This is a genomic window from Streptomyces sp. NPDC026062, from assembly GCF_055568375.1.
In genome coordinates this window covers 286,305-327,681 of record NZ_JBVHOQ010000003.1, presented here as the reverse complement: position 1 = coordinate 327,681, position 41,377 = coordinate 286,305, and the positions used below count along the sequence as shown (strand labels likewise).

38 protein-coding genes and 3 pseudogenes are annotated in these 41,377 nt (G+C 71.4%); 13 read left to right on the top strand and 28 right to left on the bottom strand.

The features are described 5' to 3' along the window. The 5 genes and pseudogenes from ACZ4LX_RS04655 to ACZ4LX_RS04635 all read left to right on the top strand — a co-directional run. Positions 1–988: pseudogene (locus ACZ4LX_RS04655) on the top strand (histidine kinase); the annotation flags it as partial. Continuing rightward, a complete protein-coding gene (locus ACZ4LX_RS04650; RefSeq protein WP_095936611.1) occupies positions 985–1,488 on the top strand; it encodes a roadblock/LC7 domain-containing protein in 504 nt (167 codons plus the stop codon). The pseudogene ACZ4LX_RS04655 and the gene ACZ4LX_RS04650, both read left to right, overlap by 4 nt. Further along, entirely contained in the window at positions 1,485–1,904 is a 420-nt protein-coding gene (locus tag ACZ4LX_RS04645) for a DUF742 domain-containing protein (RefSeq protein ID WP_028802135.1), read from the top strand. Before ACZ4LX_RS04650 ends, ACZ4LX_RS04645 begins: the two co-directional genes overlap by 4 nt. Next, on the top strand, positions 1,885–2,523 hold the full coding sequence (locus ACZ4LX_RS04640) for a GTP-binding protein (RefSeq protein ID WP_095936613.1): 639 nt from the start codon (positions 1,885–1,887) through the stop codon (positions 2,521–2,523). Before ACZ4LX_RS04645 ends, ACZ4LX_RS04640 begins: the two co-directional genes overlap by 20 nt. A 31-nt stretch (positions 2,524–2,554) precedes the next feature. Further along, entirely contained in the window at positions 2,555–3,808 is a 1,254-nt protein-coding gene (locus tag ACZ4LX_RS04635; RefSeq protein ID WP_467711740.1) for a styrene monooxygenase/indole monooxygenase family protein, read from the top strand. 135 nt (positions 3,809–3,943) lie between these two features. On the opposite strand, the gene ACZ4LX_RS04630 is transcribed toward ACZ4LX_RS04635, so the two are convergent. Further along, entirely contained in the window at positions 3,944–4,339 is a 396-nt protein-coding gene (locus tag ACZ4LX_RS04630; protein WP_467711738.1) for a hypothetical protein, read from the bottom strand. 968 nt (positions 4,340–5,307) lie between these two features. On the opposite strand from ACZ4LX_RS04630, the gene ACZ4LX_RS04625 reads away from it, so the two are divergent. Further along, positions 5,308–5,847: a hypothetical protein gene (locus ACZ4LX_RS04625; RefSeq protein ID WP_467711737.1), complete on the top strand. Its 540-nt coding sequence runs from the start codon at positions 5,308–5,310 to the stop codon at positions 5,845–5,847. Continuing rightward, complete coding sequence (locus ACZ4LX_RS04620) at positions 5,844–6,230, top strand: hypothetical protein (protein WP_467721085.1); 387 nt, start codon at positions 5,844–5,846, stop codon at positions 6,228–6,230. The genes ACZ4LX_RS04625 and ACZ4LX_RS04620 overlap by 4 nt, the downstream gene beginning before the upstream one ends. A 218-nt stretch (positions 6,231–6,448) precedes the next feature. Here the strand turns inward: ACZ4LX_RS04620 and ACZ4LX_RS04615 are convergent, their stop codons facing one another. The 4 genes from ACZ4LX_RS04615 to ACZ4LX_RS04600 all read right to left on the bottom strand — a co-directional run bounded on the left by ACZ4LX_RS04615 (position 6,449) and on the right by ACZ4LX_RS04600 (position 9,951). Then, the gene (locus ACZ4LX_RS04615) at positions 6,449–7,600 is read right to left on the bottom strand and encodes a C40 family peptidase (RefSeq protein ID WP_467721084.1); all 1,152 of its coding nucleotides are present in this window, start codon (positions 7,598–7,600) and stop codon (positions 6,449–6,451) included. A 102-nt stretch (positions 7,601–7,702) separates the two neighbouring features. Then, positions 7,703–8,047, bottom strand: a complete 345-nt coding sequence (locus tag ACZ4LX_RS04610; protein ID WP_467711732.1) for a hypothetical protein — start codon at positions 8,045–8,047, stop codon at positions 7,703–7,705. Positions 8,048–8,111: 64 nt separating this feature from the next. Continuing rightward, positions 8,112–8,837: a TetR/AcrR family transcriptional regulator gene (locus tag ACZ4LX_RS04605; protein ID WP_095936619.1), complete on the bottom strand. Its 726-nt coding sequence runs from the start codon at positions 8,835–8,837 to the stop codon at positions 8,112–8,114. A 178-nt stretch (positions 8,838–9,015) separates the two neighbouring features. Continuing rightward, positions 9,016–9,951 carry an AurF N-oxygenase family protein gene (locus tag ACZ4LX_RS04600; protein ID WP_345650399.1) on the bottom strand — a complete coding sequence of 312 codons (936 nt, stop codon included), beginning with the start codon at positions 9,949–9,951 and terminating at the stop codon, positions 9,016–9,018. 138 nt (positions 9,952–10,089) lie between these two features. Between ACZ4LX_RS04600 and ACZ4LX_RS04595 the strand changes: the two genes are divergently transcribed. Beyond that, entirely contained in the window at positions 10,090–11,196 is a 1,107-nt protein-coding gene (locus ACZ4LX_RS04595; RefSeq protein ID WP_467721080.1) for a ferritin-like domain-containing protein, read from the top strand. Between the two features lie 46 nt (positions 11,197–11,242). Here ACZ4LX_RS04595 and ACZ4LX_RS04590 read toward each other — a convergent pair whose 3' ends face one another. From ACZ4LX_RS04590 to ACZ4LX_RS04560, 7 genes are all read right to left on the bottom strand, one after another. Further along, positions 11,243–11,704 carry a DUF3291 domain-containing protein gene (locus tag ACZ4LX_RS04590; protein WP_467711730.1) on the bottom strand — a complete coding sequence of 154 codons (462 nt, stop codon included), beginning with the start codon at positions 11,702–11,704 and terminating at the stop codon, positions 11,243–11,245. A 44-nt stretch (positions 11,705–11,748) separates the two neighbouring features. After that, entirely contained in the window at positions 11,749–13,206 is a 1,458-nt protein-coding gene (locus tag ACZ4LX_RS04585; protein WP_467711728.1) for a penicillin-binding transpeptidase domain-containing protein, read from the bottom strand. 19 nt (positions 13,207–13,225) lie between these two features. Next, a complete protein-coding gene (locus ACZ4LX_RS04580; RefSeq protein WP_467721077.1) occupies positions 13,226–14,602 on the bottom strand; it encodes an FtsW/RodA/SpoVE family cell cycle protein in 1,377 nt (458 codons plus the stop codon). A 114-nt stretch (positions 14,603–14,716) separates the two neighbouring features. Continuing rightward, entirely contained in the window at positions 14,717–15,175 is a 459-nt protein-coding gene (locus tag ACZ4LX_RS04575; protein ID WP_467721075.1) for an SH3 domain-containing protein, read from the bottom strand. Positions 15,176–15,325: 150 nt separating this feature from the next. Then, positions 15,326–16,585 carry an ATP-binding protein gene (locus ACZ4LX_RS04570; protein WP_467711724.1) on the bottom strand — a complete coding sequence of 420 codons (1,260 nt, stop codon included), beginning with the start codon at positions 16,583–16,585 and terminating at the stop codon, positions 15,326–15,328. Beyond that, positions 16,582–17,400 (bottom strand): hypothetical protein, encoded by an 819-nt coding sequence (locus tag ACZ4LX_RS04565; RefSeq protein ID WP_467721073.1) that lies wholly within the window; start codon positions 17,398–17,400, stop codon positions 16,582–16,584. Before ACZ4LX_RS04565 ends, ACZ4LX_RS04570 begins: the two co-directional genes overlap by 4 nt. Before the next feature lie 419 nt (positions 17,401–17,819). Further along, positions 17,820–18,329, bottom strand: coding sequence for a protein-tyrosine phosphatase family protein (locus ACZ4LX_RS04560; protein ID WP_467711721.1), 510 nt, complete (start codon positions 18,327–18,329; stop codon positions 17,820–17,822). 98 nt (positions 18,330–18,427) lie between these two features. On the opposite strand from ACZ4LX_RS04560, the gene ACZ4LX_RS04555 reads away from it, so the two are divergent. Continuing rightward, entirely contained in the window at positions 18,428–19,231 is an 804-nt protein-coding gene (locus ACZ4LX_RS04555; RefSeq protein WP_467711719.1) for a nuclease-related domain-containing protein, read from the top strand. A gap of 93 nt (positions 19,232–19,324) precedes the next feature. On the opposite strand, the gene ligD is transcribed toward ACZ4LX_RS04555, so the two are convergent. Beyond that, on the bottom strand, positions 19,325–20,206 hold the full coding sequence (gene ligD / locus ACZ4LX_RS04550; protein WP_467711718.1) for a non-homologous end-joining DNA ligase: 882 nt from the start codon (positions 20,204–20,206) through the stop codon (positions 19,325–19,327). Between the two features lie 58 nt (positions 20,207–20,264). Between ligD and ku the strand changes: the two genes are divergently transcribed. Further along, a complete protein-coding gene (gene ku, locus ACZ4LX_RS04545) occupies positions 20,265–21,461 on the top strand; it encodes a non-homologous end joining protein Ku (protein ID WP_467711716.1) in 1,197 nt (398 codons plus the stop codon). Positions 21,462–21,524: 63 nt separating this feature from the next. On the opposite strand, the pseudogene ACZ4LX_RS04540 reads toward ku, so the two are convergent. Further along, positions 21,525–21,752, bottom strand: a pseudogene (locus ACZ4LX_RS04540) (beta-ketoacyl-ACP synthase); the annotation flags it as partial. A 326-nt stretch (positions 21,753–22,078) separates the two neighbouring features. On the opposite strand from ACZ4LX_RS04540, the pseudogene ACZ4LX_RS04535 reads away from it, so the two are divergent. Continuing rightward, positions 22,079–22,288 (top strand): annotated as a pseudogene (locus tag ACZ4LX_RS04535) (site-specific integrase); the annotation flags it as partial. A 270-nt stretch (positions 22,289–22,558) separates the two neighbouring features. Continuing rightward, on the top strand, positions 22,559–23,323 hold the full coding sequence (locus tag ACZ4LX_RS04530; RefSeq protein WP_467711714.1) for a hypothetical protein: 765 nt from the start codon (positions 22,559–22,561) through the stop codon (positions 23,321–23,323). 264 nt (positions 23,324–23,587) lie between these two features. On the opposite strand, the gene ACZ4LX_RS04525 is transcribed toward ACZ4LX_RS04530, so the two are convergent. The 12 genes from ACZ4LX_RS04525 to ACZ4LX_RS04470 all read right to left on the bottom strand — a co-directional run bounded on the left by ACZ4LX_RS04525 (position 23,588) and on the right by ACZ4LX_RS04470 (position 37,623). Then, the gene (locus ACZ4LX_RS04525) at positions 23,588–24,700 is read right to left on the bottom strand and encodes a pectinesterase family protein (protein ID WP_467635609.1); all 1,113 of its coding nucleotides are present in this window, start codon (positions 24,698–24,700) and stop codon (positions 23,588–23,590) included. Positions 24,701–24,814: 114 nt separating this feature from the next. Next, positions 24,815–26,158 carry a pectate lyase family protein gene (locus tag ACZ4LX_RS04520; protein WP_467635606.1) on the bottom strand — a complete coding sequence of 448 codons (1,344 nt, stop codon included), beginning with the start codon at positions 26,156–26,158 and terminating at the stop codon, positions 24,815–24,817. 83 nt (positions 26,159–26,241) lie between these two features. Next, a complete protein-coding gene (locus ACZ4LX_RS04515) occupies positions 26,242–27,069 on the bottom strand; it encodes a rhamnogalacturonan acetylesterase (protein WP_467635603.1) in 828 nt (275 codons plus the stop codon). A 220-nt stretch (positions 27,070–27,289) separates the two neighbouring features. After that, positions 27,290–28,624, bottom strand: coding sequence for an ABC transporter substrate-binding protein (locus ACZ4LX_RS04510; protein WP_467635600.1), 1,335 nt, complete (start codon positions 28,622–28,624; stop codon positions 27,290–27,292). A 105-nt stretch (positions 28,625–28,729) separates the two neighbouring features. After that, on the bottom strand, positions 28,730–30,283 hold the full coding sequence (locus ACZ4LX_RS04505) for a glycoside hydrolase family 43 protein (RefSeq protein WP_467635598.1): 1,554 nt from the start codon (positions 30,281–30,283) through the stop codon (positions 28,730–28,732). Next, entirely contained in the window at positions 30,280–31,107 is an 828-nt protein-coding gene (locus ACZ4LX_RS04500; RefSeq protein ID WP_467635595.1) for a DUF6807 domain-containing protein, read from the bottom strand. The genes ACZ4LX_RS04505 and ACZ4LX_RS04500 overlap by 4 nt, the downstream gene beginning before the upstream one ends. Continuing rightward, positions 31,104–32,312 (bottom strand): Gfo/Idh/MocA family protein, encoded by a 1,209-nt coding sequence (locus tag ACZ4LX_RS04495; protein WP_467635593.1) that lies wholly within the window; start codon positions 32,310–32,312, stop codon positions 31,104–31,106. Before ACZ4LX_RS04495 ends, ACZ4LX_RS04500 begins: the two co-directional genes overlap by 4 nt. 5 nt (positions 32,313–32,317) lie before the next feature. Further along, positions 32,318–33,238: a carbohydrate ABC transporter permease gene (locus ACZ4LX_RS04490; RefSeq protein ID WP_467635590.1), complete on the bottom strand. Its 921-nt coding sequence runs from the start codon at positions 33,236–33,238 to the stop codon at positions 32,318–32,320. Then, positions 33,235–34,164 (bottom strand): carbohydrate ABC transporter permease, encoded by a 930-nt coding sequence (locus ACZ4LX_RS04485; RefSeq protein ID WP_467635587.1) that lies wholly within the window; start codon positions 34,162–34,164, stop codon positions 33,235–33,237. Before ACZ4LX_RS04485 ends, ACZ4LX_RS04490 begins: the two co-directional genes overlap by 4 nt. 143 nt (positions 34,165–34,307) lie before the next feature. Further along, on the bottom strand, positions 34,308–36,035 hold the full coding sequence (gene araD, locus ACZ4LX_RS04480; RefSeq protein ID WP_467635584.1) for an L-arabinonate dehydratase: 1,728 nt from the start codon (positions 36,033–36,035) through the stop codon (positions 34,308–34,310). Beyond that, complete coding sequence (locus ACZ4LX_RS04475) at positions 36,032–36,934, bottom strand: dihydrodipicolinate synthase family protein (RefSeq protein WP_467635781.1); 903 nt, start codon at positions 36,932–36,934, stop codon at positions 36,032–36,034. Before ACZ4LX_RS04475 ends, araD begins: the two co-directional genes overlap by 4 nt. A 32-nt stretch (positions 36,935–36,966) precedes the next feature. Beyond that, positions 36,967–37,623, bottom strand: a complete 657-nt coding sequence (locus ACZ4LX_RS04470) for a GntR family transcriptional regulator (protein ID WP_467635581.1) — start codon at positions 37,621–37,623, stop codon at positions 36,967–36,969. 257 nt (positions 37,624–37,880) lie between these two features. Between ACZ4LX_RS04470 and ACZ4LX_RS04465 the strand changes: the two genes are divergently transcribed. Continuing rightward, a complete protein-coding gene (locus ACZ4LX_RS04465) occupies positions 37,881–39,107 on the top strand; it encodes an MFS transporter (protein WP_467635578.1) in 1,227 nt (408 codons plus the stop codon). On the opposite strand, the gene ACZ4LX_RS04460 is transcribed toward ACZ4LX_RS04465, so the two are convergent. Both ACZ4LX_RS04460 and ACZ4LX_RS04455 read right to left on the bottom strand, forming a co-directional pair. Continuing rightward, positions 39,090–40,268 carry a hypothetical protein gene (locus ACZ4LX_RS04460; protein ID WP_467635574.1) on the bottom strand — a complete coding sequence of 393 codons (1,179 nt, stop codon included), beginning with the start codon at positions 40,266–40,268 and terminating at the stop codon, positions 39,090–39,092. The genes ACZ4LX_RS04465 and ACZ4LX_RS04460 overlap by 18 nt on opposite strands. Then, positions 40,265–41,224: a 5-dehydro-4-deoxyglucarate dehydratase gene (locus tag ACZ4LX_RS04455; RefSeq protein WP_467635571.1), complete on the bottom strand. Its 960-nt coding sequence runs from the start codon at positions 41,222–41,224 to the stop codon at positions 40,265–40,267. Before ACZ4LX_RS04455 ends, ACZ4LX_RS04460 begins: the two co-directional genes overlap by 4 nt. Between the last annotated feature and the right edge of the window lie 153 nt (positions 41,225–41,377).

Below are 41,377 nucleotides of genomic sequence, written 5' to 3'. Positions count from 1 at the left end.
GCTCGCCGCCGCGCCCTCCGCGGCCGTCCCCACGACCGCGCGGCACGTCGGGGGCGCGCCCTCGGTGACCCTCCCCGGAGCGGACGCCGAGGCCAACTCCAACGTCCTGCGCGGGCGTGCGGCGCTCACCGCCTCGGACCCCGCCGGGGACGAGGACCCGCTGATCGTCGCGGCCCAGGCGGCCGTCCGCGAGGCCGACACCGACCCCCGGCCCGAGGACACCGACCGGCCGCAGGACACCGAGCGGCCGCAGGACGCCGTCGCTCCGGAGCCGGAGCGGACGCCGGAGCCGGAGCAGGCGCCCGAGGCGCCGGCCGCCGCCGAGGCGCACCGCGTGCCCGGACCCCGGCGCGAGGCCGAGCCCCGGATCGCGCCCGAGGCGGACTTCGCGGACACGTCGGCACCCGAGACCACGATGGAGCTCCTGCTCCCGTTCCCCCCGGCCGAACCGGCGGCGCCGGAACCGACCACGTCCGGACCGACCACGCCCGAGACCGGAGCGCCCGGGACCGCGGCCCCCGCGCCGCAGCCCGGCCCGGCGGCACCCGAGCCGGAGCCCGAGCCGGTGTCCGCACCCCGGGCGGAGACCTCCCGCACCACGGGAACGGCTCCCCGGTTCTCCGGCCCCGCCGCCGGCGCCGCCCAGGACGCGGACGGAGCCGCCCAGGCGGCCACCGACCCGTACGCCATAGGCCCGGACACCCACGAGCGTGTCCCGGACGAGACCCCGCCGATCACCGACAAGGGCCTGCCCAAGCGGACACCGAAGATCTCCGCGCCCGCCCCGGCCCCCCGCCCGCGCACGGGCGGTGTGGACGCCGAGGCACTGCGGCGCAGGCTCGGCGGCTTCCACCGGGGCGCCGTCGAGGGCCGTCGCGACGTGGAGGCGGAGATCGCCGAACGCACCACGGAGACCAACGCGCCGCAGACGCTCAACGCGCGAGACGCAGAAGCATCGGGGGGAACCGTCGAGGAGGCAAGCAGTTGACCGCGTCCAGTACCTTCGGCCTGAGCAGTGAGGCCCGCAATCTGCACTGGCTGCTGACGAACCTCGTCGAGGAGGTGCCGGGACTCCTGTCGGTCGCGGTCGTCTCCTCCGACGGGCTGCTGCTGCTCTCCTCCGACCCCGGCAGGAACGCCGAGGCCCGGACGGCGGAGACGGAGCGCCCCAGCGGCCCCAAGGGATCCTCCGCGGACCTCGCCACCATCGTCTCCGGCATCGGCAGCCTCACCATCGGCGCCGCCAAGCTGATGGACGCCGGCGGGGTGAAGCAGACGATGGTCGCGATGGACGAGGGCAGCGTCTTCGTCATGTCGATCAGCGACGGTTCGCTGCTCGGGGTGCACGGTTCGCCGGACTGCGACATGAGCGTGGTGGCGTACCACATGGCGCTCTTCGTCGGCCGTGCCGGACATGTGCTGACCCCCGAACTGCGCAGTGAACTCCGAAAATCCCTTGAGTCCGACTCGATGGGGAGTACCCGATGAGTACGTCGAGCAGTACGTCCGCCGCGGCCCGGCTCCCGGTGCGCGGCGGCGATCGCAAGCCCGCCCGCGTACGGCCCTATTCGCTCACGGGCGGCCGGACCCGCTTCGGGCACGTCCTGCTCGTCGAGACGTTCGTGGCGGCGCTGGAAGCTCCCGAGGAGCGCAAGGAACTCACCGACGGCCGGCCCGCGTACCGGGTGATGCCCGAGATGCGCGCCATCGTCGAACTCTGCCGCCGGATGCGGACGGTGGCCGAGATCGCCGCCCTCCTCAGGATGCCGCTCGGCGTGGTCCGGGTCCTCCTGAGCGACCTGGCGGACCAGGGAAAGATCCGCGTGTACGGAACAGGTCACGGCCCGGGACAGCCGGACCGCGCTCTGCTGGAAAGGGTGCTGAGTGGACTCCGTCGTCTCTGACGCCGCCCCTGGCGTCGCCCCTCTCCTCGACGAAGAGGAGAATCTGCAGGCCTGGCAGACGGACCGCACCCGCGCCCCGATAGCCACCAAGATCGTCGTCGCGGGCGGCTTCGGCGTGGGCAAGACCACGCTGGTCACCGCGGTCTCCGAGATCCAGCCCCTCCAGACGGAGGCGCTGATGACACAGGCCAGTGAGGAAACCGACGACCTCACCGGTACGCCGGACAAACTGACCACCACCGTGGCCATGGACTTCGGCCGCATCACGCTCGACGACGACCTGGTGCTCTACCTGTTCGGTACGCCGGGTCAGCAGCGGTTCTGGTTCATGTGGGACGACCTGGTGCGCGGCGCGATCGGCGCGGTGGTCCTCGCCGACACCCGCCGCCTGTCGGACTGCTTCCCCGCACTGGACTACTTCGAGAGCTGCGGACTGCCGTACGTCGTCGCCGTCAACCACTTCGACGGCAGCGAGCGGTTCGAGCCCGAGGACGTGCGCGAGGCCCTCACGGTGCCTCCGCACATACCTGTCATGATCATGGACGCGCGTCGCCGGATCTCGGTCGTGGAGACCCTGCTGGCCCTGGTCGGCCACGCGCTCGAAGTAAGCCCCGAATAGGGACGCCTAGGTCCTAGGAGAAACAAGCCGCATGCGGAAGATACTCGTCGTCGGAGCCGGTCAGTCCGGACTCCAGCTCGCCCTCGGCCTCCAGTCGCACGGGTACGAGGTCACCCTGATGTCGAACCGGACGGCGGACGAGATCCGTACCGGCCGTGTCATGTCGACGCAGTGCATGTTCGACACGGCCCTGCAGCACGAGCGCGATCTCCAGCTGAACTTCTGGGAGTCCCAGGCCCCGAAGATCGAAGGGCTCGGCGTCTCGGTCGCCGCCCCCGGCTCCTTCGACCCGGGCCCCTCGCAGCGCGCGATCGACTGGGTGGGCAAGCTCGACGGGTACGCCCAGTCGGTCGACCAGCGGGTCAAGATGGCCGGCTGGATGGAGACCTTCGCCCAGCGCGGCGGCCAGCTGGTCATCCACGGCGCCGCGGTCTCCGACCTCGACTACTTCTCCCGCACCTACGACCTGGTGCTGGTCTCGGCCGGCAAGGGCGAGCTGGTGTCGATGTTCGGCCGCGACGCCTCCCGCTCCCCGTTCAGCGAGCCGCAGCGCGCCCTCGCCGTCGCCTACGTCCACGGTCTGGGCCCGCGCCCCGAGCACCCGGACTTCGACGCGGTCCGCTGCAACCTGGTCCCGGGCGTCGGCGAGCTCTTCGTGATGCCGACCCTGACCACCTCCGGCCGCGCCGACATCCTCTTCTGGGAGGGCATCCCCGGTGGCCCGCTCGACGTCTTCAACGGCGTCAAGGACCCCGCCGAGCACCTCTCCCTGACCCTGGAACTCATGGAGCGGTTCACGCCCTGGGAGTACGCGCGCGCCACCAAGGTCGAACTGACGGACGCGAACGGCACGCTGTCCGGGCGCTACGCCCCGACCGTGCGCAACCCGATCGGCCGGCTGCCCGGCGGCGGCCTGGTGCTGGGCGTCGCCGACGTGGTCGTGGCGAACGACCCGATCACCGGCCAGGGTTCCAACTCGGCCTCCAAGTGCGCGGCCGCGTACCTCGCTTCGATCCTCGAGCAGGGCGACAAGCCCTTCCACGAGGAGTGGATGCAGGCCACCTTCGACCGCTACTGGGACACCGCCCAGCACGTCACGAAGTGGACCAACGCGATGCTGGGCGTGCCGCCGGAGCACGTCCTGAACCTCATCGGCGCGGCCGGCCAGCTCCAGCCCGTGGCGGACCGTTTCGCCAACGGCTTCGACAACCCGGCCGACTTCGAGAACTTCTTCTTCGAGCCGGAGAAGGCGGAGGCGTACCTGGCGTCGGTCGCCGGGGCGTGACATCCGTCTGACCGGCGCCCGGCCGTTCGCTGCCGGTCACCCTCGGACGGCCCAGAGACGGCCGGCGTCACCCGTCACGTACGAGACTCAGGGCCCCTGGACACCACGTCCGGGGGCCTCCGAGTCCTGATCAGGTCAGGCGAGGTTGACGGTCAGGGAGCCGTTCGCGGGCTTCTTGATCGGGATGTTGCCGACCTTGTACGTGTTCGTGTCGCCGTCCTCGTCGACGCAGACAACCTTGGCGGTGCCGGTCGTGCCGCCCTTCGGAATGCCTCCGAGACTGACGCTGTACTTCTCGACCTTGGCCTCGCCAGGCGGCTCGTCCGAGTCGGCGGTCCCCTTCTTGGGGGTTATCGTCACTGTCTTCGGTGCTGAATCAGGGAATTTGGCGCAGCTCACGGTTCCAGTGACAGTGACCTTCACGGCGGCGTGCGCTGTGCTGATTGTCGCCAAGGATGCGGCGAGCGTCAGCGAGGCCACGACCGCGACGGGGCCGAGTGTCTTTCTTCTGGTGCTGCTGAAATTCCGCATTTCAGACTCCCGTACCGATTTCAGACAGCTTTGTCGAGAGTGCCGGACTGCGTAGGATGCAGGCCGCAGCGTTGCACCGCGTATGTTCGACTGCGCCGTCATATGGCTCCGTGCGCCCGCCGTCGAGGCCCGCACCCGACCGCTGATTCATGCAATGGGGTCGGCCGTGCGTCGCGCTGGATGACGCCGAATGTCATTGGTGAACCGGTTGACTCCGGTATTTCCACGCCGACTTCCTTGCGTGCCCAGTGCTTCTTCAGGCGTGGCGTTCGTCATTCGAGCCTAGCCAGAGGCAGGCATCGTGTCCACTTTTGTCCCCATCTGCTTGATTGACAGCTAAATCACTGCGGCAGCGCAGCCGACTGCCGGTCGGAATGGTTGATTTCGAAAGTCGATGCTTGTGGCACGCCGGCGCCGTGCGAACGCTCTGGACGGCTCTGTATGAGGTTGCCCGAGACGAAAATCGAGACGAACAAGAGACCTGTGACCCTCCAGCCTCACACGGCACTGGCCGCCGGGCTTCGTTCGCTACCTTGTCATGAGGCGCCAGGACTATGGGGGGTTCCATGGCCAGCTTGCAGCCCAAACCAAAGCCAAAGCCGCAGATTTCGCCGCCCGTGGTGGAGCGGCGCACGTCGCAGCCTCCGGAGCCGGCGCGGACGCCGACGCGGGGGGAGCCGTTGCCGCGGACGCCGTCGGGGGCGGAGCCGTCGCCGCGGACGCCGGTGCGAGGGTCGCGGGCGGTGGAGGTGTCGTCGTCGCAGACGCCGGCGCGGGGGTCGGGGTCGGTGGAGGTGCCGTCGCTGGAGACGCCGGCGCGAGGATCGCGGTTCGACGGGTCATCGCCACGGACATCACCGGCCGTCGGGCCGCGGCGGTCCTCGCAACCCGTGAGAGAGTCTCCTCTCGACCCGGGCGCCTCGTCCGGAACGGTCCAGCGCGTTAGCGTCGACACGCCGGACACCTTGATGGTGCTGTTCCTCGGCGAGATCACCAACAGCCAGGTGGCGATCAACAATGGCACAGTGACTCAGACCATGATGGAGGGGTTGTCCGAGTCATATCGGGCGAGTGCGGCCCAGAAACCCCGTCAGCCTGACGGGGATTCCCCGTCAGGCAACAGTGCCTTGCCCGGTGAGCCGGCAGGGAAGTCCATGCCGACGGCAACGGCCGGCGAAATCAGCGCCTCATCGGCACCGAATCGCTCTGTGGAAGAGCAGCTGCTCCGCGCGCTCGACGACCTGCTGGCCGGACTTGATCGACTGGGATTGGACACCGGTGCTCAGCACGCCGTCCGGAGGGCAGTGGCGGAGCTTCAGCTCGAGCTGAATCGCACCCCGGTCGACGTGGCGCGCGTTCACGCGGTCATTGCACAGATCCGTGCCCAACTGGCAGGGAAACTGCGGGAACCTGGATCCTCACCGGCTGATTCGCGTGTCGGGAACGGTTCACACGCACCTGAGAGCCGGCGAGACCACGGCGGACTCGCGTCAGGAGCGGGGTCATGACGACTACCGGTGGCCCTCAGTTCCACGGGCCCATACATGGAAGTCAGATCGCGATCGGCAACCATGATGTGTCACAGCTGCACTATGTGACCGCTGACGGCGGCCTCGGTGACCGTCTCACCGTGGCGGTGAATTCGGCCCTGGAGGCGCTGGAGAATCTCAGGCTCGGTGTCGAGGAAGAGGCTGCGGTACGTCAGGATGCGGAGGCCGCTCTGGAGGAGGCGACGGAGCCGGAGCCGGACGTAGGCCGCCTGCGTCGTTTGCTGGGGCGTATCCAAGGTGTGCTGGCTCCGATAGCCGCGGGGGCCGTCACGGGTGCTGCCGACGGGACGGCCGAACTGGCACACACGGTCATTGCCGATCTTCAACAAGCTCTCCCTTGAGACGCGGAGGAGCAAGACCGCCAGGCGACAGGACGATCGCAACTGCGTACGACACGGCTCGACACGGGCGTGACGGCCCACGGCCCGCTATGAGCCTCCTGTCGGGGACGTCTTGCAGGTGAACGGCCTGCAGGGCCGTGGGCGCACCGCTCCGGGCCGGAGAGGACCGAGGCGTACCTGGCGTCGGTCGCCGGGGTCGCCTGATCGTCGGCCGCGGGCTACGACGTCCTGTTGTTGCCCGTGTCCGAGCCCTTCGCCGCCGGTGCCGGGAGCTTCGGCGGGGTGTAGTGCCGCAGGGGCTTCCCGGCGGGGTCGGGGCGGACCGCGCCGAGCAGCGGGTTCGCCGCGATCGGTGACACCTTCACGTTGGTTCCCGGCCGCGGCGCCTGCACCACCATGCCGTCGCCCAGGTACAGGGCGACATGGGTGGCCTCGGGGAAGTAGATCACCAGGTCACCGGGGCGCAGCTCGCTCAGCGGGATCCGCGGCAGCCGCGCCCACTGCTCCTGGCTGGTCCGGGGGATGGGATCCCCGGCGTGGACCCACGCCTGCGAGGTCAGCCCCGAGCAGTCGTAGGACTTCGGGCCCTCGGCACCCCACACGTACGGCTTCCCGATCTGTCGCACGGCGTACCGCACCGCCTTCTCGCCCTCCCGCGACGGCGGCTTCGCGCTGCTGAGCGAGCCCGAGGCCAGGAACTTCTTCTGTGCCTCGGCCACGCCCGACTTCTCGAACCGGTCGAGCTCGGCGAGCTGATCGGCGGTCAGCGAGGCCAGCAGGTCCTGCACCGCGTCGAGCCGCTCGGTCACATCGTCCCGGTCCTTCTTCTGCCGTTCGGCGAGGCCGAGTTGGGTGTCGAGCGCCTTGCGGGCCGCAAGCGCCAGCGTCTCCGTGCGCTTCTCGCTCCCCGTCACCCGCTTCACCGTCTCGGCGCGCTCCAGAGACAGCTGTTCGAGTACGTGGCCCTGGTCGAGGGCGTGCTGCGGATCGCGGGCGAGCAGCAGCCGCACGTACGAGGAGATCTCGTCGCTGCCCTGGTACTGCTGGCGGGCCAGCCGCCCCGCTTCCCCGCGGCTGTCGTGCAGGGACAGGCGGGCCTGCGCGAGGTCGGCGTCGAGCCGGGTGACCGCGGCGCGCTGCTTCTTCAGCTTGTCCGCGGTCGCGTTGTACGTCTCGGTGGCGCGTTCCGCGTCCCGATAGAGCCGCTGAAGGTCCGTCAGCAGCTGGGCGACGGAGCGCTGTCCGGAGCTACCCGCCTGGCCGCCCGTGCCCGGGCCGGGTTCCGGGACGGCCGCCGCCGGCGTGGGCGCGAGCAGCATCCCGGCCGCGACCGCCGCCGTACAGACCAGACGCAGAAGCCTTCCTGACACGTCATCACCTCCGGTGCCGGGGTGGTACCTCCACCTCGCACCGGCAGGATGGGACGAGCGCATCCCGATCGCGCGCAGACTGGCCGCTTCGGCCCAAGAAGGTCACTCGTCGGCATGGGGGTCCGGCGTGGCGCCGCCGGCCGTCTCCCCGCTCCTGCCCTCGGCCCCGGTCGTGGTCCCGCCCTTGTTCTTGGACCACGGCCAGACCAGCCCGCGTCCCCGCTTCCCCTCGGGGTCGTACTCGTACTTCCACCCCTGGTGGAGCCCGAGCCGCTTGCTGCGGCCCGCTTCCACGCGGCGGTAGACGAGCACGGTGGGCGGGCCGCCGTCCTTGTCCGGCACCGGGACGCGGTAGGTCTTCGGCGGATGTCCGGTCGGCCCGAGCAGGATCGGCAGCACCCGTCCGTCGAGGGGGCCGCCCACGAAGGGGGTGTCTTGGCTCTTCACGCCCCCAGTGTCACAAACGCCGCGGTCGCACCGGCCCATCGTCCCGGCCGCGGCGGCACGCGGGTCACAGCAGGTGCGCGGCGTCCCCGAGTACGGGGATCACCCGGCGGGCCAGCGAGCCCACCGCCCCGTCCGCCGTCTCCATGGCCAGGGCCGCCTTCACCACCGCCGCGGTCTGCGCGTCCCTGCCCGCACCCGCCGCGAGCGTCGCGACGAACTGCTCCACGAGCCAGTCCCGCAGCTCGTCGAGCGGCGGCTCCTTGTCCTCGTCGAGCCAGATCAGCGAGGCGGCCTCCACGGCGGTGATCCACATCCGCACGGTCATGCGCAGCCGCGGCCCGGGGTCGCGGACGGCCAGATGATCGAGGATGTGCTGGGCGGCGGCCCGGCGCACCCCGTCCACGATGGCCGTGGTCCGGGACGTCTCCACGACACTGCCGCCCTGGAGCAGGGCACTGAACCCGGCGTCGTGCTCGTCGACGAAGGCGAGATAGCGGTCGAGAGCCCGCCCGAGCCGCTGGGTGAGCGGCCCCTGCGGCGGCTCCGCGAAGCACTGCTCCAGCTCCTCCGCGGCGGACCGCAGGGCGGCCTCGTACAGCTGCTGCTTGCCGCCCGGGAAGTACCGGTACACCAAGGGCCGCGACACCCCGGCCGCCTCGGCCACGTCGTCCAGCGAGACCTCCTCGGGCGCTCGCTGGGCGAACAGCGACAGCGCCGCGTCGAGGAGCTGGCTGCGCCGTTCCTCGACGCTGAGCCGACGGTATGCGGGGGTGGGCGCCTGCGAGGTCATGTCCGGCAGCGTAACCGGACAGCGACGGACAGCCCTCACGAGCCCGCGACCGCCCCGCGCGGGAGGGCCGGCATCAAGGCCCATGGCCACCCCGCCTCCCGGACCGCCCGGCCCGAGGCACCCGTGCGCGATGCCCGGCCCCGCCCGGGCGGACGCCCGTACGTCGGGAGGGCGGGGGTCAGGCCAGCAGGCCGGACGACTTCCACAGCCGGCGCCCGGCGCCCCGCAGCACCCCGATGTCGTCGAGGAAGTCCGTGAGCCTCTTGGCGCCGGTCTGCATCACCTCGCGGCGGTGGCCACTGGCCTTGACCTGGGCCAACGCCTCGCGCTTGTCGAGTCCGACGTTCGTGTAGACCTCGGGATTGACGAAGGCGACCGAGAAGACGCGCGCGAACTCACCGGAGGTGAGCCGGGTGAACTCCTGGGACCAGCGCGGGGCGGTCACCATCTGGCGCCGCAGCTCCTCCCGCGCGTAGCGCACGTGCCGTGCCTCCTCCACCACGTGGATGCGGGTGACGCCGCGGACGAGGGTCTGCACCCGCTCGTCGGGGAAGGTCAGCCGCTGCATCCAGTCGAGGATCTCCTCGCCGAGCAGCGTGGCCGTGAAGGACCCGGGCGTGGTCGAGATGGTCTTGAAGAGCCGCCCGAGGTTCTGGTGGGCGCGGCTGACCGGGTAGTACGGCGTCCCGCCGCGGGTGATCAGCCGGGCGAACATCTTCGAGTGCCGGCACTCGTCCTCGATCTCGGTCAGCGCGTAGCGCACGTGCGCGCTCGTCGCCGCCTTGTCGTAGATGTGCCGCACCAGCAGCTGCATGAGGATGATCTCGAACCAGATCCCCAGCGACGCCAGGGCCGCGGCCTCGTGCTGCGAGAGCGCGATCCGCTGCTCCTCGCTCATCCGCCGCCACAGCGGGGTGTCGTACAGGGACACCAGCTCCGGGGGCCAGAACCACTTGCCCTCCTCGAAGGGCGCCTCCCAGTCCAGCTCCTTGTCCGGATCGAAGGAGTGCTTGGCGGAAGAGTCGAGCAGCCGCTCGGCCACCTGTTCCCGGTCCTTGAGCCGACCGAGCGCGTCGCGGAGACCATCAAGTGCGTCTTCCGTCACCGTCGTCATGACTGTTCCCACCTCGTCGTACGGGATCTACAGGAGTTACCGGCGGTCACGTCTTATGAGACTGCTTGTCAGCAAGCTCGTCAATCCCCTGCGCGCGACTTGTTGACGACGCGTCTACCCCGTGTGAGCCTGCGATGTATGTCCACTCATGAGCTGTACGCGAAGGGCGCGGGGGATCCCCACTGGGAGGTTCCGGCCTCCGGGGCGGCACGTTTCAGCTGGGAGTACGACGACGGTCGCGACCGGCTGCTCGCCCTCTACCAGAAGGGCAAGGACAAGCAGTGGGACGGCCAGAAGCGCATCGACTGGGCGCTGGAGGTCGACCCGCACGACCCCCTGGGCACCCCCGACGAGTCGATGACGCTGTACGGAACCCCGTACTGGGCGAAGCTGACCGACCGGGACAAGGGCGAACTGCGCATGCACTACGCCTCCTGGCAGTTCAGCCAGTTCCTGCACGGCGAACAGGGCGCGATGGTCTGCGCGGCGCGCATCGTCGAGTCGGTCCCCGACCTCGACGCCAAGTTCTACTCGGCCACGCAGACGATGGACGAGGCCCGGCACGCGGAGATCTACGCGCGCTTCCTGCACGAGAAGATCGGCATGCTCTACCCGATCAACGACAACCTCCAGGCGCTCCTCGGCGACACCCTTCGCGACTCCCGCTGGGACATGCCGTACCTCGGGATGCAGGTCCTGATCGAGGGACTGGCCCTCGCCGCCTTCGGCATGATCCGCGACACCACCGACAAGCCCCTGCCGCAGCAGATCCTCGCCTACGTCATGCAGGACGAGGCCCGCCACGTCGCCTTCGGCCGCATGGCCCTGCGCGACCATTACCGGCAGCTCTCCGACGCCGAACTGCGCGAGCGCGAGGAGTTCGTCATCGAGGGCTGCTACCTGATGCGGGACCGGCTGCGCGGCACCGAGGTCCTGGAGAACTTCGGCATCCCGAAGGCCGAGGCCGAGGAGTACAGCGAGCAGTCCGAGTTCCTGCACCTGTTCCGCCGGCTGCTCTTCAGCCGCATCGTCCCCTGCGTCAAGGACATCGGCCTGTGGGGCAAGCGACTCCAGCAGGCCTACGTCGACATGGGCGTCTTCGAGATGGGCGACTCCAACCTGGACCTGCTGATGGCCCAGGACGAGGAGATCGCCGAACAGCTGGACGCGCGGCGGTTCGCCGAGGAGGAGAAGGAACGCGTCGCCGAGGTGGCGGACGCCGTCGAGCAGGGCGCGCAGTCCTGACCGGCCGGACCGGGCCGGTCGGGCCGGCCTGATCCGAACGAACCCCCTAGTCCTGCGGAGGGAACGACGTCCGCAGGGTGAACGCGTGCGCCGTCGGCCCGTGCTCACGCAGGTGGAGGAGACGGGCCTCGGCCTCCCGCACGGTGGGCCTATGCCCCGCCGGGACCCACCACAGCGCCGTCACCGCCTCGTCGAGGCGTTCGAACCACTCGCGGCGGCGGGCCAGCAGCTCACGGTGCTGCCCCTGGTACATGAACGCGGTCAGCGCGTTCGCGTCGCGCCAGGTGGACATGTTGACGATCAGCCAGTCGTCCCCGAACACGGGGACGTCCGTCGCGTTGCCCGACTCGCTCTGCAGCCGCCAGACGAAGCCGTCCGCCGCGTCCGCGACGGCGTTCACGGGGTCGAGCGCCTCCACGAAGTCCTTCAGCGGAGGCGAGTCCAAAGGTGCTTTGAGACGGGCGATGTTCACCTGGGCGAGCTCGTGCACGGCAGGGGACTGAGTCATGACCGAACGTTAGGTCGGCGTGGGCGCCGGGCGACACCCCCGTCTCAGAACCCGAGCACCGCCCTCATCACCGCCTTGGCGATCGGCCCCGCGTTCCCGCCGCCGCTGATCTCCCCGCGGTCGGCGGCCGCGTCCTCGACGACGACCGCGACAGCCACCGCCGGCTCCAGCGAGCCCTCGGCCTGCGCCCAGGAGATGAACCATGCGTAGGGCACCCCGGAGTTGCCGATCCCGTGCTGGGCGGTGCCGGTCTTGCCGCCGACGGTGGCGCCGGGGATGGCGGCGTTCCTGCCGGTGCCCTCGCGCACGACGTCGGTCATCAGCTCGCGCATCTGCTGCGCGGTCGCCGGGCTCATCGCCTGGTGGAGGGTCCGCTGCCCGGTGGTGGCGACCGTGCGGCCCCCCTGCGTGGTCGTCCGCTCCACCAGGTACGGCGCCTTGACCGAGCCGCCGCCCGCGACGGCCGACGAGATCATCGCCATCTGGAGGGGAGTCGCCCGGGTGTCGAACTGCCCGATGGAGGAGAGCGCCAGCTGCGCCCTGTCGAGCGTCAGGTCGAAGTTGCTGGGCGAGACGGAGAACGGGATCTTCAGCTTCCGGTCGTTGAAGCCGAAGTTCGCCGCCGCCGCCGTCATGTCGCCGAGGCCGATGTCCACGCCCAGCTTCGCGAAGACCGAGTTGCAGGACCATTCGAAGGCGTACCGCACGGAGGCGTCCTCGCAGCCGTCGACCTCATTGGTGAGCGAGGTCGTCGTGCCGGGGAGCCGGTAGGGGTCGGGTGACTCGGTCGGCGCGTCGAGATCCCTCACCACGCCCGCGTCCAGCGCCGCGGCGGCGGTCACCACCTTGAACGTCGACCCGGGCGGATACGTCTGGCGGATCGCGCGGTTGAGCATCGGCTTGCTCGGCGAGTCGTTCAGCCGGTTCCAGGCCCGCGTCGCCGCAGGGCCCGTCCCGGACAGCTCCGCGGGGTCGTACGACGGCGTGGACACCAGCGCGAGGATCTTCCCCGTGGCCGGTTCGAGTGCGGCGACCGCGCCCCGGCGCCCGGCGAGCCCGTCGTACGCCGCCCGCTGGGCCGCCGAGTTCAGGGTGGTGACGATCTTTCCGCCGGGGTTCTGGGCGCGGGTGACGTCGTTCCACAGGGGGAGCGGGGCGAGCATCGGGTCGGTGCCGGAGAGGATCTCGTCGCCCGCGTTCTCCAGGAACGTCGTCCCGTACAGCTGGGAGGCGAAGCCGGTGACGGGTGCGTACAACGGGCCGTCCGTGTACGTCCGTTCGTAGCGCAGCTGCTCGCCCGTGTCCGCGGAACCGGTGATCGTCCTGCCGTCGACGAGGATGTCCCCGCGCGGCTGCTCGTAGCGCGCGATCGCCTGACGGCGGTTCGCCACGTTGTCGTCGTAGGACGAGGCCAGGAAGACCTGGACGCGGGCGGCGTTCACGAGGAGCGCGACGAGCAGCACGGCGCACAGCCCGGCGGCCCGGCGGATGTACTTGGTCATGGCGCGACCTCCCGGCCGTTCACGGCGCCGCCGTCCCGTCGTACTGGCTGCGGGCCACGTCGCTGATCCGGATCAGCAGCGCCACGATGATCCAGTTGGTGACGACCGACGAGCCGCCCTGCGCGAGGAAGGGCATCGCCATCCCGGTCAGCGGGATCAGGCCGGTCACCCCGCCCGCGATCACGAACACCTGGAGCGCGACGATCGACGCCAGGCCGATCGCCAGGAGCCGCCCGAACGGGTCGCGCAGCGAGAGGCCCGCCCGGTAGCCGCGCTCCACGAGCAGGGCGTAGAGCAGGAAGATCGCCGACAGTCCGGCCAGCCCCAGCTCCTCGCCCGCGGTCGCCAGGATGAAGTCCGACTTGGCGGCGAAGCCGATCAGGATGGAGTGGCCGAGTCCCAGGCCGGTGCCGGTCACCCCTCCGGCGGCGAACGAGAAGAGGGACTGGGCGAGTTGGTTGGGCCCCTGGCCCGCCTCGATCGAGGCGAACGGGTGCATCCAGTCCTGCACCCGGCCGTGCACATGCGGTTCGAGGCGGCCGACGACCATCGCGCCCGCGCAGGCCAGCAGCAGCCCGACGGCGATCCAGCCGGTGCGGCCGGTGGCGACGTACAGCAGGATCACGAACAGTCCGAAGAACAGCAGGGACGTCCCCAGGTCCCGCTCCAGCACCAGCACGCCGACGCTCAGCAGCCAGATCGCGACGATCGGTCCCAGCACCCGGCCGGTCGGCAGCTGGAGGCGCTCGAACCGCCAGATCCGGCGGCCCGCGTAGGCGAGCGCGTTGCGGTTGGCGGCGAGGTATCCGGCGAAGAACACCGCCAGCAGCACCTTCGCGAACTCGCCCGGCTGGATGGAGAATCCGGCGATCCTGATCCAGATGCGGGCGCCGTTCACCGCCGGGAAGAAGATCGGCAGCGTCAGCAGGCCCAGCGCGGCGACCACGGAGACGTACGTGTACCGCTGGAGCACCCGGTGGTCGCGCAGGAAGAGCACGGCCGCGATGAAGAACGCGACGCCCAGCGTCGACCAGATCAGCTGGATGGGTGCGGCCTGGTCGGCCGGGGTGTCGAGGTCGAGCCGGTAGATGAGGACCAGTCCGAGACCGTTGAGGAGGACGGCGATGGGCAGCAGCAGCGGATCGGCGTACGGCGCACGCAACCGCACGGCGACGTGCGCGAGGAGGGCGAGCACGCCGAGCCCGGCGCCGTATCCGGCGGCGCCGGGCGGGACGGTGCCGTTCCGTGCGAGCCCCACGGCGCAGTAGCCGCACACGCAGAGCAGGACGGCGACGACGATGAGGGTGAACTCGATGCCACGGCGCCGGGGCAGGCGTACGGCCGGGGCGGGCGGGTCCGCCACCACGGTCGTTCCGGGCAGTCCGGGCTGGATCATGTCCGGAACGTAGCAAGTGGTGAACCTGATGTCCCGTTATGTAGTGATAAACGCGCTGTTCCGGTGTACCTCACGGGGGTGCCGTCCCGGTGAGGTACACCGGTGAGCCGGAACTCAGCACCACGGGGGCGTGGTGCCGAAGGTCTCGATGGAACGGGCCGGGGCCCAGGACCAGGTGCCGTCGGCGAGCAGGTACCAGAGCGTGTCGCCGTCGACCGGCTCGCCATTGGTCTTGCAGAAGATCCCGACCGGTTCGCCGTGCCGGGCGATACGGACCAGCCGCCCGCCGCGGAACGGGTCGCTGCGCAGCGCCAGCCCGCGGGGAGCGTCGACCCTGCCCCGGATCAACAACCCTTCGTCGATGCCGCTGAACCCGAAGCCGAACCCGTCGTCGAAGCCGATGCTGCGCCCGATGCCCGTGTCGAAGGCGGCGCCGGCCTCCAGGCTGCGGTCGACGTCGAGCCCCGAGACCGTCGCCTCGTCGGCGAGGGCGGGGCCGGCACCGGCGAGGGCGAAGAGGCTCGCGGCGGCGACCGCTATGCCGAGCCTGCTGCACGTGGACCGCAGGAACATGGGGGACTCCTCCGAGTAGGCGCGGATCTGACTTATCGCCACATTAGGAGCGGAGTCGGGCGGGCGCAGGTCACGCTGCGCCATCGGGGACCGGGAGCCGCCCGGGCTGCTCCGTACGGTCGTCCGCCGGGCCCGGCACGGGTGAGGCGCTCAGGCGGGACCGGACTGAGGGAGCATCAGCGTCGCCACCGCGCCGCCGTCGGGCGCGTTGGTGAACAGCAGCCGGGCGCCCAGCACCTCGGACTGGCCCAGCGCGATCGTCAGCCCGAGCCCGTGCCCCTTCGCCCCGCCCTCCGTGCGAAAGCGCTGCGGCCCGTGCTCCACCAGGTAGTCCGGATAGCCCTCGCCGTGGTCCCGTACCGTGACGACCGGCCCGTCCACCGTCAGCACCACCGGCCCCGTGCCGTGGTTGTGCGCGTTCGCCAGGAGATTGCCGAGCACCCGCTCCAGCCGCCGCCGGTCGGTCTCCACCCGCGCGTCCCGTACGACCCTGACCTCGGTGTCCGTCCCGGACGCGCGGACCACCCGCTCGGCCAGCGGGGCGAGCTGCTCCGAGTCCAGGTCGAGGCGTTCGCTGCGCGCGTCCAGACGGGAGATCTCCAGCAGGTCCTCGGTGAGCGTGCGCAGTGCCGCCACCCGGTCGCGCACCAGCTCCGTCGGCCGCCCCGGCGGCAGCAGTTCGGCCGCCGCGTGCAGCCCGGTCAGCGGGGTGCGCAGTTCGTGCGCCACGTCCGCGGTGAAGCGCTGCTCGCTCAGCAGCTTGCTCTGGAGCGACGACGCCATGGTGTCGAGGGCCCCCGCCACGGCGGCCACCTCGTCCTGCGGGCGCGTGGGGTCCTGCGCGCACGGGTCGTTCACACGGGCGTCCAGATCGCCCGCGCTGATCCGCCGCGCCACCAGGGCCGTCGCGTGCAGCCGTCGTGTCACCCGCGTCACCGCGAACGCGCCCACCAGCAGCGTCGCGCCGATCGCCAGCGCCGACGACCACACGATCGACCGGTCCAGGGTCTGGATGGTGTGGGCGCCCTGCGCGTAGTCGTACTGGACGGCGAGCGCGCGTCCTCCGTCCGCGGGTCCGGCCGCCCACATGGTGGGGTGCGCCGTCCGGTCGGCGACCATCGTGCCGCGCTTCCCGCCCGCCGCCAGCGCGCGCAGCGTGACCGGCAGCCCGGGCGGGTCGATGCCCGCGCCGGCCGGCAGCCGGTCGCCCGCCTCGTACGCGGCCGTCACGTCCGTGAGCCGGTCGAGCGCGCGCCCGCGTGCCTCGCCGACCGTCTGGTTGGTCACCGAGACGTGCACGAGGATCCCGAGGAGCGCGGCCAGGCCGCAGCACATCACCGTGATGAAGGCGGCCGCCTTCCAGGTGAGGGTGGCGGTCCAGCGCGGCAGACGCAGGAGAGGCCGCCTCATGAGGCCCTCGCGGAGGGTGCGGGCGTGCGTGCCGACGCGGACGGCGAGAACGACGGCGCCGACGCGGACGGCGGGGCCGGCGGCGCGGCGGAGGGTGTGGGAGTGCCGGAGGGCGTGGGGGTGGCGGTCCCGGAGGGAGGCCCGACGCGGAGGATCTCGTCGCGCGTCGCCAGCATCGCGTTCTGGTGCGGATCCCAGCTCCAGACCGTACGGAACTCGTAGCCCGGCAGCGTCGACGGCGAGCGGATGATCACCTCGCGGCCCGCCAGCTCCACGCTGACCACCCTGTCCGAGGTCCCCATCACCTGCACCAGCCTGTGGTCCAGGAACGTGTAGACGCGCACGGCGAGCTGGTCCGCGGGGAAGCGGATGCCGAGCACCATGTCGTCCTTGCCGTCGCCGGTCAGATCGCGGTAGTACGCCTGGAGGACCGGGCACCTCTCGCCGGTCGCGCCCTTCTTGCCGCAGTCCTTCAGCCGGTCGGCCGTCTGCGCGTACGTCGCGTGCGGGCCGCTGTACTCGGCCGGGTGCGCGGCGACCTCCGCGCGCACCACGGCGAGCGGGTCCACCTTGTGGATGTCGTCGCCGGGCGCCGTGATCCCCTTGACCGTCTCGGTGTCGGCCTCCCCGTAGTCGATGGCGGGCGTGGAGGCCGGCGGCAGCTCGGGCCACAGCCGGGTCGGGCCGACGGCGGTGGGCGTCGCGCCCGCGCCGCGCAGGTCGCCGGAGTCGCCGCAGCCCGCCAGTGCCGCCACCAGCAGGGCGCTCGCGGCGGCGGCACCGAGTGCTGTGCGCGTACGGCGGCTGTGGATCACTGCACTCCCGCGTCCGGGCCACCCCGGCCCGCAGGCGCTCCGGCACGGGGTCGGCGTGGAGAACGATGTCGTCGAAGCGGTGACCGTCCGCGACCGGTTCGCGACGGGTGTGCGGACACGGCGCGGGACGATCGGTCGCCGTATACACCTTATTCGTATGGAAGTCCTTTTTGTTCACTCGCCGGGCCGCGCCGCCGTCCCGCGGACCGCACGCGTCCACCTGTGGACCGCACCCGCCCACCCGCGGACCGCAGCCGTCCTCCCGCGGACCCCACTCGTCCTCCCGCGGGCCACGTCCGTCCTCCCGCGGGCCGTACGCTCCTGTCGGGCGGTGCGCCTGCCCCGGCGGCGTCGGGTGCGCGCCCGGATCGGACCGCGCGCGACCCCTGTGGTCGCGGCCGCGCGAGCCTCCCGCCGGGTCACGGCTCCGCGAGCTCCTCCAGGAGCCGGGCGGTGGCGAGGCCGGCGCGCAGGTACTCCTCGAAGAGATCGTTGTGCAGCGCCCAGGGCGAGCGCCGGCTCCGTATCAGCCGGATCGCCTCGTCGGTGGAGTGCCCGGCCAGGACGAGCGCGTGCGCCACGACCAGGCCCGAACGGTTGTAGCCGTGGTAGCAACGGACCAGTACCCGGCGCCCCGCCTCCAGGGCGTCGTCCGCCGCCTGGGCGAGCCGGATCACGCCCGCCAGTTGCGTACCGTCGAGGGGGCCGTCCGGAATCGGCCATACGTGGTGCTCTATCCCCGGGTCCGGCCCGTGCCCCGGCAGTCGCAGCAACGTGAGCACGAGGTCGAACTCGTCGTGCACGACGGCGAATTCCGGCTGCCCGGCGCGGCCCGCGAACGCGTGCCCGCCCATCCACAGGCCGGGCACGATCTCGCTCCAGGGGCTGTCCGGAGCCGGTACATCGGGTTGTGTCCTGCGGGTCCGCAACGGCGCCTCCCACCCAACTCCCCAGCTGTCCACAAAGGTATCCGGGTTCTTGCCCCTGGAGCACCCCGCCTGTTCCCATGGTCGAGGGGTGATGGTGCATGAAGGGACTGCGCGTCGTACCGACCTGGCGGCACGGTCAGGAGCGGCTGTACGTGTGCCTGACGGACGGCAGGAACGTCGCCTGGTACGACCGCGAGACGGCCCGGGTCAACCTGCTCAGCGAGGATCGGCGCGAGGACGTGCTCGACGCGCTCGGCCCGTTCCTGGCCGGCCCCGTGACGGTGGGCCCGCCGCCCGTCCCGACCCCGGCCGAGCTGGCCCGGCTGACCCTCCACCCCGACGACGACCTCGCGCCCAACCGGCCCGGCGAGGCACTGGTGGTCGCCCTCGACCGCGACCCCGGCCCGCCGCGCCGTCTGCGGCCCGACCCGCGGCGCCGCGCGCTCGCCGCCGAGCAGGCGGTCGGCGAGGCCCTGGACCGGATGGAGGGCGCGGGGTGGCACACCCTCCACTCCGTGCCCCTGCCCGGCGGTGAACGCATCCACCACCTGGTCGTCGGCCCGGCCGGCATCTTCGCCGTGCGCACCCTCTACGCGCGCAAACAGCGCGTCCTCGTCACCGACCCGATGGTCACCGTCGGCCGCCACGAACCGCGTCCGCTGCTGCGCCTGCTCCGCGCGGACGCCGATCGCGCCGCGTACGCGCTGACCGCCGAGGTCCACCCCGTGCTGGCCGTGGCGGGCCCCGCCACCCTGGACGTCGTGGCACCACCGCGGGAGATCCGCATCCTCCAGGACGCCGATCTGCCGAACCTGGCCCGCCTCGGCGGCGTCCTGAAGCCGGCCGACGTCGAGGCCCTCCACGCCATGGCCCGCGACCGGCACACCTGGCTGCGGGTCTGAAGCGGCGAAGCGCCGCCCCGGGCCGTGCGAAGCGCCGCCCCGGGCCGTCACGCAGGGCGGCCCCGGGCCGTCACGCAGGGCGGCCCCGGGCCGTCACGGCAGGGCGGCCGCCCGCCCCGCGTCGAACAGGGGCGCCAGCAGATCCCCGTACCGCTCCAGCCTCGGCACGACGTCCGGCGCGAGGAAGGCGAGCTGCGACGCATGTGTGCAGGACGCGACCTCGTCCCACGTCACCGGCGTGGACACGGTGGGCTCGGGCCGCGCCCGCAGCGTGTACGGCGTCGCCGTGGTCTTGCGCGCCGCGTTCTGGCTGAAGTCGACGAACACCTTCCCCGGCCGCAGGTTCTTCGTCATGCGGTGCGTGACCTGCCCCGGCATCGCCCGCTCGGCCTCGACGGCGAGTCCCTTCGCGTACGCGCTGACGTCCTCGGACGGCGTCGGCGCGACGGGGGCGAGCAGATGCAGCCCCTTCGCCCCGGACGTCTTCGCGTACGCCTCGATCCCGTCCTCGCCCAGCCGCTCGCGCAGCCACAGGGCCACCTCGCAGCACTCGACCACCGTCGCCGGCGCCCCCGGGTCCAGGTCGAGGACGAGCCGGTCGGCGATCCCGGGCGTGCCGATGGTCCACTGCGGCGTGTGGAACTCGGTCACCAGGTTCGCCGCCCACATCAGTGAGGCGAGGTCCTGGACCAGGACCATGCGGGCGGGCCCCTCCATGCGCGGCACCTCGGCGGTCGTGACCCAGCCGGGCGTACCCGGCGGCACGTTCTTGGTGAAGAAGACCTGGCCCTCGGGCCCGTCCGGGTAGCGCAGGAAGGACACCGGCCGGTCGCGCAGGTGCGGGAGCAGGGCGTTTGCCACCGTCGCGCAGTAGTGCAGCACCTCGCCCTTGGTGAAGCCGGTGGCGGGATAGAGGACCTTCTCCAGGTTGCTGAGCGCGAGCCTTCGCCCCTCCACCTCCGTGATCGGCGTCATACGATGAGAATCCCATGAAACCGGCTGATATCGGATATCGATCGGAAGGATGCCGCACGTGCGATCCATCTGGAACGGCGCCATCTCCTTCGGCCTGGTCAGCATCCCCATCAAGCTCGTGAACGCCACGGAGAGCCACTCGATCTCCTTCCGCCAGATCCACACCGACGACGGCGGCAGGATCCGCTACCGCAAGGTCTGCGAACTGGAGGACCGCGAGGTCACGACCCCGGAGATCGGCAAGGCCTACGAGGACGCCGACGGCACGCTCATCCCGATCACGGACGAGGACCTGGCCTCACTGCCGATCCCCACCGCCAGGACCATCGAGATCGTCGCCTTCGTGCCGGCCGACCGGATCGACCCGCTCCAGATGGACACCGCGTACTACCTCTCCGCCAACGGCGTGCCCGCCGCCAAGCCGTACACCCTGCTGCGCGAGGCCCTGAAGCGCAGCAACAAGGTCGCCATCGCCAAGTTCGCCCTGCGCGGGCGCGAGCGGCTGGGCATGCTGCGGGTCGTCGACGACGTCATCGCCATGCACGGCCTGCTCTGGCCGGACGAGATCCGCGCCACGGACGAGGTCGCCCCGGACACCGGTGTCACCGTCCGCGAGCAGGAACTGGACCTCGCCGACGCGCTGATGGACACCCTCGGCGAGGTCGACCTCGAAGACCTGCACGACGACTACCGCGAGGCCGTCGAGGAACTCATCACCGCCAAGGCGTCCGGCGCGGAAGCGCCCAGCGTGCCCGAGCGCGAGGCGGGCGGCGGCAAGGTGCTGGACCTGATGGCCGCGCTGGAGAAGAGCGTGCGCGCGGCCAAGGAGTCGCGGGGCGAGGCAGCCGGCGGGGAAACGGGCGGGGAGGAAGCGGGTGCGGCGGAAGCGGGCGGCGAGGCGGAGGTCACCCCGCTCCCGGCCCGCCGCAAGTCCGCCCGTACGGCACCCAAGGAGGTCGGCGGCAAGAAGTCCACGTCGACGAAGCGGACGGCGGCCAGGAAGACCACGGCCCAGAAGTCGGCGGCGCACAAGACGACGGCGCACAAGTCGACGGCGCACAAGTCGACGGCGCAGAAGTCGACGGCCCAGAAGACGGCCGGCCACAAGACGGCCTCGGGCACGGCGTCCAAGAGCACGTCCAAGAGCACGTCCAAGACCGCCAAGAGCACCGGCAAGGAGGCGGCGGCCAAGAAGACCGCCGCCAAGAAGACGGCCGCGAAGAAGACGACGGCACGCAAGCGGGCGTCCGCCTGAGGGCGGGCTCGGTGGGCCTCGGCGGGTGTCCCGCCCTCGTACACGGGTCCGGCGGGTCCGGGGTCAGGCCGTACGGCGCAGGGCCAGCACCGCGTTGTGACCGCCGAAGCCGAAGGAGTTGCTGAGCGCCAGGTCCCCGAGGGCCGGAAGGGCACGGGGAGCCTTCGTCACCACGTCCAGCGCGATGGCGTCGTCCTGCTCCTCGCAGCCGATGGTCGGCGGGATCAGGCCGTGATGGAGCGTGAGGACGGTGGCCACCGCCTCCACCCCGCCCGCACTACGCGGTGCATGAGCAGACCACCTGGGCCGGGGCTTTGTCGGCCACACTCGCATGGGGTGCGGTCGCTCTGGCAGTCGGACCCATTCTGGGACTGGCGGGGAACCTGGCACGCAAGCGTGGACTTCGCGGTCTCCCCTTTCGACTGATGATCCCACTACTGGCTGTCGTGGAGACGTCGGCGCGGCTGCGAGCCGAGGTCTCAGTACAAGGGCCAGTCGGTGAGACAGCATGGACCATTACCCGCCTTGCAGCGGTAGCTGCCTGTCTCGCCCTGGCCGCACACACAATGCTGATCAACCGGCGGCACCGGAGTGAAGGGTAAAGCCCTGCGGCTCACCGGGAGTCCGCCTACGTCTTCACCACTCGCACCGGTCGCCCGGGCGAGCCACGGAACGTCGACCACTCCTTCACGCGCATCGCCCAGTCCGCCGGCCTCCGCGTGATCCGGCTGCAGGACGCCTGCCACGGCACCGTCAAAGGCCTCGGACCAAGATCGGTCCGGGGCGTTTGCCTATGTGTCCTCGGCAGGGTTCGAACGATGGTCACGAGGATGCAGCCAATGCGAAGATCGAAAAGGCGCTGAGGGAGGAGGGCGACGCGGCCTGGTCGCCGCTGCATCGCGCTGAGACCCACCCCTTGCTGGGGGTGCGTGTTCCGCCTGCCGCACCGCACCGACCTCTCCGTCTCGCGGGAGGCGGAGATTGTCTGATTCCCCATTGTGATTCGCGGGTGTACAACCCCGTGTGGATGCCGGCTGTCTGTAAGGCGCTGGAGGGGTGATCCTCTGGTGCTTTTCCGTAAGGAGATTGGGGATCAGGTGGGGAAGCAGGTCTGGAGAGTCGTCGTGGCCGGTGGTGCGGCGGCGGTGTTCACGGCCGTGGCCGCGGTGCCGGCCGGAGCGGCCGAGGGTGGGGTCTCGTTCACCCGTGTCCAGGTGAACGGCGGCAAGTCGATTGTGATCGGGGTGTCGAAGGAGGTCGCGGTGCCCGCCTCCTTCCGGATGGCGACCACTCACAAGTGGAAGTGGCCAGCGGTGTTCCTGTACCGCAGTGGTGCGGGTGATCGGCTGTGGCACGCCGTCGAGACGAGCGACTGCATCAAGGTGAGCTCGGGCGTCTGCGACTTCAACGAGACGATGTACTTCGACCCGAGCGTGTGGGACATGCGTAACAGCGAGGCCGGGGCCTGGAAGGTCGGGGCCGAGGTGTACTTCGAGGGCGGCGGTGGTGACACCGACGACGAGGGTCTGACGGTCCACGTCAAGCGCAACTCCCGCCTGACCGTCAACGCCTCGCCCGAACCGGTGTCCAAGGACAAGACCATCACCGTGACCGGAAAGGTCACGCGGGCCAACTGGGAGACCAGGAAGTACGCCTCCTACGGAGGCCGCCTGGTGAGCCTGCAGTTCAAGCCTGCCGGCACCGCCTCCTACACCACGGTGAAGAAGGTGTACGCGAACGGCTCGGGTGATCTCAGGACGACCGTGAAGGCCTCCAAGACGGGTACGTGGCGCTGGGTGTACTACGGCAACACCACCACCGGGCCGTCGACGTCGTCCGGGGACAACGTCGTGGTGAAGTGATGCCCGCGGTGCTGGCGGGCTGGTGGGGGCCGAGCCGGCGGTAACGGCTGCGACGGTCAAGGTGTCGGGGGCCCCCCCCAAGCCGGGGGCCCCACACCCATGGGTATTTCCCACCCCCCGCCGCCCGGGCCCGGGCCCCGGGCGCCGCCCCCCCGCGCCCGCCACCCCGGGGGGGGCCCCCCCCCCCCCGGCGCGGGGGGCCCCCCCCCCCACAGGGCGCCCGCGGCTCACACGAGCGGACGCCCCGCACATGGCCGCCGCGGCTCACACGTACGGACGCCACTCCCCGAGCCAGGCGGCCGGAGTCTGCGAGCGTGCCTCGGCCTCGGTCAGCAGGGGGCGGTTGGCGGGCACGGTGACGCGCGCGCCGGGGCCGGTGTTGCGGTACTCGGCGAACCGCTGCTCCTGCCAGGGGAAGCCCGCGGACATGGTCCCGTACGGCTCGTCCGTGTCGATGCCGGCGCCGAGACGGCTGTCGCGCACCGTCAGCATCGGGTGGGCGGTGAGGTCGGACGAGGGCACCCAGGGGCGGGCCAGCTTGAAGTAGCCGTCCGGGGCGGTGCTGGTGATGCGGGAGCGCCGCACCAGGTAGCCGTGCGGATTGGCTCCGGCGGTACTGGGTGCGAAGACGAAGCCGTACGGCGCGGCCGCCAGGTCGGTGCGGGTCAGGGTGCGGAAGTGGCAGCGGTCGAATACGGCGGTGGCGCGGCCGAAGACGAAGTCGACGTCCCCTTCGGCGTAGCAGTCGCGGTAGTACTGGCGGGCGAAGACGGTGAGGTCCCAGGAGTCGGCGTACAGGGTGTCCTGGTGTCCCAGGAAGCGGCATCCGTAGAACGCCGAACGGTCGCCCTGGACCTTGATGGCGACGGCCTGGGTGCCGGTGTACTCGGGGTGGTCGGCGCGCAGCCAGTCGTTGGCGAAGGTCAGGCCGTGGGCGGTGAGGCCGGCGGGCCGGGCGGTGACGGTGGCGGATCCGCTGGTGCCGTACGTCCCCGAACCGTCGGGCCGGGGGGTGCCGTTGGCGTTGGCGTACACGATGACGGTGTCGTGCGGGTCGTCGCTCGCGCCGATGAGGGTGAGGCCGGTCCGGTCGGCCGGGATGTCGACCGTCTCGCGGTAGGTGCCCGGGGCGATCACCAGGGTGCGGCCGGGGCCGGCAGCGGCGTCCACGGCCGCCTGGACGCCGGTGTGGTCGCCCCTGCCCCGGGCGTCGACGTACAGCGTCGCGGCGTCGAGGCGGCGGGACGGTGAACCGTAGCGTCCGAAGGGGCGGTGCGCGGCGGGCCGGCCGTGGGCGTGCGTGGCGGGGGCGGCGCTCAGGAGCAGGGCGGCGCTGCCGCCCGCGAGCAGGGTCAGGGCACTGCGTCTGCTGGGCATGGGCGGTACTTCCTCACTTGCTTGTGCGGGGTGCGCGACGGGGCCGGGCGGGTCCCCGGCCGGTGCCGGGAGAGGCACCGGCCGGGGACCCGCCGGACACGGGACGGCCGGCGGTCAGGCGCCGGGAATCCGGCCGGCGCCTGCCTTGAGGCCGACGAGCACGGGCACGAGCAGCGGGTGGTCGACCTTGGTGCGCAGGGTCGGCGTCCAGCCGGCACCGGTGGTGAGCTGCTCCTCGGGGACACCCGCGTTGTGGACGGCGACGAGGTCCGTGCGGCGGCCGTTGACGTAGTTGTCCGAGGCGGTGAGCGAGGACTCGGACCACTTCTTGAGGATCTTCGCCCGGTCGAATCCGGCACCGAGGCTGAACGCGTTGTGCTCGGCGACGATCCGGGACTCGGCGCCGACGCCGTACGTGTAGCCGTAGACGCTGCCCTTCGTGGCGACGAAGTGGTTGTTGTAGGAGTCGACCTGTCCGAACCGGACGCGGGGGGCGCGCTCGTTCACGTCCTTGAAGAGGTTGTGATGCAGGGTGACCCGCAGCTTGCCCCGGTCGGTCGCGCCGGCGCCGTCGCTGTTGCCGATGAGCATCGTCTTGTCGTGGTCCTTGAGGACGTTCCACGAGACGGTGACCAGGTCGGCGCCCTTGACGATGTCGAACAGCCCGTCGTGCTGCTGGTACACCTCGTCGAAGTAGTACGGCTGGTCGGCGTCGGGGCGGTCGCCGTCGCTGAAGGTGTTGTGGTCGACCCAGACGTGGTCGGAGCCGTAGACGACGAGGTTGTCGTACTCGGAGTTCCAGTGGCCGGTCTCACCGTCCGTGGGGTCCCACTGGGGGAAGCAGTCGTAGGTGTCCTCGAACGAGATGTTGCGGACGATGACGTTGGAGACGTTCTGGATCTGGAAGCTGGCACCGATGACCGTGGCGTCCTTGCCGACGCCGACGATCGTGGTGTTGGACGGGACGTAGACGTTCACCGCGGCCTTCTGGAGCTTGGCGGAGGCGAGCCGGGCGTCCTCCAGGGGGCCGGCCGGGACCTCCTCGCGGCCCCAGGTCGCCGGGTCGTAGGCGGCGAGGTACTTGTCCAGGGTGTAGCCGTCGGTCTGGTACGCCTCGCAGCCGATCGGGGTGCCCTCGGCGTCGGAGTTCCCGTGGACGGTGCCGTCGATCCTGATGATCTTCGGTGCGTCGCCCGCGTCCTCGAAGGCGGCGATGAGTTCGGCCCGGTTGCTCACGGTGTAGACGTGGTCGGGGGTGGCGGCGGCGCCGCCGGTGGTGGAGCCCTCGGCGGCGGCCCAGCCGTCGCCCTCGGCGAGGACGGCGCGGTCGATGCCCTGGTGGTGGCCGGGGGCGCCCGGATGCCCGGTGGCCTGGGCGGGGACGGACACGGCGAGCGCCAGGGAGGCGCAGCCCATCACCAGGGCGATGGCGCGAGCATGACAGGTGCGTGCGGGCATGGCGGATCCTTCGGTGGTGAGGAGGGAGCTGTGCGGTGGGACGAGTGGGAAGAGGCGGGGCGGCCGGAGCCGGGCCGCCGGGGTCAGGCCTGCGGCCAGGTGATCCATTCGAGCGGGATCACGGAATCGGTGCGCCGTACGTCGCGCGGGGCGAGTACCCGCCCGTCGACGAGCGTCCGGGCGACGAGCCGCGCGGCCTCGACGGCGCCGCGGGGCTGGAAATGGGTGTTGTCCTGTTTTCCGTCGGGGTAGTTGGGCGACCGGCCCGGCTCCAGCCAGTTGAAGTACGCCTGAGTGGCGTCGGGGCCGAGCTCCTGCCAGAGCGCGAGCGTGAGCGCCTGGAGGTCGAACAGCGGTACGCGCTCCTCGGCGGCCAGCGCGCGCATCGCGGCCGGGTACTCGCCGTGGCTGGGCTTCGCTGTGCCGTCCGGGGCGAAGCGGCGGCGTTCGACCGGGGTGAGCAGGACCGGCAGCGCCCGGCGGGACCGTGCCCCGTGCACGTACTGGCGCAGGTAGTCCTGGTAGGTGGTGTACGGGTCGGTGCCCCGGGCCGGGTCCTCGGTCTTCTCGTCGTTGTGCCCGAACTGGATCAGCAGGAGGTCGCCCTCGCGTACCCCCTCCAGCAGGGCGGCGAGCCGGCCCTCGTCGATGAAGCTCTTCGAACTGCGGCCGTTCATCGCGTGGTTGGCGACGGTCAGGGTGTGGCCCAGGAAGAACGGCAGGGCCATGCCCCAGCCGGTCTCGGGCGCCGCGTCGGCGTACTTCTGCGCGGCCGTCGAGTCACCGGCGATGTGCACGGTACGGGGGCGGGGCCGGCCGGCCGGGCTGTGCGCCGCCGCGGCGGTGCCGGTGGCGAGCACCAGGGGCAGCGCCGCGAGGGCGGCCGCGGTCTGCCTGCGGGTGAGTGACACGGTGGGACTGCCTCTCTCGTGGATGCGTAGCCGTACCTACGAGGACGTACGTACGGCGGTACGGAGTGCAGGAGGAGAAGTGCAGGAGAGGGTGGGGACCGGCGGCGGGACGCGACCCGGACCGCCGCCGGTCCCCGGTCACCGGGGTATCGGCGAGGCTCTTCCGTTCGGACCGGGGCAGAGCCCGGCCTGCTCCGAACGGGAGGCCCCAGGGGCCGGATCAGCCGTTGCCGATCTCCTTCCACTCCTTCTGCGCCTTGTTCAGCTCTTCCGCGATCTTGTCCAGGAAGTCCTTGGCCGTGACCTTGCCGAGCAGCAGCTTCTGGAACTCCGGCTCGTTGTCCGCCTTGCTGATGTTGTTCCAGTCCGGCAGGTAGTACGGCAGCTGCACGATCTTGGTGGAGCCGTCGGTGAGGGCCTTCGCGGCGAGCTCGGTCGGCTCGGTGGCGCTGATCCACGGGTCCTTGGCGGCCTCGGTGTTGGCCGGGATGGCGCCCGCGGACTCGTTCCACTTGCTGTTCGACTCGTGCGAGGCGGCGAACTCGATGAACTTCCAGGCGGCCGTCTTGTTCTTGCTCGACCGGAACAGGCCGAGCCCGTCGACCGGGTTGGAGACCTGGACCCGGGTGCCGCTGTCACCGATCGGGTTCGGTATGCCGGCGAACTTCTCCTTGCCCAGCGCCTTCAGATGGTCCTGGTAGGAGCCGAGGTTGTGGCTCAGCATGCCGATGGTGCCGGTGTCCCACTGGGCGACCATCTTGGTGAAGTCGTTGTTGACGTCGGCGGCGGGCGTCGTCTTCTTGTACAGCGCGGCGTACTTCTCCAGCGCGGCGACGTTCTTCGGGTCGTTGAGCGTCGTCTTGTCGCCGTTCCAGAACTCCGTGATGCCGGACTGGCCGTACGCGGCGTCGATCGCCTGGGCGATGGAGCCGGCGCCGCCCCGGATGGTGTAGCCGAACTTGTTGTTCTTGGCGGCGGTGAGCTTCTCGGCCGCCGTGTAGAAGTTGGCCCAGGTGGTGGGCGCTTCGAGGTTCGCGGCCTTGAACAGGTCCGTGCGGTACCAGAGTGCGCCGTTGTTGGCGGAGGTCGGCACGGAGTACATGTCGTCGCCCCGGCCGCCCGCGTCCTTGACGCTCGCGACCATGCCCTCGACGAGCTTGCCGCTGAGGGCGGAGTCCTTGATCCGGCTGTTGAGCGGCTCAAGGGCCTCCTGCGAGACCATGTTGGCGAGGTAGGCGGTGCCGACGCCGCCGACGTCCGGCAGTCCGCCGCCCGCGATGGCCGTGTCGTACTTGGACTGCACGTCGGCGATCGGGATCGGCACGTACTTGACCTTGATGTCCGGGTTCTTCTTCTCGAAGTCCTTAATGATCTCGGTCCAGATGGCGGTGCGCGGACCACCGTTGTTGTCCCAGAAGGTGATCTCGCCCGTGCCGCTGCCCTCGGTTCCGCTGTCGCTGCCGTCGTCACCGCAGGCCGTCGCGGTCAGTGCGAGCACCGCGGCCAGGGAGACAGCGGCCGCGGCGCGCCCCCGCTGCGTCTTCGAGATGTTCATGATCGGCTCTTCTCTCTCGGTTCTCTCGGTCCGTGCGCATGAGTGGGGGGTTCGGTGGTCCGGTGCCGGCCGGCCGTCCTCCTTCGACGGCCGCGCCGGTACGTTTCAGGGGGTGAGGCGGAATCCGGTGAAGCGGGCCGTCCCGGCCGGCCCCGTCCCGGGAGGTGCGGTGGCGAACAGGCCGAGCAGGGATCCGACCCAGCGCCATGGCGTCGCGGCGAAGACCTGGCCCGAGGGCTGTGGTCCCTTCCCGTCGCCGGTGTCGGCGTAGAAGCGGCAGCGGGCTCCGGGGGTGACCTCGACGCGCAGCCGGGCCCGGCCCCCGGGCGCCGGCCTGCTGTGCTCGGCGTCGCGTTCGTGCTCGGCGACCGTCTCGGCGTACCGGTGCACGAGCCGTATCCCGCCCGCACCGTCCGCCGGCCGCTCCAGGCCGATCCAGCTGAACGCGTCCCCGAGCACCGCGAGTCCGGCCTTGGCCCCGGGCACCTCGCTGCCGAGGGTGAGCTCTGTCTCGACGGTGAAGGTCTCGGCGGGCAGCCGCTGGACCAGCACATGGGGCAGGGCCCGCAGATCGTGTGCGTACGCGGTCCGTACGCAGCTGAGCAGCAGCCCGTCCCCGCCGTGCTCGACGGTCCAGCCGGGGCGGGGATTGGCGGTCCACTGCCACTGCTTGCCGTACCGGCCGCCGGGGAAGCTGTCGCTGCCGGCCGGAGCCCCGACGGGCTGCTCGGGCACGGCCGGTCCGGTGTGCACGGAGACGGGTTCGCCCGCGTCGCCGATGACCGGCCAGCCGCTGTCGTCCCAGCGCATGGGCTGGAGGTGGACCACCCGCCCGTACGCCCCGCGCTCCTGGAAGTGCAGGAACCAGTCCTCGCCGCCCGGGGTCGTGACCCAGCCGCCCTGGTGCGGCCCGTTGACCTCGGTGCGGCCCTGGGCGAGGACGACGCGTTCCTCGTACGGCCCGAAGAACTCCCGGGAACGGAAGGCGCCCTGCCAGCCGGTCGTGACCCCGCCGGCCGGGGCGAGGATCCAGAACTCGCCGTCGCGCCGGTAGAGCTTGGGGCCCTCCAGGGTGAACCAGCCGGGGATCGTGTCGGCGTCGATCAGGGTCCTGCCCTCGTCGAGCAGATCCCGTCCGTCGGGGCTCATCCGGTGGCCGGTGAGCCGGTTCTTGATCCCGGAGCGCGACTTGGCCCAGGCGTGCACGAGATAGGCCTCGCCGGTCTCCTCGTCCCACAGGGGACAGGGGTCGATCAGGCCCTTGCCCGCCTTGACCAGGTGCGGCGCGCTCCACGGGCCCCGGATGTCCTCGGCGCTGACCTGCTGGATGCCGTGGTCGGGGTCGCCCCAGAAGATCCAGAACCGTCCGGCGTGGTGCCGTAGCGACGGCGCCCACACCCCTCGGTCGTGCCGGGGCACGGCGAAGTCGGCGGCCGGCTCCAGCCGGTCCAGCGCGTGGCCGATGAGGGTCCAGTTGACGAGGTCGCGCGAGTGCAGCAGCGGCAGTCCGGGGACCCGGCCGAAGCTGGAGGCCGTGAGGTAGAAGTCCTCGCCGACCCGCACCACGTCGGGGTCGGACCAGTCGGCGTTCAGCACCGGGTTGCGGTAGGTGCCGTCGCCGAGGTCGGCGGTCCAGGGGCGCTCGCCGGCCGCGCTCACGCGGTCACCGCCCGGCGGACGTAGGCGGCGGCCCCGGCCCGGTCGAGTCGGCCGTCCGCGACGACGGTGACGACCCGGCGCACGACCGTCGCGCCCGCGGGAACGGGAAGCCGGCGGTCGGCGGCGAGGGAGGAACCGACGCCGGGGTACTCGACGGTCCGCACGAACCACGGGTCCCGCCGGGTCTCCTCGGTCGCCCCGGCGAAGACCAGGGTCCAGCCGTCGCCGCTCATCGCCACCCAGTCGGCTGCCCGCCCGTGCACCGCCTCCTCGCCGTCCGCCGACCCGCTGAACACGACGGGCGCCGATGCCTCCTTGGGGGCGCGCCAGAAGAAGCCGCCGTACCCCGCACCCGGCCGGCCGTTGGTGGCGGGGCTGCCGATCGACAGGTCCGAGGTGCCCCGGTTGGTGAGCGAGAAGGAGAAGTCCAGCGCCCAGGCGCTCTCGGAGAGTTCGGCGGTGGCGACGGTGCGGTGCTCCCGCAGCAGTTCGGTGTCGCCCGCCTCCCAGCTGAGCTCCTCGACGAACCCGTCCGGGTCGCGGAGCTTCCAGCCGAGGTGGCGCTGGACCCCGTGGTTGTCGAGCGCGGTGGGGCCCTGGTCGCGGACGAAGGTGCGCCCGCCCCAGAAGTTGTGCCCGGCGACGTCGGGGACGGCCACGGAGGTGCCCAGGTGGTGGAGGTGGTCGGCCGGACGCTCCTCGGTGACGGGGGTGCCTGCGAGGGTGGTGACCGGGTGGAGGTAGGGGCGGCCGTCGGTGGCGGGGAGGTAGGTGTAGCGGCCGACGGGGCGGCCGGCGCAGCTCAGCAGTGCGGTGGTCGTCACGATGAACTCACCTCGGCGATGTCGCGGGGGAACTCCCGGCAGGGCCCGAGCGCCCAGGGGGCTCCGAGTTCGGAGAAGAGCGTGAGGGTTTCGGCGCCCGCCGCGACCAGGCTGTCGATCCCGCGCACCACCCGGCGCGGGGCGGCGGAGTCGGTCGCGGGCACGGTGTACCAGGCGTCGGCCGGCAGCGCGCGCGGTTCGGGGGCGGTCCGTACCGCCTCGACGACCTCCATGAACGCGCCGGTGCGGTGCGGCGGTACGAGCAGTTCGGCGTCCCGCACCAGATGGTCGACGAGGTTCTCCAGGAGGTCGGTCCTTCCGTGCACCGCCTCCTCGGGGCCGTGTCCGGCGCGCTGGACGAGGACCCGGTCCTGCTTGTACCAGAAGGTGATGCGGCCCCGGTCGCCGTGGACGACCACATAGGGCTCCCCGGCCTGCTCGGCGCAGAGGGTGACGGCGGCGGTGACCGGGACCCCCGCCGTGGTGGTGATGCGTACGCAGGAGGTGTCGTCGGCCTCGATGTCGTGGGCGCGGAACAGCTCGGTCCCGACTCCGGCGACGTCCTCGGCCGCACCACTGCCCGCGAGTTCGAGGGCGGTGGCGACGGCATGGGCGAGCGGATTGGTCAGGACCCCGTCGACCACGTCGGTGTCACCGATCCGGCGCCGCCCCGCCCAGGGCGCCCGCCGGTAGTAGGCCTCGTCCCTCACCCAGGCGCCCGCGGCCCCGTACCCCCGGACGGTGCCGATGGCGCCGTCGCGTACGAGCTCGCGGATGGCGGGCACGGCGTGCGAGCCGAAGGACTGGAAGCCCACCTGGCAGGCGACGCCGGCCTGCCGCACCCCGGCCAGGATCCGTTCGAAGTCGGCGCGGGTCGCGGCGGGCGGCTTCTCCAACAGGAGGTGGACACCCCGGGCGGCGGCGGTGAGCGCCAGTTCGGTGTGGGTCTGGATCGGGGTGCAGATGACGGCGGCACGGGCTCCGGTGGAGTCGAGAAGTGCCCCGAAGTCGGCTGACTGCTCCGGGAGTTCACCGGTGAAGGCGTGGAGTTCGCCGTCGTCGAGCGGGTCGAGTTCGCAGATTCCGGCGAGCCGGACGAGGCCCTGGTGCTGGAGGCGGCGGATGTTGGCGAGGTGCCAGCGTCCGTGGCCCCGGGCGCCCGCGAGAACGAGGGGGACGGGTGTGGTGGCGGGAATCGACGGCATGCGCGTCACCCCTTCACTGCGCCGGCGCTGAAGCCGGTGATCAGCCACTTCTGGATGAAGGCGAAGACGATCACCACGGGGACCGCGGCGATCACACCGCCCGCGGCGAGCGCGCCCAGGTCGACGCTGTCCGCGCCGATGAGGGTGTTCAGGCCGACCGGGATCGTCTGCTTGTCCTGCTCGCTGAGGAACATCAGGGCGAACAGGAAGTGGTTCCAGCTGTGCACGAAGGCGAAGGAGCCGACCGCGATGAGGCCCGGCCGAAGCAGCGGCAGCACCACCGCGCAGAAGGCCCGGAAGCGCGAGCAGCCGTCCACCCAGGCGGCCTCCTCCAGGGTGACCGGCACGTTCTTGATGAATCCGCTGATCAGGATGATGGAGAGCGGCAGCTGGAACACCGTCTCGGCGATGACCACACTCCCCAGCGAGTTGATCATCTGGAGGTTCTTGAAGATCTCGAAGAGCGGTACGAGCATCAGCGCGCCGGGGATGAACTGCGAGCAGAGCAGCGCCAGCATGAAGCCGTTCTTGATCCGGAAGTTGAACCGGGCGAGCGCGTAGCCGCCGGCCAGCGCGACGAGCGTCGTACAGACCAGGGTGCAGACCCCGACGATCATGCTGTTCTGGAAGAAGAGGGCGAAGCTGCGCTCGTTCCAGACCTTGGAGAAGTGCTCCCCGGTCATCGGCCAGGGAACCAGCGAGGTGGAGCCCGAGGGGCGCACCGCGAAGAGGAACATCCAGTAGAACGGGACGAGGGTGAAGACGAGGTAGACGCCCAGTGGTACGTAGATCTGCCAGCGCGGCACCTCGTCGAAGGCGCGTTCGCGGCCGGGCTTGCCGCGCCGGTGGGTGGCCGGCGGGCGGGTGCCCTGTTCGGGCAGTCGCGCGGAGTCGGTGCCGTTCTTCTCGGCCAGTGCGGCAGTCACTTGTGGTCGCCTCCGAACTTGCTCAGGCGCAGATAGACGATCGAGCAGAAGAGGAGGATCACGAAGGCGACGGTGGTGAGCGCGGAGGCGTACCCGAAGTCGTGGCCCTCGATGCCGGTGTTGGCGACGTAGAGCGGGAGGGTGGTGGTCTCGCCCGCCGGTCCGCCACCGGTGAGGGTGTAGAGCAGGTCGACGTTGTTGAACTCCCAGACCCCGCGCAGCAGCGTGGAGAGGATGATCGCGTCCCGCAGGTGGGGCAGGGTGATGTGGAAGAACTGGCGCAGCCGCCCGGCGCCGTCGACCGACGCCGCCTCGTACAGCTCCTTGGAGACGGACTGCAGGTCGGCGAGGATGAGGATGGCGAAGAAGGGGACGCCGCGCCAGAGTTCGGCGACGGTCGCGGCCCAGAAGACGGTGCCGGTGTCGGAGAGCACCGAGGTCCCGTACTCGCCGATCCCGGCGTCCGCGAGGTAGCGGCTGAATCCGGTCGAGGAGTTGTAGAGCAGGATCCAGATGGTGCTGGTCAGCACACCGGAGACGGCCCAGGGCGAGAAGACCATGGCACGGGAGATGCCCCGGCCGATGAAGCTCTGGTTGACGATCAGGGCGAGGGCGAGCCCGAGGGTGAGCTGGAGCGCGACCTGGACGACCACCCACTGCGCGCTGAAGCCCAGCGTCGTCCAGAACTGGTCGTCGTCGGTGAAGATCCGGGTGAAGTTGTCGAAGCCCGCGAAGCCGTTCCGCCAGGGCTTGGTGACGTTGTAGTTCTGCAGGCTGTAGTAGAAGACGCTGATCACGGGGTAGGCGATGAAGCCCAGCATCAGCAGCCCCGCGGGGGCGATCAGCAGATACGGCAGCCGGCGGGGGTTCGCGGAGCGGCGCCTGGGCACCTTGGGCGGTGTGGCCACAGCGGCGGCTTGGGCCATGACACGTCTCCGTTCTCTCAGGTACGAGGGTGCGAGGTGGTGCTGAGGGTGCTGTGCGTGGTGATGCGTGTAGTGCGCAAGCGCTTGCCGCATGGCGTTCGGCCGGCCGAACGAAGCGGGGCGCCCGAATTCCGCTGGGCCGTTCAGCCGGCGTAGGGGTCGGGAACTTCTCCCGGCCGGGCCAGGAAGGCGAAGTCGCAGCCGGTGTCGGCCTGGGTGATCTGGTCGTGGTAGAGCGCCCCGTAGCCGCGCTCGTACCGGGTGGCCGGCGGCGTCCACTCGGCTCTGCGCCGCGTCAGCTCGTCCTCCGGTACGTCGAGACGGAGCAGGCGCGCCTCGACGTCCAGGGTGATGGAGTCACCGGTGCGGACCAGCGCGAGGGGTCCGCCGACATAGGACTCGGGGGCGATGTGCAGGACGCAGGCGCCGTAACTCGTGCCGCTCATCCGGGCGTCGGAGAGCCGCACCATGTCCCGTACACCCTGCTTCAGCAGATAGTCGGGGATCGGCAGCATGCCGTACTCGGGCATCCCGGGGCCGCCCTTGGGGCCGGCGTTGCGGAGCACCAGCACATGGTCCGGAGTGAGGGCCAGGGCCGGGTCGTTGATGGTGCGCTGCATCTCCTTGTAGTCGTCGAAGACGACCGCGGGGCCGGTGTGGCGCAGCAGACGCGGTTCGGCGGCGATGTGCTTGATGACCGCGCCGTCGGGGCAGAGGTTGCCGCGCAGCACCGCCACGCCGCCCTCGTCCGCGAGGGGGTTCTCGCGCTCCCGGATGACGTCGCTGTTGTGCACGAGTGCGCCGTCGAGCTGTTCGCGCAGGGTGTCGTGGGCGACCGTGGGCCGGTCCAGATGGAGTACGTCGGTCAGCCGGGCCAGGAAGCCGGGCAGCCCGCCGGCGAAGTGGAAGTCCTCCATGAGGTACTTCCCGCCGGGCCGCAGATTGGCCAGCACCGGGACGGTGCGGGCGATGCGGTCGAAGTCGTCGAGGGTGAGCTTGATGCCGGAGCGGCCCGCCATCGCGATCAGATGGATGACGGCGTTGGTGGAGCCGCCGAGCGCGAGGACGGTGGCGACGGCGTCCTCGTACGCCTCCTCGGTGAGGATCGACGACAGCTTCCGCTGCTGCCACACCAGTTCGACGATCCGGAGGCCCGACTGCGCGGCCATCCGGTCGTGGCCGGAGTCGACCGCCGGGATGGAGGAGGCGCCGGGAACGGTGACGCCGAGCGCCTCGGCGGCGGCGGTGAGGGTGGAGGCGGTCCCCATCGTCATGCAGTGGCCGGGCGAGCGGGCGAGGCCGTTCTCCAGTTCGCCCATCTCACAGTCACCGATGAGGCCGGCCCGCTTGTCGTCCCAGTACTTCCACATGTCGGTACCGGAGCCGAGGACCTCGTTGCGCCAGTGCCCCGGCAGCATCGGCCCGGCCGGTACGAAGACGGCGGGCAGATCGACGGACGCGGCGCCCATCAGCAGCGCGGGCGTCGACTTGTCGCAGCCGCCCAGCAGCACCGCTCCGTCGACGGGGTAGGAGCGCAGCAGCTCCTCCGTCTCCATCGCCAGCATGTTGCGGTAGAGCATCGGGGTCGGCTTCTGGAACGTCTCCGAGAGGGTGGAGACCGGGAATTCGAGCGGGAAACCGCCGGCCTGCCAGACTCCGCGCTTGACCGCCTGCGCACGGTCGCGCAGATGGACGTGGCACGGATTGATGTCGGACCAGGTGTTGAGGATCGCGATGACCGGCTTGCCGAGGTGCTCCTCGGGGAGGTAGCCGAGCTGCCGGGTGCGGGCACGATGGCTGAAGGAGCGAAGGCCGTCGGTGCCGTACCACTGGTGGCTGCGCAGCTCCTCGGGGGCGATGCGGCCGGTCATATGGACCACCCCGCGATCTGGTCGGCGACCTCGGCGCGCTGCTGCTCGGGCAGGACCCGGCTGGGCGGGCGCACCTCCCGGCGGCACAGCCCGAGCGAGGCCAGGGCCTCCTTGACGACCGTCACGTTGTTGGCGGACTGCCGGTCCGCCCGCAGCTCCTCGAAGCGGCGGATCTGCTCCCAGACCTTCATCGCGGCCGGATGGTCGCCGGCCCGCAGCGCCTCCAGCATGGCGATCGAGACGCCGGGAGCGACGTTGACGAGGCCGGAGGTGAATCCGGTGGCGCCCGCGGAGAAGTAGGCGGGGGCGTACAGCTCGGCGAGGCCCGCGATCCAGACGAAGCGGTCCAGGCCCGCGTCCCGGGCGAACGCGGCAAAGCGTGCGGCGTCCGGGACCGCGTACTTGACGCCGATGACGTTGGGGCAGCTGTCGGCGAGGACCGCCAGGCACTCCCCGTCGAGGTGCGGGTTGCGGATGTAGGGGACGACACCGAGTCCGGGGACGGCCTCGGCGATGGCCCGGTGGTAGTCGATCCAGCCGTCCTGCGAGACGTACGGGTGTACGGGCTGGTGCACCATCACCATCTCGGCGCCCGCGTCGCGGGCGTGCCGCGCGGCGGCGACGGCGGTCGGGACGTCGTGCCCGACGCCGACCAGGATCGTGGCGCGGCCGCCGGCCTCGTCGATGGTCAGCTCGGTGACGGTGCGCCGCTCCTCGGGGGTGAGCGCGTAGAACTCCCCGGTGTTGCCGTTCGGGGTGAGGATGCGTACGCCGCCGTCGAGCAGCCTGCGCAGCAGGGCGCGGTGCACCGGCGTGTCGATGGTCCCGTCCTCGGCGAACGGGGTGACCGGGATCGCCACGACATCTGCGAGGGCCGCCTTCAGCGGTGTGAGGTCCATGCGGACAGGCCTTTCGTCGGTGTGCTGCTGGTTCACGCCGCGTCACCCCCGTCTTCGTCGTCGGGGAACGCGCGGCGCACGAACGACGCGATGTGGTCGTGCAGAGCCCCGGCCGCCGCGTCGGCGTCGTCGGCGAGCGCGAGCCGCAGGATCTCCCGGTGCTCGGCCGCCTCCCGCTCCCACGACGGGATCGTCGACCACGCGACCGTCGACACGAGCGCGGCCTGGTCGCGGACCTCGTCGAGCATCCGGGCCAGCAGCGGGTTGCCGCAGGGAAGGTAGAGCGCCCGGTGGAAGTCCCGGTTGGCGAGGGACCTGTCGGCCTTGTCGCCCGCCGAGTCGGCGCGCTCCAGGGCCTCCTGGGCCTCGTCGAGCGAGGCCCTGCGGGTGATGGAGCGGCGCAGCGCCTCCGGTTCGAGCAGCAGCCGCACGTCGTAGACCTCACGGGCCATGGACGCGTCGACCAGCCGCACGGTGGCGCCCTTGTACTGACTCATGACGACCAGGCCGGTACCGGCGAGTGTCTTGAGCGCCTCACGGACGGGGGTCTTGGACACCCCGAACTGTGCGGCGAGTTCGGTCTCGACGAGCGCCTGCCCTGGTCTCAGCTGCGCCGTGAGGATCGCGTGCTTGATCGCCTCCAGCACGTACTGGGTGCGGGACGGAATCGGGGTGGGCGCAAAGGTCATGAGTGAAGGGCTCTCGCATCTCGCGTATCGCGTCTCATATATGACGTACGAAGTACGACGCGATGAAGCTAGAGGCGCCATGAATGTTTCGTCAACGCTTCTGGCAGAAGAACTTCACCGGACTACGACGTGTGCCCTACACCGGTCCCGCCGGGCGCACCGCCCCGTCCGGCGGCCTGAGGCATCCGCCCGATGCCTCGCAACGGCCTTACCGGACAGCCTGATTGCCCAACAAAGGCGCAGGTCAGGGAGGTTCGGTGGAGGCGGTCAAGAAGTCGGCGGCAGGGCGGGTACTGCGGGACCGGACGGCGGGGCTGTTCCTCGCGGCGGTCGTGGTGTCCGGTTTCGGCAGCTCCGCGATGTCGCTGGCCGCCGGGATCTGGGTCAAGTCGCTGACGGGTTCGGACGCTCTGGCGGCGCTCGCTCTTTTCGCCGTCTGGCTTCCGGTGCTTTTCGGGCCCCTTCTCGGGGCGGTGGCCGACCGGCTGCCCAGGAAGCCGCTGCTGGTCGGGGCGAACGTGGTCATGGCCCTGCTGCTGACCACGCTGACCTCGGTGGATTCGGCGGGGCGGATCTGGATCCTGTTCGCGGTGCTCCTGGTGTACGGAACCGGCTCCCTCCTGATGGACGCGGCCGAGTCGGCCGTCGTCGCCCAGGCCGTGGACGCCCGGCTGCTGGGCGACTTCAACGGCCTGCGGATGACGGCGAACGAGGGCATGAAGCTGGTGGCCCCGCTCACCGGTGCGGCGCTCTGCACCCGCTTCGGGGGCGGCGCGGTCGCCCTGCTGGACGCGGCCACCTTCGCCGTGGCCGCCGGGCTGTACGCGCTCCTGCGGGTACGGAGGCCGGACCGGGCGACGGCCCACGGAGGCGGAAACTCCGCGGGGCTGCGGCAGGTGTGGGGGTCTCCGGTGCTGCGCCCGCTGGTGCTCGCCGGATCGGTCACGATGCTGTGCGCCGGGCTCAACGGGGCGACGCTGTACGCCGTCGTGGACGGGGTCCTCGGCCACTCCCCCGCGTACGCGGGTGTGCTCTCCGTGGCGCAGGGCGCCGGGTCCGTCGCGATCGGGCTGCTGGCCGGGCCGCTGCTGCGGCGGATGCCGGAGCGGGTGTTCGGCGCGGCGGGCATCGCGGTGTTCGCGCTGGCGGTCGGCGCGCGGGCGCTGCCGTACGACGCCGTGGCGCTGATGGCGTGCGGCCTGATCGGGGTGGGCCTGCCGTGTGTGCTGATCGCCGCGATGACGGCGGTGCAGCGGGAGACCCCGGACGCGGTCCTGGGCCGGACGGCCGCGACGGCGGGCACGCTGATGTTCGCGCCCAACGCGGTGGCACTGGCACTCGGCGCGGGTCTGGTCGCGCTGGTGGACGTACAGGTGCTGCTGCCGCTGGTGGGCGCGGTCGCGCTGCTGACGGCGGCCCGGCTGCTCACGGGCCGGCGGGGGAAGGCCCCTGCCGGCCCGCGCGTGTCAGCGGCCCAGACGTGAGAGCGCCCCCGCGACCGCTTCCAGGTCCGGTCCCGAGGCCAGCCCCGCGTGGTACAGGCGCAGTTGGTTCGCGCCGAGCGAGGCCGCGTGGGCGGCGTCGCGCTCCAGCGTGGCGGGGCTGCCGCCCATGCCCCGCACCACGGTGAGGTTGGCCGCGAGAACCCCTCCCCGGCCGGCGAACGGGCCGAGCACGGCCTCGCGCGCCGCGTCGTCGCCGGTGCAGGGCAGCACCACACCGTCCGCCACGGACAGGATGTGCTCCGGGCCGACCCCCGGGTTGGCCCCGGCGCGGTAGGGCGCGGGATCGGCGTGCAAGAGCACCTGGAAGCCGGCCGGGGCCGCCGCCCGCACCGCGGCGACCACCGATTCCTGGAGCCCTCGGGCCACTTGGGTACGCCACCGGAGGGTGGCGGCGGCGAGATCCGCGCCGAGCAGTTTCCCGACACCGTCCCAGCCCGCTTCCGGGGCGCCGGGCCCGGACCACACCGGCTCCAGCGCCCGGCGCACGGCCTGGACCAGCTCGTCGGCGTCCAGCCCCTGGCCGCCGTATCCGGCCCGGCAGTCGGGGCAGAAGCACAGCGACATCAGGTACTGCGCCGCGTCACCGAGGCCGACGCCCGCGACCTTGTCGTGGGCGTGCAGATGGGCGAAGCCGTACCAGCCGCACGACTCCAGTTCGGTGCCGCCCGCCCCGCCCCGTACCGCCGCCTCCGCGGCCAGGTCCACCAGATAGGCGCGGACCGCGGGCTGCGCGATACAGGGGGCCCAGGGGTAGCGGTCCCCGTAGGCGTTGACCACGGAGGTGTCCGGATGCTCGCCCCCGAGCCGGGAGTTGTGCGCGAGCACGACCCAGCTGTGCACGTCGAGCCCGGCGCCGGCCAGCGCACCGGCGGCCTCCGCGTAGGCGTCGTCCGACTCCACCCAGGACTGCTCGTACGGGCGCAGCTCGCGCCCCGCCCACCGCCCGGCGTCCGGCGGGTAGAGCACCGCGGCGTGCTCGGCCGTGACGATGCGACCGCCGGGATGGCGCGGGGTCAGCGCCCGTGTGGAGTGATAGGCGGCGGCAAGCGTCACCTGCTGGACGCCGAGCTCCGCGACGCGGGCGGCCGCGTCCGGGTCCCCGACGACGTCCCAGGGGTAGAGAAAGGCCGAGGTCTTCACCCGCGCACCCCCGCGTCCTCGCGCGCCAGCAGCGCACGGCCCGCCGCGATGATCCCGGTCAGCTCCTCGATGTGCGCGGCCGGCGGCTCGGTGAGCGGGCTGCGCACCTCGCCGACGTCCAGGCCCTGGAGGCGGACGGCCGCCTTGACCAGCGAGACGGCGTAGCCGCGGCCCTTGGCCCGCAGTTCGACGAGCGGGCGGTAGAAGGTGTCGAGCAGCGCGTTGACGAGAACGTCGTCACCGGACTCCAGCGCGCGGTAGAAGGCCAGCGCGATGTCGGGCGCGAAGGCGAACACGGCCGAGGAGTAGAGCGTGACACCGATGCCCCGGTAGGCGAGACCGGTGAGCTCGGCGGTGGGCAGCCCGTTGAAGTAGAGGAAGTCCTGACCCGGCAGTCCGGTACGGACGGCGCTGACGATGCGCTGCATCAGGTCGAGGTCGCCGTAGCCGTCCTTGAGCCCGATGATGCCCGGCGTCCGCGCCAGCGCGACCACGGTCTCGGGGGTGAAGACCGCGTTGTCGCGCTGGTAGACGATCGTCTCCAGACCGGTGGCGGCGGCCAGCGCCGTGTAGTGGGCCAGCAGCCCTTCCTGGTCGGCGAGGACCAGATACGGCGGCATGGCGAGGAGACCGTCCGCGCCGGCCTCCTCGGCGAGCTTCGCGAACTGCACCGCCAGGGCGGTGCCGTACCCGGCGCCCGCCACGACAGGCACCTCACCGGCGGTCTCCTCGACGGCCGCGGCGACGACACGGCCGAACTCCTCCGGCGTCAGGGCGTGGAACTCACCCGTGCCGCAGCAGGCGAAGACCGCCGCCGCACCGGCGTCCACGCCCTTGCGCACATGTGCGCGGAAGGCGTCGAGATCGACGGAGCCGTCCGGCCCGTAGGCGGTGACGGGGAAGAAGAGCGGCCCGGCGACAGCGGTGAGTCGGGCGGCGAGTGGGGCTGAGGTCACGGGCGCTCCCTGAGCGGATTCAGGCGTGCACAATTCTGATTGATGTCCATATTCATGAACGACCTTCACGCTAGAGCAGCGGCCGACCACGGTCAAGGCGGGTACGGGCGGGTCTGTGGCGGGCGTTTTGCCCCCAATCGCCGGACGGACCGG

Bases quoted from the DNA above. Each gene is read 5' to 3' on its own strand.
- ligD (WP_467711718.1), bottom strand. From the start codon at position 20,206: ATGACGCCGATCACGGAGGTGGAGGGGCGAAGGCTCGCGCTCAGCAAC.
- ACZ4LX_RS04595 (WP_467721080.1), top strand. From the start codon at position 10,090: ATGTCCACTCATGAGCTGTACGCGAAGGGCGCGGGGGATCCCCACTGG.
- ACZ4LX_RS04605 (WP_095936619.1), bottom strand. From the start codon at position 8,837: ATGACCTCGCAGGCGCCCACCCCCGCATACCGTCGGCTCAGCGTCGAG.
- ACZ4LX_RS04630 (WP_467711738.1), bottom strand. From the start codon at position 4,339: ATGCGGAATTTCAGCAGCACCAGAAGAAAGACACTCGGCCCCGTCGCG.
- ACZ4LX_RS04555 (WP_467711719.1), top strand. From the start codon at position 18,428: ATGAAGGGACTGCGCGTCGTACCGACCTGGCGGCACGGTCAGGAGCGG.
- ACZ4LX_RS04600 (WP_345650399.1), bottom strand. From the start codon at position 9,951: ATGACGACGGTGACGGAAGACGCACTTGATGGTCTCCGCGACGCGCTC.
- ACZ4LX_RS04625 (WP_467711737.1), top strand. From the start codon at position 5,308: ATGGTGCTGTTCCTCGGCGAGATCACCAACAGCCAGGTGGCGATCAAC.
- ACZ4LX_RS04580 (WP_467721077.1), bottom strand. From the start codon at position 14,602: ATGATCCAGCCCGGACTGCCCGGAACGACCGTGGTGGCGGACCCGCCC.
- ACZ4LX_RS04510 (WP_467635600.1), bottom strand. From the start codon at position 28,624: ATGAACATCTCGAAGACGCAGCGGGGGCGCGCCGCGGCCGCTGTCTCC.
- ACZ4LX_RS04495 (WP_467635593.1), bottom strand. From the start codon at position 32,312: ATGCCGTCGATTCCCGCCACCACACCCGTCCCCCTCGTTCTCGCGGGC.
- ACZ4LX_RS04475 (WP_467635781.1), bottom strand. From the start codon at position 36,934: ATGGACCTCACACCGCTGAAGGCGGCCCTCGCAGATGTCGTGGCGATC.
- araD (WP_467635584.1), bottom strand. From the start codon at position 36,035: ATGACCGGCCGCATCGCCCCCGAGGAGCTGCGCAGCCACCAGTGGTAC.
- ACZ4LX_RS04485 (WP_467635587.1), bottom strand. From the start codon at position 34,164: ATGGCCCAAGCCGCCGCTGTGGCCACACCGCCCAAGGTGCCCAGGCGC.
- ACZ4LX_RS04570 (WP_467711724.1), bottom strand. From the start codon at position 16,585: ATGAGGCGGCCTCTCCTGCGTCTGCCGCGCTGGACCGCCACCCTCACC.
- ACZ4LX_RS04525 (WP_467635609.1), bottom strand. From the start codon at position 24,700: ATGCCCAGCAGACGCAGTGCCCTGACCCTGCTCGCGGGCGGCAGCGCC.
- ACZ4LX_RS04585 (WP_467711728.1), bottom strand. From the start codon at position 13,206: ATGACCAAGTACATCCGCCGGGCCGCCGGGCTGTGCGCCGTGCTGCTC.
- ACZ4LX_RS04590 (WP_467711730.1), bottom strand. From the start codon at position 11,704: ATGACTCAGTCCCCTGCCGTGCACGAGCTCGCCCAGGTGAACATCGCC.
- ACZ4LX_RS04620 (WP_467721085.1), top strand. From the start codon at position 5,844: ATGACGACTACCGGTGGCCCTCAGTTCCACGGGCCCATACATGGAAGT.
- ACZ4LX_RS04470 (WP_467635581.1), bottom strand. From the start codon at position 37,623: ATGACCTTTGCGCCCACCCCGATTCCGTCCCGCACCCAGTACGTGCTG.
- ACZ4LX_RS04635 (WP_467711740.1), top strand. From the start codon at position 2,555: ATGCGGAAGATACTCGTCGTCGGAGCCGGTCAGTCCGGACTCCAGCTC.
- ACZ4LX_RS04575 (WP_467721075.1), bottom strand. From the start codon at position 15,175: ATGTTCCTGCGGTCCACGTGCAGCAGGCTCGGCATAGCGGTCGCCGCC.
- ACZ4LX_RS04645 (WP_028802135.1), top strand. From the start codon at position 1,485: ATGAGTACGTCGAGCAGTACGTCCGCCGCGGCCCGGCTCCCGGTGCGC.
- ACZ4LX_RS04520 (WP_467635606.1), bottom strand. From the start codon at position 26,158: ATGCCCGCACGCACCTGTCATGCTCGCGCCATCGCCCTGGTGATGGGC.